Here is a 56,997-nt window from a genome sequence, read left to right as displayed (position 1 = left end):
CGCCGCCTCCAGCTCGGTCAGGTCCTCGACAAGCACCGCGAACTCGTCGCCGCCGAGCCGGGCCAGCGTGTCCGCCGGGCGCAGCTGCGCGGTCAGCCGCTGGGCGATCACCCGCAGCAGCTGGTCGCCGGCGGTGTGCCCGAGACCGTCGTTGACAAGCTTGAAGTCGTCCAGGTCGATAAGCATGAGCGTGATCCGGCCGGCCTCGCGCTGGTTGCGGGCCGCCGCGTGGGTGACCCGGTCGCGGAAGAGCGCGCGGTTCGGCAGCCCGGTCAGCGCGTCGGTGAACGCCTGCCGGGTCAGCTGCTCCTCCATCTGCTTGCGGGCGCCGACGTCGCGGATGCTGAGCACCGCCGCGCGCAGGTTCGGGTTCGCCTGCCGGTTGACGCCGATCGCCTCGGTGTGGACCCAGCTGCCGTCGCCGCGCCGCAGCCGGATCTCCAGCCGTGCGGTGTGCTCAGGTGTGGCCGCGAACAGCGTGGTCATGAACTCGCGCGTCTTCGACAGGTCGTCCGGGTGGACCATCGTGCTCAGCCGCTCGCCGGTGATCGAGGACGGGTCCCGGCCGAGCAGGTCACGGGCGGACGGGCTGGCGAAGGTGACGTCGCCGTCCGGGCCGACCGCCAGGACCAGGTCGGAGGCGTTCTCCAGAAGCGCCTCGGTCCGGTCCTCCGCGGCACTGCGGCGCGCGTCCTGGGCCAGCCGGTTCTGCGCGGTGAGCACGCAGGTGCCGACCACCGCGACAAGCACTGCCACCAGGCCGGCGATCATCGTCGCCTCCGCCTCGGGCAGACCGTTGGCGAGCGCCAGGAAGCCGCCGATACAGAGCAGGCCGAGCGCGGCGACCAGGACCGGCGGGTAGAGCACGGCCGCGGTGACCATGACGACCATGGCACCGGCCGGGTAGATCGCGAGTGCGGCCTCGTCCCCGCGGGCGAACAGGTAGAGCAGCGGGAGTTCGAGCAGCCACCAGACGAAGAGCAGCTCCCGGGCGTGCCGGCGGCGGACGATCCGCGCCCACGGCAACGCGGTCAGCCCGGCCTGGACCAGCACGGCCGGGATGAGCACGTAGACAAGCCACCGGGACGGCTCCGGCCAGTCCAGCAGGATCCGCACCGCGCCCACGGCCGCGATCAGGATGGCGATCCAGGCGCCGGTCCTGATCTGCCGGGTCCAGTGCTCGACCTGGTAGTCGTCATCGATGGACTCGAACCTCATGGCCGCAGAGTCGGCGCACCGTCCCGCGAACTGAGCGGAAACTCATCGGCAACCACCCCATCGGGTGACCGCTGAGCTGCGGTTTCACGCCCACATGATCAGGCTCACACCTGTCGGTGGCGAGATTCTAACTAAGGCTGACCTAACCTGGGCGGTCAGACTTACGCGCGAGCGAGCGAGGGAAAACGCCACCATGGAGGAGCATCGCCCACTGCGGGTCGCCGTCATCGGCGCCGGTCCGGCCGGCATCTACGCCGCCGACATCCTGTCGAAGAACCACCCGACAGCGACCGTCGACGTCTTCGACCGGCTGCCCACCCCGTACGGCCTGATCCGTTACGGTGTCGCCCCCGACCACCCGCGGATCAAGGAGATCATCAACGCCCTGCACAAGGTGCTTGACAATCCGCGGATCCGCTTCATCGGCAACATCGACTACGGCGTCGACGTCAAGCTCGAGGAGCTGCGCCCGTTCTACGACGCGACGATCTTCGCGACCGGCGCGGATAAGGACCGTGAGCTGGACATCCCCGGCATCGACCTGCCGGGCAGCTACGGCGCCGCGGACTTCGTCAGCTGGTACGACGGTCACCCGGACGTCTCCCGCGAGTGGCCGCTGACCGCCACCCAGGTTGCCGTGATCGGCGCCGGCAACGTGGCAGTCGACGTCGCCCGGGTGCTCGCCAAGACCGCGGACGAGCTGCTCGAGACCGAGATCCCGGACAACGTCTACCAGGGCCTGCTGGCCAGCCCGGTCACCGACGTGCACCTTTTCTCCCGGCGTGGCCCGGCGCAGGTCAAGTTCACCCCGATGGAGCTGCGCGAGCTGGACCACTCCCCCAACGTGGACGTGATCGTCCACCCGGAGGGCATCGAGTTCGACGAGGGCAGCCTCGAGGAGATGCGCAAGACGCGCCACGTGAAGATGTGCGTGGACATCCTGCAGAACTGGGCCGTCCGCGACCCGCGCGAGGACCGCAAGCGCCGCCTGCACCTGCACTTCCTGCAGGCACCCGTCGCGATCCTCGGCGACCCCGAGTCCGGCGTGACGGGTTTCCGGACCGAGACGCAGGAGCTGGTCGGCGACGGGACCGTGCGCGGCACCGGCGAGTTCACCGACTGGGACGTGCAGGCGGTCTACCGGGCGGTCGGCTACCTCAGCAAGCCCCTCTCCGACCTGCCGTTCGACACCGGCTCCGGCACGGTGCCGCACGCGGCCGGGCGGGTGCTTGACATCGACGGCAACCACATCCCGGGCGTGTACGTCACCGGCTGGATCAAGCGCGGCCCGGTCGGCCTGATCGGCCACACCAAGGGCGACGCGAACGAGACCGTCACCAGCCTGCTCGCGGACGCGGACACGCTGCCGGCCGCCACCCGGACCGACCCGGCCGAGGTCCTCACCTACCTGCAGCGGCGCGGGGTGCGGTACACCTCGTGGGCCGGCTGGCAGCTGCTTGACAAGCACGAGATCTCGCTCGGCGAGCCGCACGGCCGCAAGCGGATCAAGGTCGTGCCGCGCGAGGACATGATCACGCTGTCCGGGCACTGAGCGGCTGGGGGCGGGGCCGGGCTGTGATCAGCCCGGCCCCGCTCCGTTCACCCCGGCTGCTGCGCCATGATGAAGTCGAAGTCGCCGTCCTCGGTCATCGTGGCATCAAGCGCCTTGTCGTCAAGCGCCTGCAGCGCCGCCGGGCAGAGAAACAGGTACGCGCCGCCCGCCTGCAACACCGTGTCGCCCGCACGGGGCCGCGGCGCCAGGCCCACGGTCAGCTCGCCCGCCCGCGGATCGGCCGCGATCCGCAGCCCCGCACCGTCCGGCGCACGTTCCCGCTCCGCGAGCCGCCGGATCACCTCCGCCGCGTTGCCGGTCACCATGAACATCGCTGCACTCCACATCTTCTCGGGGGTCCGAGAGGACAACGCGCGGGACCGCGTTTGCGTCACCTTTCCGGCACACTGTCTGCCATGACGCTGATGCCCTCACAAACGCGCTTGTGGCGGCGGTACGCCTGGCTGGGCACGCTCATCGTGCTCGGCGGGCTGTACGCGCTGGTGCTGACCACGCTGGTCCGGACCGAGAACCCCAATCTCGTACCCTCGGTGATCCTGCTCGGCGCCACTGTCGTACCCGTGTCGTTCCTGGTCTTCGCGGAGGGCCGGACCGGGCGCTGGCAGGTGTCGCCGGCCGTGCTGATCTGCACCGCGTTCTTCGGCGGCGTGATCGGTGTGGTGGTGGCCGGCTGGCTGGAGTGGGACGCGCTGCGCGGCCTCGGCGCGCTGCCCATGCTATTCGTCGCGATCATCGAGGAGACCGCAAAGCTCGTGGTCCCGGTCGTCATCCTCGCGCTCACACTCCGCGCCGGCCGCCGCGAGCCGGCCGACGGCCTGGTCATCGGCGTGGCAAGCGGTGTCGGCTTCGCCGCGCTGGAGACGATGGGGTACGCGTTCACCGCGCTGCTGTCGTCGAAGGGCAGCATCGGCGCGGTCGAGCAGACGCTGCTCATCCGCGGCGTGATGGCGCCGGCCGGGCACATCGCCTGGACCGGGCTGACCACCGGCGCGCTGTGGGCGCTCGCGGCCCGTCCCGGCGGACGCAGGCTCGGCACGTTCCTCGGCATCTTCGCGTTCGCGATCACGCTTCACACGCTCTGGGACAGCATCGGCAACGAGCTCGCCTACCTGGTGCTCAGCGTGGTCAGCGTGGGCTCGCTGCTGTTCGCGATGCGCCGGTACCGGGCGTTGAGCAGGTGACGGAACCGGGTCGGCGCGCACTCGTGCCGTACCTCTGGCTGAATGTCACGCTTGTGCTCGTCGCGGCGCTGTGGCTGGCGCTGCACCTCGCGTTCGACAGCGGCGGCTCGGTCGCGCCCGGCTACCTGATCGGGCTGTGCGCGCTCGCGATCGTCTCCGTCCCGGTCGGCGTCGCCGGAGCGCTGCCCACGCTCAACCCGGCCGCCCGGCGCTTCTGGCGCGGCCTGCGTGTCACCGCGGTGCTGACCACCGCCGGCTGGGGCATCGCGGTCGTCACGATCATGCTGGACCCGCCCGCGCCCGGCATCGCGCCGCGGCTGTCCCCGCTCGCAAGCGTGCCGATCGTCTGCGGCGTGCTGGCGTTCCTGACCGTGGTGCTGCTGCTCCCGCTCGGCACCCGCAGCCACGCCGAACGCCTGCGGTACGCGCTTGACGGCACCACCGCAGTGCTCGCCGGGTCCGTGTTCCTGTGGCACTTCGCGATCGAGCCGCTGTTCCTGGAGGACGCCCCGATCAGCGAGATCGCGCTGCTGGCGATCGCGGTCGCGAGCCTGCTTGCCGGCGTCGTGCTGACCCGGCTGCTGTTCGGCCGCGATAGCCCGGTGGACCGGCCCGCGATGTACCTGCTGTGCGGCGCCCAGCTGCTCGGGGCCGGGTCCGGATTCGCCACGCTCGTCTACGGCGAGCAGGGGAAGCTCGGCGCCGCAGTGCTCGCGGTCCCGGTCGCGGCGCTGGCCATGACCGGGGCGGCGGTCCGGCAGGCGTACGCGCCGCACCTCCCCCCGCCGGACCGGTCCGGCGGCCGGATCCCGTTCGTCGTCTTCCCCTACGTGGCGGTCGCGGCCGTGAACGGGTTGCTGCTGCTCGTCGCGAACGACGGGCAGGCCGCGGACCGGCACGTGCGCACCGTGGTGATCGCCGCGGTCGCCACCACCATGCTTGTGGTGCTGCGCCAGCTCACCGTGCTCAGCGACAACTCGCGGCTTGTCACCCACCTGCGCGCGCAGGAGATGCGGTTGCAGCGCGAGGCGACGCACGACGCGCTCACCGGGCTGGCGAACCGGGCGCTGTTCAGCTCGCGCCTGCACTCCGGGGACGGCGCCACAGTGCTCCTGATCGACCTGGACGACTTCAAGACCGTCAACGACACGCTCGGCCACGCGGTCGGCGACCAGCTGCTGAGGGCGGTGGCGGCCGCGCTGCGCCAGGCCACCGGCGACCGCGGTCTACCGGCCCGGCTCGGCGGCGACGAGTTCGCGGTGCTGGTGCCCGAGTCCGCCTGCGCCGACGCGGTGGCGGAGCGGCTGCTTGACGCGCTGCAGCGCCCGCTGCTTGCCGGTGCGCACCCGCTGCTGGCCCGGGTCAGCATCGGCGCCGCCACCGCGCGCCCCGGCGACCGCGCCGAGGACGTGCTGCGGAACGCGGACATCGCCATGTACGCCGCGAAGGCCCGCGGCAAGGCCCGGCTCGTGCACTACGCCAGCGGCATGGAGGAGCCGGTGCTCGGCCAGATGCAGACCGGCGGCGAGCTGCGCCGGGCCCTTGACGAGGGCGAGTTGACGCTGTTCTACCAGCCGATCGCGGACCTGGCCACGCTCCGCACGATCGGGGTCGAGGCGCTGGTCCGCTGGCGGCATCCGGAACGCGGGCTGATCCTGCCCGCCGAGTTCATCCCGGCCGCGGAACGCACCGGGCTGATCGTGCCGCTCGGCCGCTGGGCGCTGCACGAGGCCTGCCGCCAGCTGGTGGCCTGGACCGCCGAGCTCGGCGAGGCCGCGCCCCACAAGGTGGGCGTCAACGTCTCCGGCCACCAGCTGCAGGACCCGTCGTTCCCGGCGGAGGTGTCCGCCGCGCTGGCCGCCTCCGGGCTCGCACCGGACCGCCTGGTCCTGGAGATAACCGAGTCCGCGGCGCTGCGCGGTGGCGCCATCATGGCCGGCCTGCACGAGCTGCACACACTCGGCATCCGGCTGGCGCTCGACGACTTCGGCACCGGCGAGTCGTCGCTAAGCCTGCTGTTCGCGTTCCCGGTCGCGATCCTCAAGCTGGACCGGTCGTTCGTCACAGGCATCGAGGTCGACACCGCGGCCGGCGCCCCGGACGAGGCCCGGCTCGCGGTCGCGCGCGCGGTCCGGCAGATGGCCGACGCGCTCGGGCTGGACACCGTGGCCGAGGGGATCGAGAACCCGGCCCAGGCGGCCCGGCTTCGCGAACTCGGCTATACGACGGGCCAGGGCTATCTGCTGTCGCGGCCACTCTCCCCGGGCGATCTGGTGGCGTCCCTGCGGCCGGCCGGCGGGGATCCGGAGACCCGGGTCCCCGCCGGACCGCCCGCTACGGCGTCACGAACGCGTTGACGAAGGCCAGGCTGCCGAAGACGCTGTCCACGAACAGGCCACCCGCCGACGGCCCGCGGATCGTGCAGGTCAGCTCGATGTAGAGCGGGACCACCGGGGCGTACTCCCGCATGATCTTCTCGTCGAGCGCGGCCCACTGCGCGCTCTGCTCGTCGATCGGGAGCGCGGTGATCCGGTCGAACTCCGCGTCAAGCGGGCGGGCGTCCAGGTAGGACGTGCCGTTGTTGCCGCCGTCCACCTTGATGCCACGGCCGTCGAACAGCGCGGGGAGCACTGCCGCGCCGCTCGGCCAGTCCGGCGCCCACGAGTCGACGTAGAGGTCCCACGGGTTGTCGGCCTTCTGGATCTCGACCAGGTACTCGTTCGCGGGCACCGCCTTGGTGGTCACTGTGAAGCCGGCCGCGCGCAGGCCGGTGGCGAGCGAGGTGGCGACGATCTGGCCCTCCGCGTCGTCCGCGTGCGCGAGCACCAGCTCCGGAACCTCACCCACCTGGACCGGCGCCGCCGGGTACGCGTCGTAGGGTCGCCACCCGATCGTCGACGGCGGCAGCAGCGTGGTCAGCGGCCGGGCCACCGCGGCGCCGCCGATCGCCTTGACCAGGCTCTCCCGGTCGACGGCCCGGTTGAGCGCCGCCCGCACCGAGACGTCGGTGATCCGGCGGGTGTTGATGCTCATCATGGTCAGCCGCGGCGTCTGCGATCGGAGCATCCGTGGTTCCAGCGCCGGGTCGCCGGTGACACGGGCCAGCAGTGACGGAGGCACCCCGTCGAACGAGACGGACGCGGCGTCGGCCCCCTGCCCCGCCATGATCCGGTTGGTCTGGGCGACCGGGTCCGCGCCGAAGGACAGCACGAACCGGTCCGGGTACTGATGCCGGACCGCATCGGTAGCCGGGTCCCACTGCGGGTTGCGCACCAGCCGCAGCTCGCTGTCGCCGGTCCGCCCCTCGATCTTGTAGGGCCCGGTCGCCACCGGCGAACGGTCGTAGTCCAGCCCGGTGTCCGCCGCGGCCGGCACCGGTGAGGTCGCCGGCAGCGCGGCCGCGAACGGCAGGTCACACTGCGCCCTCGGGAAACGAAGTCGCAGCGTGCGGTCGTCAGGCGTCTCCACGCCCGGCGGCAGCGCGGTCGTGGCGGGCGCGAAGTCGAAGGCCTTGTCATACTGCGGCGTCCCGGACAACCACTCCTGCAGGTAGGTGGGCCCACCCGCGAGCGTCAGGTCGAACGAGCGCGCGATCCCGTAGGCGATGTCCCGCGCGGTCACCGGCGCGCCGGTCTCGAACCGGATGTTCTCCTTGAGCCGGAACTCCCAGGTGCGGCAGTCCCCGTTCACGTCCGTGCCGGGCGTCTCCGCGAGGTCACCGACAAGGGTCAGCTTCCCGGTGCCGTCGTCCGCGAACGTGGTCAGCCGCCGCGCGTACAGCTGGGAGATGCTCAGGCCCAGGAACGAGTAGACGCGCTGCGGGTCCAGCCGGGCCAGCGTGGTCTCCCGGAACACGGTCACGGTCCCGCCGGTCGCGGCGCCGGGCACCTCGGGCGCGGGTCCGCGCGACGCCGCCGGGTCGGTGGCGATCACGCCGGTCTGCTGCCGGATCGCCCCCTCGGACGGCGCGACGCCGCCCCGCGGGTTGTCGGTGCAGGCCGCGCAGGCCACCAGCACCAATGCAAGTGTCAGCGTTCTCCTCATCGATCTCCTATCTATCGCAGTCGTGGGTCTATGACGGCTTGCAGTCCGTCCGCGATCGCGTTGGCGCCGACCACGAACACGGCGGCCAGCAGCACGGCGCCGAGCATGAGCGGCAGGTCGTCGGCACGGACCGCCACGAGCACGGCCCGGCCCAGCCCGTTGAGGCCGAACGTCGACTCGGTGATCACCGTGCCGCCGAGCGCGGCGCCGACGTCGAGCGCCGCAAGCGTGGCGAGCGGGCCCGCCGAGGCGCGCAGCGCGTGCCTGCCGATAACCGCGCGCCCGGTCAGGCCCTTCGCCGCCGCGGTACGCACGAAGTCGGCGGAGAGCACGTCACCGACCTGCGCGCGGGCCAGCCGGGTGTAGCCGGGCGCAAGCATCGCGGCAAGCGTCACCCAGGGCAGCACCAGCCCGGACGCCCAGCGGCCCGGGCCCTCGGCCGGCGGCGTCCACCCGGGCGGCGGCAGCGTGCCGGTGCCGTACACCAGGATCAGCAGCAGCACGGCGCCGACCAGGTAGAGCGGCAACGCCAGCCCGGCCAGTGACAGCGCGCCGACAAGCCGGTCCGTGACCGAGCCGGGCCGGGCCGCCGCAAGCGTGCCGAGCAGCACGCCGCAGGTCATCCACAGCACCGCGGCCGGCACCACCACGCTCACCGTCACCGGCAGCGTGGTCGCCAGCACCGTGCTTACCGGCTCGCCTGTCGCGTACGACCGGCCCAGGCACGGCACCGGGCAGCCGTCCGCGCCGGTGACGATCTTCCGGACGAAGGACAGGTACTGCACCGGCACCGGCTCGGACAGCCCCCACTCGTCGCGGATCCGCTCCAGGCGCGCGGGGTCGCAACTCTTCGCGCACATCGCGGCCGCCGGATCCCGCGGCACCGCGAAGAACAGCAGGAACGTCAGCACGCTCACCGCCACCAACGTCAGCACCCCGACCACGAGCCGGCTCAGCAGCCGCCTCATCACCGGCCCGATCCCGGATCGAACGCCCGCCGCACCGACTCGCCGAGCACGGTGAACACGAACACCAGCAGCACCAGCGCCAGGCCGGGAAAGATCACGTACGCCGGGTCCGTCTGCAGATAGCCGAGGCTCCGCTGAATTGTCCGCCCCAGGTCCGGCGTCGGCTCCAGCACGCCCAGCCCGAGGAAGCTCAACGCCGCGCCCGCCGACGTGAACGTCGGCAGCAGCAGCGCCGCGCCCGCGGTGATCGGCGGCCCCAGATGCGGCAGCACCTCCCGGCCCAGCACCCGGCCCGGCCGGGCGCCGAGCGCGACCGCCGCGGTCACGAACTCGCGCTCCCGCAACGCCCGCACCTGGCCGCGGACCAGGCGCGCCACGCCGGTCCAGCCGAGCGCCGCGAACAGGCCGATCAGCATGACCACCCGGAACCAGCCGGGCACCGCGTCCCGGGGGCCGTAGAAGGCCAGCTCCAGCGGGCGGATCACCGCGATCGCGCAGAGCAGCATCGGCAGCGCGATCGCCACGTCGGTGAGCCAGGTGAGCAGCGCGTCGATCCAGCCGCCGAGGAACCCGGCGAGCGCCCCGATCACGGTGCCGAGCGCGGTGGCCAGCAGCACGGCCGGGCCGGCCACCGTGAGTGAGGTGCGCAGTCCGTAGACGACCTGGATGAACAGGTCACGTCCCAGCCCCGGCTCCAGGCCGAACCAGTGCACAGTGGAGACACCACCCGCGATGCCGTACGGCATGCCGTACCCGTCCAGGTCGTCGGCGAAGGTGTCCTGCGGGCCCGCGCCGTACACCGCGGAGATCAGCGGCGCCGCGGAGGCGATCAGGGTGAGCAGCAGAGCACCGGCGGCGGCGGCCAGCACGGACCGGAAGCGCCGGAGCCGAAACGACATGTCTCACATCAAATCGATCAGGATCGTGCAAATCAAGTCCGTATTTCGAGCAGGATCGAAGGTCCGTGGCACAGACATCCGTAACCCAGCACTCTATGTGCCGAGGACGGCGGCAGACGGGGGGTCGCCGTCCTCTCTTTAGCACGCCATTCTGTCGGGTCATCGACAGCACTATTGCCACCACGGGCGGACACTACGTCAAATGGGCACACTGTCGATCCACTTCACGGCCGAGGACGTGGCCCGCACCCGCATCTCCCGGCGCCCGGACCCGCTGTGGGAGATCGTCTGCAGCCTGCACCGCCTGCAGACCAAGCGTGGATACACCGCCTACGAGGGCTGGCACCGGCAGGCCCGGCAGGACCTCGGCCGCGCCGGCATGAACGATCTGCTGCGCGGCACGCTGCTGCCGATCTCCCCTCTCGGCCGGTACTTCCCCGACTTCCTGACTCCCGGTGACATCACCGGCCTCGACCAGGGCATCGACGCGGTCCAGCACACCGAGGCCGTCCGCGTGAAAGAGGAGATCCGCCTCATCCCGGACCCGGCCGGCGCGGATGTCTTCCTCGACGACCTCGCCGCCGGCCGCACCGAGGCGATGCACTCCCTCGGCGACGCCCTGCGAAAGTACTTCGAGGTCGCGGTCGCCCCCTACTGGACCGAGATCTCCGGCGTGGTCGCCGACGACAGGGCACTGCGCGGCACTATGATGCTCGACAGCGGCGCCGGCCACCTGCTCGACGACCTCGGCCCGCGCTGCGAGTGGAAAGCCCCGATCCTCTCCATCCACGGCTACCCGATGGACCGGCACATGCACCTCGGCGGCCGCGGCCTGCTGCTGGTCCCGTCCTACTTCTGCTGGCAGGACCCGATCGCGCTGGCCAACCCGGAACTGCCGCCGATGCTCGTCTACCCCGCCCTCCGCCAGCGCCCCGCCGCCGCGGTCGGCGCACCCGACGGCGGCCGCCGCCTCGGACCGCTGATCGGCGGCACCCGCCTGGCAGTGCTCCGCGCGGTCGTGGCCGCCGCCACCACCGGCGAGATCGCCCGCCGCGTCGGCATCTCCCCCGCCACCGCCAGCCACCACGCCACAGTCCTCCGCGAAGCCGGCCTGATCACCAGCCAGCGCCACGCCAACCTGGTCCTCCACCAGATCACGGCGATCGGGCGGGCACTTCTCGAGAATTGATTCATTTACCCACTTCCGCCGTGGTCCGGCAGCGCTGCTCCCGCGGGCTCTCCGCCCGTGGGGGGCGCGTGCAGATCGACGCCACTTCCGTCTCAGCGGCTGATCGGAACGCGGCAGCGAGACCGCAGCCGCACGGGCAACGCCACTGCCGCCTCAGCGGCGGACCGAATCACGACGGCAGGGCCCCGCCCGCAAGGACAACGCCATGGAGGTGGGCGGGACGGGGAAGAGAACGGCCCGGGGAAGCCGAGCCGTTCGTCGAGGATGAGGGTCAGGGGGAGTATTCCCAGATGAGGGCGAGGTAGGTGCCGAACCAGGCGGAGAGGGCGGCCAGCGCGGTCAGGACTGCCACGAGCTGGGGGAGGCGAGCCTTCGCGAGGGCGAAGGCGACCGGGAGGAGCAGGGGGAAGGCGGGCATCAGGAGGCGGGCCTTGGAGTGGAAGTAGCCCTCGCCGCCGAGCGCGAGCGCGAGTACCACTGCGGAGAAGACCAGCAGGGGCCACGGGAGGCGTTCGGTGATGGCCAGGGCGAGGAGCAGCACGGCCAGGGTCAGGACCGCGATGTTCATGTAGAGCATCAGGGGTGCCTGCGAGGTGAGGACGGCCTTTGTGGTCTTCAGGGTGAAGACGCCGCCGTCGAAGGCCATGCCCCAGGCCTCGTCCTGGACGCGGAAGTAGCCGTCGGGCCGGCCGAGGCGGACGCCGACCCAGGCGATGTAGGCAAGCAGGCCGAGCGGGGAGAGCGCGCCGGCCAGCCAGGGGCGCCAGCCGCCGTCGGTGAAGCGGCCGCGGTTGCCGATCACGGCGAGCAGCGCGGCCAGGCCGACGGCCACGGCGAGCGCGCCGCCGGTCGGGCGGGTGAGGCCGGCCAGCGCGCACAGCAGCGCGGCGGTGAGCCAGTGGCGGCGCAGCAGCGCCCAGAGTGACCAGGCGGCCAGCGCGGTGAAGAGCGTCTCGCTGTAGCCCATCGACTGCGCCAGCGCGTGCGGGAGCACGGCCCAGAGCGCGGCCAGGATGATTCCGGTGCGCCGGTCCCGCAGGTGCGTGCCGATCGCGGCGAGGCCGGCGGCGGCGACCAGGCCGGCCAGCCAGGCGACGACCACGCCGGCGATCGCGGCGCCGCCCGGCAGGAGCAGGTCGACGACCAGGATCAGCGCCGGGAAGAGCGGGAAGAACGCCAGGTTCGTCGGCTTCGGCGCGCCGTCGGGGCCGAGCGGGATCGCGTCGTCGTAGCCGCCGGTGGCGATGCCGGCGTACCACTTCGCGTCGAAGTCGGTGAGCAGGTGGGTGACGGACTCACCGGCCATCTTCGCGAAGACGACGAGCACGGCCAGGCAGAAGAGCCGCAGCAGGAGGTACGCCAGGACGGCCGGGCCGAACGCGTGGAGCGCGCGCCGGTGCCAGGGTATCGCCGGGCTGCCGATCTCCGGCGGGGTTTCCACTGCCGCGCTCATGCCGGGGCCCGTTCGGCGCCGCCGGCCCGCCGTGGCCGGTGCCGCGTCGATGATGCACGCGCGAGATCGGTCATGACAGCACCGTCCGGTACACGTCGACCAGGGTGGCGGTGACCGCGTCCGGCTCCAGGCGGCGCAGCCGCTCGCGGCCGTCCGCGCGCTGCCGCGCGTCAAGGACCGGCACAAGCGCCGCGGCCAGGTCCGCGACGAGCGCGTCAGTCGCCTCGGCCGTGCCCCACGGGTCCGGGAACGGGACCACTGTGGACGGGCTGACGCCGTCCAGGATCTCCGGGGTGTCGCCGACGTCCACCGTGACGACTGGCAGGCCCATCACCGCGGCCTCCTTGACCACAAGCGGGCCGCTCTCGGTGCCGCGCCGCGAGGTGAGCAGCAGCGCATCAGCGGCGGCGAACTTGCGGACCACGGCATCGCGGTCCTGTCCGGCCTCGGCCAGCACCAGCTCGCGCACCGGACGCCCGTCCGAGGCGAGCCTGTCGACGACCGCGCGGAACACGTCGTACCCCTTCACCTGGTTCTCCGGTAGTGCTCCGAAGAGCACGACCTGGTCACCGGGGGCGATGCCGAAGCTGGCGCGGATCTTCTCGCGGTCCGGCGCGGTGGCCGGGGGCGTGAAGAGATCGAAATCGACCGCATTGGGTACGACGAAGCCGTCCGGATCGCCCGCCGCCACCGCGAGCCGCCGGGACGGGTAGATCGTGGCCGCAACGGTGCCGGTGGTGGCCCGGGTGATCCGGCGCTGCCACGGCTCGTTGACGTCGCTGCCGTACAGCGAGAGGACCCGGGGTGTGCCCTTGACCAGCCGGGAGGCGAGCGCGGTCAGTCCGTAGTGGACGTGCACCACGTCGTATCCGCCTGCTGCGGCCCGGGCGCGCACCCGCGTCGCGGCGGTCAGGTAGTCGGACTTGCCGCGCGACTGCGCGACCACCTCGACGTCGACGTGGTGGCCGGCCGCGCGCAGCGAGTCGACCTGGTCCTTGACGAAGACGCCGCGGAATCCGCCGGGGGACGGCCACAGGTTGGTGACCGCCAGGATGCGAAGCGACGGCGGGGGGTCCGCAGACCCACCCGCCGTCGCGAACGACTCGGACATCAGTTCCCGTCGAAGTACGAACGGACCGCGGCGATGACCTCGTCGCGCTGCGCGTCGGTCAGCTCCGGGTAGATCGGCAGGGAGGCGCACGTCGACTCGAACTTCTCGGTGTTCGGCAGGTCGCCGGTCTTGCCACCGAGGTACGCGAACGCCGGCTGCAGGTGCAGCGGCAGCGGGAAGTGGATGCCCGCGCCGATGCCGGCCGTCTTCAGGTGCGCGAGCAGCGCGTCCCGGTCCGCGGTGTGCAGCACGAAGTGGTGGTAGACGCCACGGCGGCCCGGGGCCTCCTCGACGAACGTCAGGTCGCCCACGCCCTCGAGACCGGCCCGGTACCCGGCGGCGATCTCACGGCGGCGGTCGTTGTCCGCGTCGAGCGTCTTCAGCTTCACGCCGAGGATCGCGGCCTGCAGCGTGTCGAGGCGGTGCGCGTACCCGATGATGTCGTGCGCGTACTTGCTGATCCGGCCGTGGTCGCGCAGCTTGCGGACCTTCTCGGCCAGCTCCGGGTCGTTCGTGGTGATCGCGCCGGCGTCACCGAACGCGCCCAGGTTCTTGCCCGGGTAGAACGAGAAGCAGGAGATCGCGCCGAACGCGCCGGCCCGCACGGTGGAGCCGTCGGCGAGCGTGAACGAGGAGCCGTGCGCCTGCGCCGCGTCCTCGATGATCGGGATGCCCGCCTCCTCCGCGATCGCGCCGATCGCGGAGAGGTCGACCGGCTGGCCGTGGATGTGCACCGGGATGATCGCCTTGACGTCGCCGGGGGCGAGCGCGGCCTTCAGCGCGGCCGGGTCCATGCAGCCGGTCTCCGGCTCGATGTCCACGAAGCGCGGGGTGGCGCCGAGCCAGACGACCGGTTCCGCGGTGGCGATGAACGTGTGACCCGGAACGGCCACCACGTCGCCCGGGCCGATCTCGAGCGCGGCCATCGCCAGGTGCAGCGCGGCGGTGCCGGAGCCGACGCCGACCGCGAAGCGCGCGCCGCAGAACTCGGCGAACGCGGCCTCGAACTCCACAAGCTCCTTGCCACCGATGAACCGGGTATTCGTGATGACCTCGGCCATGGCCGCGTCGATGCCGGCCTTGTGGCGCTGGTAGGACGCCTTGAGATCAACGAGGGGAATCGTCATGCGCTCGCTCCGATGGACTCGAGGGGTGGGTAGGGGCGGTGGTCCAGACCGGCCGGGCAGGTGAGCTCGTCGGTGGTCTTCGTCTGGCGGCCGGGGTTGCCGACCACCACGGCGCCGGGCGCGACGTCACGGGTGACGACGGTGCCGGAGCCGATGATCGCGCCCGCCCCGATGCGTACCCCGGGAAGGATCGTGGCATTTGCCCCGATCTTGGCGCCCTTCTCGATGTGCACGCCCTTCATGCAGGTCGAGACGGAGGGGCAGCGCGGGAACGGCGCGTTGGTGAGGGTGACGCGCGGGCCGATCCACGCGTCCTCCTCGATCACCGAGAACTCCGGGATGAAGCACTGCGAGTGGATCCGGACCCGGTCGCCGAGCGTCACGTGGTGCTCGACGACGGAGAGCGAGCCGATCGAGACGTTCTCGCCGATCGTGTTCGACTCGCGGACCAGCGCGTGGTGGCCGGTCGCGAACTTCGGGCCGATGACGTTGCCGGCGTAGAGCACGGTGTGGGTGCGCAGCGTGGCACCCGGGCCGATCACCGTCTTGGCGTCCGCGGGGCCGGAGCGGCCGATGACGCAGAACTCCTCGACGACGCTCCCCTCCCCCAGCTCGACGCCGTCCGCGACCACCGAGAGCGGGCTGATCATGCGCGCTTCCGGAGGGTGTTGACCGCGATCTGCTCGCCACCCTTGCGCAGCGACTCCTCGACGGCCTCAAGCACGGCCACCACCTCGACGCCGTTCCAGCCGTCGGTACGCGGGCGGGCGCCGGTGTCCACGCACTCCAGGAAGTGCTTGAGCTCGGCGCCGAGCGGCTCGGCCATCGGCAGGCTCGGCACCCGCATCGCACCGTCGCGCAGCTTGTACTGCCAGGCGCCGTACGCGTCCGGGTCGAGGCGGTCGGCGCCCTTGTCGTACACCCGGAGCTTGGTCTCGGAGTCGACGTCGTCGAAGACCATCATCTGCTTCGAGCCGACCACAGTGGTCTTGCGGGTCTTGGACGGGTCGAGCCAGCTGACGTGCATGTGGGCCAGCACGCCGCCCGGGTAGCCGACGGTCACGAAGACCACGTCGTCCACGTTCTCGTTCAGGTAGCGGGCGCCGCGAGCGGAGACCCACTCCGCGCCGCCGCCGACCAGGAAGTTCGCGATGGAGACGTCGTGCGGGCCGATCGAGGTGAACGCGTTGACGTCGCTCTGGATCCGGCCCAGGTTGAGGCGCTGCGAGTGCAGGTAGAGCAGGTCGCCGATCTCGCCGGCCTCGATGATCTTCTTCATCTCCAGCACGGCGGGCACGTACTCGAAGACGTGGCCGACCATCAGCACCTTGCCCGCCTCGTCCGCCTGGGTGGCGAGCGAGGCCGCGTCCTCGGTGGTGAGCGCGAGCGGCTTCTCCACCATCACGTGCTTGCCCGCGTCAAGCAGACGGCGGGTCAGCGGCGTGTGCGTGGCGGCCGGGGTGGCCACGATCGCGGCGGTCACCTCGGGGTCGTTGAGCACGATGTCGAGGTCGCTCACGACCTGCACCTGCGGGTAGAGCTGACGGGCGCGGGCGGCCCGCTCCTCCGACAGCTCCACCAGGTACCGCCAGCGCGGACCGGCGTGGTTCTGCAGGTTCCGGGCCAGGTTCGGACCCCAGTAGCCGAACCCGATAAGCGCGACTCCACTCATGCCGCGCTCCCCGGCTCGCCGCGGAATCGCCGTGGCCGGCGCTGAGTCAATGATTCGCTCGCAAGCTCACTCATTGTCGCCCCCTACTTCTCTTCGTCGGTACGGCGAGCGGTCGGCTCGTCGGCAGGCTCGGTGGTCTCCACGACAGCGGCCACGGGCGTCGCCACCCGGGACAGCATCACCCAGGCGATGCCCACCACGGTGAAGAACAGGGCCGGGAAGACCGGGTCCTCAAGCGACGGTGAGAGCACCGCGACCAGGCCACCGAAGACGATCACCGCGATGCCCCAGAGCGTGGTCGGGCCGGCCCGGTCCTGCTTCCACAGTTCCCGGCGATCGCCCCAGGCGTTGCGCAGCAGCGGCCAGGCCAGGAAGAAGATCCAGGTGAGGTACGCGAGTACGCCGAGCAGACCGGTCTCCACGAGCAGGTGCAGCCAGAACGAGTCGACCTGCTTCTCGTTGGACCCGTAGAGCTGGAAGCCCTCCGGGCCGAAGCGGGTGTCCGCGTACCACTTCGGGTCAGCGGTGTAGGCCGCGATGCCACCGAACTGGCCGATGCCGTAGCCGAGCACCGGGCGCTTGACGAACAGCTTGAGGCCCTGCTGTGCGTAGAGCACCCGGACCTCGCGCTCCGGGATGCCCTTGTCCTTGTCGCAGCCCTCGTTCGTCTCGACGCAGAAGTCGTCGTCCTCCGCGCCGCTGGGCAGCCAGAGCGCGCTCAGCACACCGCCGAGGCGGCGTTCCAGCTCGGCGCGGTTCTCGTCCGAGATCGCGACCTGGCCGACCGAGAAGACAAGCACCATCGCGGTGGCGGACGCGATCACGGCGTACCGGCCGCGGCGGATGAACGCGATGACGATCGCGGCGCCCAGGAAGCCGAGCGCGGACTCCCGGGACTGCGAGGCGGACATGGCCAGCGCGAGGAAGCCGAAGGCCAGCCACCACTTCCAGCCGATCCTCTCCTTCACCACGAACCAGCAGAGCAGGCCCATCAGCGCGATCGTGAGGAAGTGACCGAGGTGGTTCGGGTGGTCCATCAGCGCGTGCGCCCGGTTGATGTTCGCCCAGGTCATGTTGTTCCAGCCGAGAATGAGGTACGCATTCATGCCGAACAGGAACTGGAGCAGCGCGATCACCGCGTTCAGCACGACCAGGACCGCGACCGGGGTGAGCACCCAGCGGATCTGCTTCTTGTCCGGCCGGGCCGCGCGCCACGCGTAGAACACGATCACGCCGCGCAGGTAGACGTAGCCGGCCTGGGCGGTAAGCGACAGGTCCGAGCCGTTGGTCAGGCCGGCCAGCGCGAGCACCACGCCGAGCACGAGGACCGCGATGTCGGCCTTGGTGGTGAAGTCACGCCACCTGTTGCTGATCAGCACGACCAGCGCGGTGGTGGCGAGGAGGATCAGGTAGACCGCGTTCTTGATCTGCTTGGGCCACGCCGGCAGGTCTTCGATCGTGCGGTTCGTGGCCACGTCGACGGTCGTGGTGCTGAAGAGGGTCTGCACCCACGCTTCCAGCACGACCTCGACGAGGAGGAAGGACAGCAGGACGAGCAGGACTCCGGACAGCAAGCGAGTGATGCGACCGCGCGCCGAGGGCGCCGCATCATCCCGCTCGGCGTCACGCGCGAGAACCATCGAGGACAACCTGAACTCTTCCCGCCGCCACCGAGCCGGTGGCGGTCTTAGCCGGCCCCGCGGGGGCCGAGCGCCGTCGGACAGGGACAGTGGCCAGGATCGGGATCCGGCCACCTTTTCGGTTGACGGAGGCCGTCGCGGAACCGGCATCCGCCAGAAGGCTACCTTTCACGCAGCGTCACCGCTACCCGGGGTGGCGGGCGTGCCGCGGCCGTCGCGCCAGAGCGTGCAGAGGTCTCCCGCCAGCACCGATGCGCCTATCAAAGCCCCTAGCAGGGCCGCTGCGACATCTACTGGAACGCCCGTTTCGAGGTGGTCCAGGAGGGTCGCGAAAGCAAGTGCCGAACCGACTACGCTGAGTGCGCGAAGGACCGGGCCGAGCCAGGACATCCGCTGCAGCCGCCACGCGATGATCAGCGGTCCGCCGGCAGTGATCGCGGTTCCGAGCACATAACCGGCGGCGACGCCCGTCGCGCCGAACAGCGGGGCGAGCACGGCCACCGAGATCAGGCCGGTGGTGGCGCCCGCGACCGAGGAGAGCACCGGCACCCGGACGTGCGCGCCGCTGGACAGCGAGTTCACGGCCGCGACCGGGATGACCGCGAGGTACGTCCCGGCAAGCATCAGGCGCAGGATCGGGGCGCCGTCCGCGTACCTGCCGGAGCCGAAGATGGTCAGTACCTCCGGCGCCAGCAGGATCGCGCCCACGAAGAGCGGCGCGAGCACTGCCAGCAGCGCACGGGTGGAGACGTCCGCCTGCCTGCGCACGCCCTCGACGTCGCCGGCCCCGTGCGCGCGGGCCATCGTCGGGAAGAGCACCATGCCGAGCGCGCGGGGCAGGAAGTAGAACGGCGAGACGAGCACGACCGAGGCGCCGAAGTAGGCGACAGCGGTCTTCGAGGCGAACAGGCCGGCAAGCAGCTGGGTGCCCTGGAGGAAGCCGCTGGCGCAGACCGTGCCGACGACCGCGAGCGCGACGTAGACCCCGATCTCGCGACGGTCCGGGACGTACCCCCGAGGCGTCTGTGATCTGGTCTTCCGCAGCCGCCACCAGCCGGCCAGGCCGAAGAGGCCGTAGCCAAGCGCCAGCGGCAGCAGGTAGAACGGGACGCCGGCCAGGACCACGACGACCGTGGCGCCGATGGCGATCACCGAGGAGGCCAGTTCCAGCTTCGCGTAGTGGGCGACCTCGCCGAACGCGTAGAGCGTGGCCTTCTGCACCGTGTACGCGCAGAACGTCACGCAGAGCAGCACGACCTGGGCCACGTCGCGCGCGCCCAGGTCATAGACGAACGCGGCGATCGCGCCCGCGCCGCCGCCGAGCACCACTGCCGAGACGAGCCCGAGGCGGGAGAGCAGCCGGTCGACGCCGCCGACCGCCTCCTGATCACCGCGGCCCTGCTGGAACGGGATGAACCGGGACGCGGCACTTGCCAGCCCGGCCGGCAGTAGCAGGCTGGCGAGCGTGCTGACCGCGACAAGCGAGACGACCAGGCCGTAGGTCTCCGGGTCGGTCGCCCGGGCGACAAGCGTGCCGTGGATGACCCGGGTCAGTCCCAGCGCGACAAGCGCGGCGAGACTTGCGGCCCCGCTGCGGGCCAGCCGCGCCGGCGCGGTCTTCCCGTCAACCACGGTTCTTCCGGGCCGCCAGCCGGTCGATCACGTCGAAGTAGATCTGCTTCTGCGCACTCCAGCGCAGCCCCTCCATCACCTTCGCGGCGCGGGCGGCCTGCTCAAGCGCGCGATCCGGGTCCTTGGCCAGCGCGATCATCGCGTCCCGCAGCGTCTCCGGCGTGGCCGGGTCGACGTAGGTGACCGCGTCGTCAGGGAAGTACCGCTCGATCACCGGGTTACGGAACGTGATGCACGGGACGCCGAGCGCGGAGTACTCAAGCAGCTTGGTCGGCAGCACGCCCTCGGTCCACTGGTCGAGCATGCTCGGCACCAGGCCGATGTGCACGTTCTCCAGCTCGCCGACGATCTCGGTCATCGTGAAGAGGCCGGTCGGCAGGTCCACCGCGTCCTCGATGCCGAGCTCGCGCGCGGTCGCGGCGACCTCGTCGATGCCGTCGCCGCCGCCCCTTATCTGCACGCGCGCGCCGGGCAGCTCCTTGCGGACCTCGGCAAGCGCCCTCGTCACGTTCGCCAAGCCGTGCCGGGGGGCTATGAGGCCGTGGTAGCTGAAGACGATCTCGCCGTCCGGCTCCCAGCGCAACGGCTCCGCGCGCGGCTTGAACAGGCGCTCGTCGGGGCAGTTCATCACGACCGAGACCGGCTTGTTCGTGTCCGCGCGCACCAGGTCGGCGTACGGCTCGTGGACCGTCATCACCTCTGTCGCGAACCGCAGCGCCGCCCGCTCGGAGAGCCGCACGCCGGACATGATCGCGCTCTTGCCCTCGAACTTCGCCGCGAACAGCTTGCTTGTCAGGTCGTGCACGTCGAGCAGGAGCGGCACGCCGGCCAGACGCTGCGCCACGCCGGCGAAGACCAGCGCCTCCGGCATCGAGTGCGCCTGCAGCACGTCGAACCGCCGGGGGTGGCGGGTCAGCCAGGCGGTGGCGCGCGCGCCGAACGAGCCGTACAGGCCGAGGTAGGACTTCGCGGACGAGCCCCGGTACTTCCTGACCGGGAGGTGGATCACGCGGACGCCCTCGACCACGTCCTCACGCGGGCGGCCCTCGGCGTGCAGCGCGAGCACCGTCACCTCGTCGCCGCGGGCGACAAGCGCCTCGGCCTGGCGGCGAACCCGGGGGTCGGACTCGTACTGGCTGATCACGATCATGCCGATGCGGAGCGGCCGTCGGGCTGCGGCGTCACTGTCTGCGGTCACAGTCTCGGCCCGAGAGGAAGGAGTCGGGGACACCCGCAGACAATAGGTCGGCGGCGCCGCGCAACGGCGACCGGGGGGTCTTTGTGTGAGAAGCTTTCGCCCATTTTCACCATCCGTCGCTAGCGCACTGCTTCGAGGATTACCTTCGCACGCGGGCTAGGGTGACGGGTGTGAACCGGAGACCGCTGCTCGCCATCGACGCGCCCAGCCTGTACTTCCGCGCCTACTTCGGCATCCCGGAGTCGGCCGCCCGCGCGCCCGACGGCAGCCCGGTCAACGCGGTGCGCGGCTTCACCGACATGCTCGCCACGCTGATCCGCACCCGCCGGCCGGACAGGGTGGTCTGCGCGCTCGACGCGTCCTGGCGGCCCGAGTGGCGGGTCGCGCTGATCCCCTCCTACAAGGCGCACCGGGTCGCGGTCGCACCCGCGGTCGAGGAGGTGCCGGACACGCTGGTGCCGCAGGTGCCGATCATCCTGGAGCTGCTGGCCGCGGTCGGCATCCCGGCGTTCGGCGTGGACGGCTACGAGGCGGACGACGTGCTCGGCACGCTTGCTTTTTCTCAAGAGAAACCGGTCGAGGTGGTGTCCGGCGACCGCGACCTGTTTCAGCTGGTCGACGACGCGCGCGGCACCCGGCTGCTCTACTGCGGGCGCGGCGTGGCCAAGCTTGAGGACGCGGACGAGGCGCTGGTCCGGGCCAAGTACGGCGTGGCACCCCAGCGGTACGCGGACTTCGCGGCACTGCGCGGCGACCCCAGCGACGGGCTGCCCGGCGTCGCAGGCGTCGGCGACAAGACCGCGGCCCGGCTGGTCGAACGCTACGGCGGGCTCGACGACATCCTGGCCGCGCTTGACGACCCGTCGGCAGGCTTCGCCGCGGGTGTGCGCACCAAGCTGCTGGCGTCCCGCGACTACCTGCGGGCGGCCGGGCCGGTCTGCCGGGTGGCGACAGATGTGACGCTGCCCGACTCCTCCTTCGCGCTCCCCGCCTCGCCGGTCGACCCGGACGCGCTGATGACGCTCGCCGACAGGTGGAACCTCGCCGGCCCGTGCAAGCGCCTCGTCGACGCGATCAGTGAGCCTTCTTCAACCTGATCGGTCTACACACTCCATGAGCGCCCGCCCCAGCACCGCGTGCGCCTGCACCGCCGGGTGCGTCGAGCCGTAGTTCAGCAGGTCACCGAGCCGGTCCGCGAAAACCGAGAACACAAGCGCGGGCCGGCCGGCACGGTCGAAGACCACGCCTGCCTCGTGCCGGGACGCGAAGTCGTCCTCCCAGTCCGCGCCGTACTTGCTCGCCACCCGGGACCGCTCCTCCGACGACATCACCCGCCGGATCCCGTCGTGATATCCGCTCAGCCCGCGCAGCACCCCGACCATGAACGCGGTGCTGCCCGGCTTCAGAAGCGTGCCCGCGACCAGCCGGGACAGCAGGTCGTGCGTCTCACGCGGCGTGGTCACGCCGAGGAAGAAACGGTGCGGGTCCTCGACCGGCTCGACACGGGTATGCGTGAAACCCTTCGCGGCCAGGATCTCGTTGATCTCCCGCGCCGGGACGAGACGGCCACAGAGCCGGACCGCAGTGTTGTCGGAGACCAGAAGCATCGCGGTAAGCACGTTCGCCACGGTGACGCGGTCGCCCCAGACGGTCTGCAACGCGTAACTGCCACTGCCCGCCAGCACGATCTCCGCGGGCACGTCCACCAGGCCGGCGAGATCGACGGTGCCGCGGTCGACGGCGTCCAGCACCGCGACCGCGACCGCCAGTTTCTGCACGCTGTAGCCGTACAGCACCGCATCCGCATCGTCCTCCACGACAGTGACGCCGTCGTGGGTGATCAGCGCGTGCCAGCGCCCGCCGGCCTTCGCCGCCTGCTCCCGGTACACCTCAGGCACGGACCCGAATCTCTGCACGAGCCGGAATCGTAGCCATCGACAGCCCGGACAACGCCGCCGCCGCGCCCACCACGAACAGCAGCCCGAACGCCGGCAGCCCCAGCCACTCCCACGGCGGGTGCGCGATCCGGTGCGGCTCGGCCAGCTGATGCCGGGCCATCACCCACACGCTCACCAGCACCGGCCCCCAGAACAGCGCCATCGCGATGCCGCACAACCGCCTACGTGATCAATCAGTGGAGCGAAATGTAGGTCAAGTAGCGCTGTGGATCTATCTTTTGCTCCACTGATTGATCGCTCAGCGCGGGCTACGGGGGCCGGGCCACCGCGGGGCTGGGGCCCGCGGGAGCGTGCGGGCCGGGCCACGGCGGGAGTGGGTAGATGGGGTGGTTCAGGGTCTTGTGGGGAGGGCGGTGAAGGCGCGGCGGAGGTGGGCGGCGGATTCGGCGAGGGCGCGTTGGGCGGTGTCGAGGGCGGGGGCGGCGGCGAGGAAGCCGTGCATGACGCCGGTGTAGCGGGTGGTGGTGACCGGGATGCCTGCGGCGGCGAGGTGGTGGCCGAGCGTTTCGGCCTGGTCGCGGAGGGGGTCGCGGTCGGCGGTGATGATCAGGGTGGGTGGGAGGCCGGACAGGGACGTGGACGGGATGGAGAGGAGGTCGAGGCGGCGGTCGGTGGCGGCGCCGGGCGGGACGGCGTGGGAGAGCAGCCAGGAGAGCGCGGTCAGGGAGAGTGGCTTGGCGTCGGCTTCGGAGGTCATCGACGAGCCGAACGGGTCGAGCGTGGCGAGCGGGTGGACCAGGACCAGCGCGGCCGGTGGCGTGTGGAGGGTGCGGCGCAGGCTGCAGGCGGCGGAGGCGGCCATGGTGGCGCCGGTGAAGTCGCCGGCAAGCGCGATGCGGGACGGGTCCGCGCCGAGGAAGCGGGAGTGGTCCTCCAGCCAGTGGTACGCGGCGAGCACGTCGTCGAACGCGGCGGGGAACAGGTGTTCCGGTGCCAGGCGGTGTTCGGGTGAGACGACGATCGCGCCGGTACGGTTGGTGAGCGCCCGGCAGATCGTGTCCGTCTCGTCCGTGGTGCGGAGGACCCAGCCGCCGCCGTGTGCCCAGAGGATGACCGGCAGCGGCTCGTCCTGGCCGCCGGACGGGTGGTAGACGCGGATCGGCAGGCCGCCGTGCAGCAGCATGGTGCGGACGTCGCCGACCTGCTCGGGGGCCCAGTGGGGCAGCACGGCGCGGACCGCGGCGGCCAGCCCGGGGCGGCGGCGGGCCCGGTTCACGGTGAGTGTCTCGAGCGGCGCCGGGTGCAGCACGGCAAGCGCGTCGAGGATTCGTTGCGCCTGCGGTTCGAGCAGGCCGGACGGGTCGGTGGCGAGTACGTCGCGGCGGCCGGAGACGCGGTCGCGGAAACGGTCGACGGCCGCGGTGGCGGGGTCGGTGAGCCGGTGGGCGAGCGCGCCGGTCGGCCCGTGCGGGTGCGGGCGGGTGGGGGCGGCGCGCATCGCGGCCAGCCAGTCCTGGCCGAGGGCGGGCATGCGTTCCGCACCGAGTTGGTTGCGCAGGTGCGGGAGGTACTCCTCTTCCTCCTCGGTCGCGTGCGTGTGGACGTCGGTGATGAGTTCCTGGACGGCGTCCTCGAACTCGGGGTCGCCGGGTTCGCTCTGCTGGATGACGACGAGGAGTTCCTTGAGCCGCCTGTTCTCGTCGCGCAGGTGCTGGGCCTCGGCGGCGGCGCCGGCCTTGGCGAGTGCGGGGCAGAGCACGCGTTCTTCCGCGTCGGTCTGCCGGGACAGCTCGTAGGTGACCTGGTCGGCGAGGACGCGGCGGTCGCCACGGCCGGCGGCGAGGTGCTGGAGTTGGCGTTCGACGACGGCGTGCCCGTCCGCGACGATCCGGTCCAGGTCACCGGGTCCGGTGGAATAGTTGAGCATGATCGGCCTCCCTCGCGCGAGACCCTCAGTGAACGGTGTCCCGGTTGCGAGAAAGCCGGTTTCAGATCTTTGCCGCCGCGGCGATCACGGTGGTCAGCGCCGCGTGCAGGTCCTGCAGTTGGGAGAGGGGCAGGCCGAGGCGCTCGACGATGGTGCCGGGGATCTTCTCCGCCTGGGCCCGGAGCGCGCGCCCGGCGTCGGTGAGCGTGACGGCGAGGCTGCGCTCGTCGTGCGGGTCGCGCTCGCGGCGGACCAGCCCGCCGGCCTCAAGGCGTTTGAGCAGCGGGGAGAGCGTGCCCGGGTCGAGCAGCAGCAGGCCGCTCAGCTCTTTGACAGAGAGCGGCGAGTGCTGCCAGAGCGCGAGCATCACCAGGTACTGCGGGTGGGTGAGCCCCATCGGTTCGAGAAGCGGCCGGTAGACGCCGACGACGGTGCGGGACGCCACGGAGAGCGCGAAGCAGACCTGACGTTCGAGCGCCAGCGAGTCCTCAGTCACGGTGCCATCCTACCGATAGTTGGTGTACAAAGTATTTGTACACCAACCGTGGGAGGCCTCGCGATGATGAAGAACCCGGAAGACGGCGGCTGGGTCTGGCGGCAGCTCTACAAGATCTTCGGCCCGGCCACCGTGTCCGGCGACGCGCTCCAGGGCTGCACCCAGGAGGCCCGCGACCAGTGGAAGCGCCACCTCGAGTCGCGCAAGAGGGCCTGACGGCCCGGGTCGACGGGTCCGCAGCCCCCCGCGCGCTCGGGCGTTTTCCGGCACGCTCGTCAACGGATAGAGATCGCACGAGGGGGTACGCGATGACGGTGACCGCTGTCGACGAAAACCTGCTGCACACACTCGCCGAACCCGGCGACGACGAGATCGCGAGCCTGGATGCCTGGTGGCGGGCGAACAACTACCTGACCGTCGGCCAGATCTACCTGGGCGCGAACCCGCTGCTACGCGAGCCGCTCACGGCCGGCCACATCAAGCCGCGCCTGCTCGGGCACTGGGGCACCAGCCCCGGCCTGTCGTTCATCTACGCGCACGTGTCCCGGCTGATCGCGAGGACCGGGCAGGAGGCGATCTACCTGGCCGGGCCCGGCCACGGCGGCCCCGCGCTTGTCGCGGCCGGATACCTGGAGGGCACCTACTCGGAGATCTACCCGAAGGTGTCGCTCGACGAGCCGGGCATGCTGCGGCTGTTCCGCCAGTTCTCCGCGCCGGGCGGCATCCCGAGCCACGTCTCCGTCACGACGCCCGGCTCCATCCACGAGGGCGGTGAGCTGGGGTACGTGCTCGTGCACGCGTTCGGCTCGGTGATGGACAACCCGGACCTGCTGTCGATCGCTGTGGTCGGCGACGGCGAGGCGGAGACCGGCCCGCTCGAGGGCTCCTGGAAGGGCATCTCCTTCATCAACCCGGCGCACGACGGCGCCGTGCTGCCGATCCTGCACCTCAACGGCGCGAAGATCGCCGGGCCGACGGTGCTCGGGCGCAAGAGCCCGCAGGAGGTGCACGCGCTGTTCGAGGGCCACGGGTACGAGGTCATCGAGGTCTCCGGCGCGGACGTACCCGGCATGCACAGGCGGTTCGCGGCCGCGCTGTCCGACGCGTGGGGCAAGATCCGCACGATCCAGGACCGGGCGCGCGGCGGCGGGTGGGACGGCAACCGGCCCCGCTGGCCGCTGATCATCCTGCGCACGCCGAAGGGCTGGACCGGCCCGGACGAGGTGGACGGCATCCAGGTGGCCGGCACCTGGCGGGCGCATCAGGTGCCGCTGTCAGGCGTCCGGGAGAACCCGGATCACCTGCGGATGCTCGAGGAGTGGATGAGGTCGTACCGGCCGGAGGAGCTCTTCGACGCGCAGGGCAGGCCGACCGAGCTGGTCACGGCGCTGAACCCGGCCGGGGATCTGCGGATGAGCGCGAGCCCGCACGCGAACGGCGGCCGGCTCACCCGCGACCTGAACATCCCGGACTTCCGTGACTATGCGGTAGAGGTAAAGGCGCCGGCCACTGTCAAGGCCGAGTCGACGCGCAAGCTCGGCGAACTGATGCGCGACATTTACCGCGATAATTCGCACAATTTCCGGCTTTTCTGTCCGGATGAGACGAACAGCAACCGGCTCGGCGCGGTCTTCGAGGCGTCCGACCGGGGCTTCATGGAGCAGACGTTCGAGTCCGACACCGCGCTCAGCCGCGACGGCCGGGTGATGGAGGTGCTCTCCGAGCACAACTGCCACGGCTGGCTTGAGGGCTACACGCTCACCGGGCGGCACGGCATGTTCGCCACCTACGAGGCGTTCGCCATGGTCAGCGCGTCGCAGACGGTCCAGCACGGCAAGTGGCTGCAGGAGTCGCGGCGGCTGGACTGGCGGGCCGAGGTGCCGAGCATGAACATCCTGCTCACCTCCACCGCCTGGCGCAACGACCACAACGGGTTCTCGCACCAGGGTCCCGGGCTGATCCAGGTGGTGCTCACCCAGCGCGGCGACATCGCCCGCGTCTACCTGCCGCCGGACGCGAACACGCTGCTCAGCGTGGCGGACCACTGCCTGCGGTCGCGGTCGTACATCAACCTGATCGTGATCGACAAGCAGCCGCAGCCGCAGTGGCTGACCATGGACGAGGCGATCGCGCACTGCGCCAGTGGCGCCGGCATCTGGGACTGGGCCGGCAACGACGACGAGAGCCGCGAACCGGACATCGTGCTTGCCTGCGCGGGCGACGTGGTCACCATGGAGACCGTGGCCGCCGCGCAGATCCTCAAGGAGCGGCTGCCGCAGTTCGCCGTGCGCGTGGTGAACGTGGTCGACCTGATGACGCTGGTCCGGCCGAAGGACCACCCGCACGGCATGAGCGAGACCCGGTTCACGGAGCTGTTCACCGACACGGTCGACGTGATCTTCGCGTTCCACGGCTACCCCGGCGCGATCCACCAGCTGGTCCACGGCCGGCCGGACGCGGACCGGTTCCGGGTGCGCGGTTTCGTCGAGGAGGGCACCACCACCACGCCGTTCGACATGACGGTGCGTAACCGGGCGTCCCGGTACCACCTGGTGATGGACGCGATCAACAACGCAAAGCGGCTCCCGCACGGCGCGGCCGAGCTGAAGGAGTGGTGCATGCAGAAGCTGGCCGAGCACGAGGCCTACGTGGTTGAGCACCTGGAGGATCTGCCGGAGATCCGCGACTGGTCGCTTTAAGATCAACCCATTCCGGGGGTACGGCTGGGAAAACGTACCCCCGGAATGGGTTCTGGGGTGTTTACCGCTTTTGCAGGCTTTCGGGTGCGGGCCGGCGCGTGCCTAGACTGACAGCGTGGACTCCCCCGCCCGCCCCGCCCACCGACCGCGCACCGGCGCGCCGGCCGGGCAGCGCGGGCACCTCCACCAGGCCGTGTTCCACTCCTCCGACGCCGAACTGCTCGCGATCGTGCTGCCGTTCCTGATCGAGGGCGAGGCCGCCGGCGAGCCCACACTCGTCACGCTCGGCGACGCGCACACCGCACTGATCCGCGACGCGCTCCCGCCGGGCGTCAAGGTCGACTTCCTGCCGGCCGAGGCCCGCTACGTGCGCCCCGCGTCCGCGATCCGCGAGTACCGGTCCCTGCTGTCCGGGCACGTCCAGGCCGGCGCCACCCGGATCCGCCTGGTCGGCGCGCTGCCCCCGGCGCTGTTCGGCACCTCCTGGGACGCGTGGGCGCGCTACGAGTCCGCGGTCAACCACGCGTACGACGAGTTCCCGGTCTGGAGCATGTGCGCCTACGACCGCACACGCACGCCCGCACGTGTGCTTGACGACGTGGCCCGCACCCACCCCTCGGCGGCCGGGCGCGTACCGGTCCCCCACCCGTCCTACCTGCCCCCGGCCTCGTTCCTCGCGGCGGTGCGGTCCCGGGCCGGCGACCCGCTCCCCGCGCCCCACCTGGAGCTGCGAGCCCCGTCCCCCGCCGAGGCCCGGCACGCGATCTGCACGGCCGGCGGCGCCCTCGGCCCGGACGCGCTCGACGACCTGAGCGTCTCCGTGAGCGAGACGGTCACCAACGCACACCGGCACGGCACACCCCCGGTCACGGTCCGCCTCTGGACCCTCCCCGACCGCCTGGTCGTCTCCGTCTCCGACGGCGGCCTCGGCCCGGCCGACCCGTTCACCGGCCTGCTCCCGGCCGGCGACGGCGCCCGCGGCGGCCTCGGCCTCTGGGTCACCCACCAGTGCTGCGACCACGTCACCGAACACCACGGCCCGAACGGCTACACCGTCACCATGACAATGCTCACCGGCCGGTAGAGCCTGCCCGCGCCGGGGTCAGCCGCCGATGCGGAGGATCTCGCCGAGGTTGCGGCGGCGGCGCAGGGCGGACTCGACCGGGACCACGACCGCGACCGCGCCGAGCAGGACCGTGGCCAGGACGATGACCTGCCACCAGGGCAGGGTGAGCGGTGGGTCGGCGGCCTGGGCGGTGAGCAGGCGCAACGACAGGGACGGCAGCGCCAGGTACGCCAGGGAGACGCCGACCGCGGGGCCGGCGATCGCGGCGGCCAGGACCGGGGGGAGCAGCTCGCCTGCGGCCACCCAGCGGACGTCGCGTGGGCGCAGGCCGAGCGTGCGGAGGCGGCTCAGCGTCTGCCAGCGTTCGGCGGCGCCGGCGGCCGCGCCGAGGAAGAGGCCGAGCAGGCTCAGCACGAGCAGGGCGACGGCCGCGGCCCGGGCGAGGAGCAGCAGGCCGGCGGTGAGCGGGGCATCGCGACGGTCTGCGAGGACGTCCGCGCGGACGACCGGGTCGGGTACCGCCGTCCGCGCGGCGTCGCCGGCGCCGGGGCCGGCGAGGTAGACGGTGTTCGGCAGCGAGGGCACACCGGCGGCGGCGAGCGCAGCGGCGTCCACGATGACCAGGTCGGGGGCGTCTCCGACGAGCGGCGCGACGCCGACCGCGGTCAGCGGGAGCGCGGGCTGGTCCTCGCGGCGCAGCGACATCTCCGCGCCGGGCCACATGTCGCCGCCGGCGGACCTGACCAGCACCGGGACGGCGGCGCTCCCGGCCCCTGGACCTCCAGTCGCCGATCCCGTAGACGGGACGGCAGACGCCGAGCCTGCCGAAGACGCGGTGCGGGCCGGGCCCGCGGCGGGCGGCCGGGCGAGAAGGTCCAGGGCGGACGCGCCCGACACCTCCGTCTCCTCAAGCAGCGCCCGGAACGCCGCCGGGTCGACGGCCAGCAGTTGCGGGGTGAGGGCCGTCTTGTCCGCGGTGATGCGGGCGCCGGTCAGCAGCGACGCCGGGACCGCGCGCCGGACGCCTGGCGCGGCCGCGAGGCGGGTGGCCAACTCGGTGGTGGCGGCGGAGGAGGTCACGTCGACACGGGCGTCCGCGCCGGTCGTGCGCCACGCGCCCTGGGACAGGCCGCGGGTGGCGGTCGCGTCGAGCGTGAGCGCGAACGAGGCAAGCGCCGTCCCGGCCACCATCACCAGCAGCGGCAGCATGCGCCCGGACGTGTCCGCGGCACGGGCCGCGCCGAACACCGCGAGCGGCCGGCGGGAGCGCAGCGCGCGGCGCAATGCCAGCCCGGTACCGGCCGGGAGCAGGCGCAGCAGCAACAGGCCGGCCGCGACGGCCGCGAGCGCGGGCGCGCTGGCCGGGAGCCCGTCGTCGCCGGTGACGATGCCGCGCTGGCGGAGCGAGACGAACGCGCCGGTGGCCGCGGCCACGACCGCGATCTCCAGGGCGATACGGCGGATCTGCACGGTACGGGCGGCCCAGCGCCGTGCCGAGCGGTTTGCGGGGGCGCGGCGGTTGCGGGTGGCGCGCGCGGCGACGAGTAGGCCGAAGCCCGGCCCGGCGAGCGCGGCCGCCACAATCACCGGCAGCGCCCAGGTGACGGCGGCGCCGTTGCCGAGCAGCAGCGCCAGCCCGAGCCCGGCCGCACCGGCCAGCACCGCCAGCAGCACCGACTCGGCCAGCAGCTCGACCGCGAGGTCGGGCAGGGACGCGCCACGCCGGCGGGCGGTGGCCAGCGCGACGCCGCGGCGGCGGGCGAGCAGGTCGGCGGTGAGCAGCAGAACCAGGACCGCGGCGGTGAGGACGCCGATGAGCAGCACGGACGCCTGGGTGACGGCGGCGTCGATTGTGGCCTGGGCCTGGTGCAGCACGGTGTCCAGCTGCGTCTCCCAGCGGGTGGTCTCGCCCCGCTCGCCTGAGGACGCGGAGGTCGCCTTGAGCCGGGTCACGGCCGCGGCGAGGCTCCCGGTGTCGGCGAGCGTCAGCCGCTCGGTGTCCAGGGTGACCCAGACGGTCTGGGAGAGCTGGTCGTCCTCCAGGGCGAGGCGCGCGTCGGGCAGCGACTCCCGGGTGAGCAGCCCGCCGATCCGGGTGATGCCGATGCCGTCCGCGCCGTCGACAGGCCCGAGCGCCGCGGGCGCAAGCCGCCAGGTGGGATCGTTCGGGTCGACCGGCGCGAAGATGCCGCTGACCACGATGTCCTTCACGCCGGCGGTGCGATCGTAGGCCGTGATGTGGTCGCCGGGCTTGACGCCCAGCTCGGCCGCGGACCGCTCGGTGAGTCCCACCTGGACCGGCCACGGGCCGGTGGACTCGCGCTCGGCGAAGTCGGCCGCGCCGGCGGCCGGCTCGGTCCCGGCGATCCAGGTGACGTGCGGCCCGCCCCCGGCCTCCGGCGTGTTCGCCAGGTAGGCGAGCTGGACGGTACGCGGCGCCGTACCCTCCTTGATCTCGAAGCTCTCGCTGATCGCCGCCACGGTCGGCGGTGCGAGCAGCGACTGCAGGTCGCCCGGGATGCTCGCGACGGCGGACCTGCCGAGCTTGTCGACGTCGTCGGAGAGCTCCGCCTGCCGGACACGGAGGCCCCGGTCGCCGTAGTCCGAGGCCCAGCCGACCTGGACCCGGATGGCCGCATCGTCGCCGGCGCGGCCGACCGTGTCCCGGACCGCGGCGTCAGAGGTGGTCCGCAGCTGCGGGGGGACCGCGGAGGCCAGCAGCGCCACCACTGTGACCACTACCGCGACGAGTGTGAGCGGGCCGGCGTCGGCCCGCGCCCGCCCGGCCACGCTCGGCCAGTGCGGCGCGGGAAGCAGGTGCCGTGCGGTACGCGACGGCCGGGTGGAGAGGGCGGGCCGGGTCACGATGCCACCCGCAGGTGGGCCGCGTCCGCGCGCCGGGCCTGCACCGCGACCACAGCTGCCACCGACACCAGGCAGGCCGTCAGCAGCGCCGCGACAAGCCCGAGTTCGAGGCCCCACGGCCATTGCGGTATCGCGTCGGGGACCGGCGCGGCGCCGGTGTCGGAGCGCACCAGCCACGGCACGACAAGCACTGTCGCAAGCGCGCCGACCAGCGCCCCGGCCACGACAAGCGGCGTCAGCACACCGGCGTGCTGGCCGAGCAGCACCCGCCGGATCTCACGCCGCGTCATTCCCAGCCCGCGCAACCGCGCCACCTCCAGGGCCCGGACCTGAAGGTCACAGGTGACGTGCAGGATGACGCCCGCGAGCAGCAGCAGCGCGGCCGCGGGAACCAGCAGCCGGAGCGTGGCGGGCAGTCCGGCGCGCAGCGGGCCGCCGGTGAGCCGGGCCTCCTCGCCCTCGCGGGTGAGCACCGTGCCCAGGCGCAGGTCCGCCGCCTTGGCTGCGGAGTCCGGGCCGGGGTTCCCGGCCCACCAGGCGTCGACCGGCGGCTGCACGTCACCACCCTGGACGATCAGCGTGCGGGAGAGCCAGTCCCCGTCCGCAAGCAGCGCGCCTCCGCCGGCCGCGGACGGCACCGTGGGCACCACGTCCTTGACCCGCACCGGAACGGACGCGGTGCCGATGGTGACAGAAAGGTCGGTGCCGGGGCCGACGCCGAGCTCGTCCGCCACCTTCTGAGAGATCACCACCGGCACGGCGCCGGGGTCGCCGAACCCGCTGGCGACCAGGGTCCGGGCGGCCTCTGGCGGGCCGAGCAGCTGCACGCGGGTACGCAGCGCGATCGTGTCGTCGCCGATCTCCAGCTGGTTTCCGGAGAGCATCTCCGGCACCGGGCCGGCCGAGCCTGCCTTCCACGCGGACGTGCCGGTGAGTCCGGGGACGGTGAGCGTGACCGCGACGTCGCTCTCCTCCGCAGCCGCGGTCTCCGAAGCGAACAGCGACTGCCAGTCGGTGATCAGCGGCATGGTGACCGCGACCAGCTCCAGCCCGTCCGCGACGACGCAGCCCGCCAGCGGGTGGGACGCGCCGTCAAGCGGGATCTGGTCGGCGACGCAGGGCACGCGCAGCCCGCCCCGGTCCTGGAAGACAAGCCTCGGGGCGACAAGCATCGGCGACGCGCCGGTCGAGGTGCCGCGGACGGTGAGCGCGGCACCGGCCGGGACCGGCAGTCCGGTGACCGCGTCGGCCGGTGCCAGCCCGGCACCGACCTCGGCCCAGGTGCGACCGCCGTCGAGGCGGCCGCGCAGCAGCTCGCCGGCGTGCGTGGTGTCGACCGCGACCAGCCGGGGCGCGTCGCCGCTGGTGCCGAACCACTGGCCGATCGAGACCGGCCGGTCGGTGGCCGGGCTGACCGTGCCGCCGGTCGCCGCCCGGACCTCCTCGCCCTGCCCGGTCTCGGGCCGCACGCCGAGCGTGATCGCCAGGTCGGTGCCGACCGAGAGCGCGGCCTGGTCCTGCTGGGACCGCTGCCAGGTGGCGTCGTAGCCGACGCCGAACGTGCCGGCCGCGCAGGCCAGGCCGATGAGCAGCCCGGCCGCGACCGCCTGTGGGCGCCGGGCGGCCTCGAACGCGGCGAGCGGAAGCACGAAGCCGCGGGCGCGGCGGGCGAGCAGGTCGGCGAGCGCGAGCGCGGGTGGCACCAGCCGGAGCGCGAGCGCGGCGCCGGCCAGCAGCAACAGCGCGGGCGCGAGGATCCGGACCGCGTCCTGGCCGCCGGCCTCCGCGGGCTGGGACCACAGCTGCCAGAGCCCGACCCCGGCGAACGCGACAAGCAACACGTCCGCGCCGGACCGGGCGATCAGCTCACCGCGGGTCCGGCGCTCCTTCACCTCCGCGACCGGCTGCAGCGCGAGCGTGACAAGCACCGCGCCGAGCAGCAGCGCGCCGCCGGCGACGGTGAGCACCTGGAGCCCGGTGACCGCGAACGTCTCGGCGAGCCCGGCGCCGCGCAGCGCGGGCAGGTGGGTGATGGCGGCGTGCAGCGCGGACGAGGCGGGCACGGCGATCGCGGTCGCGGCCGCGGCCAGCAGCAGCGCCTCGACGGCCGCGACGCCGGCCAGCTGCCGCCGGCTGAAGCCGAGCGCGGAGAGCAGGGCGGATTCGACGGTACGCACGCCCGCGGTCAGCCGCGCGGCCAGCGCCAGCGCGGTCGCGGTGAGTACCGAGCCGAGGATCGCGACCGCCGCGACAGTGGCAGTGGTGACCCGCTGCTGCGCGTCAGCCGCGGCAAGCGTGCGGGGCAGCGCGGTGGCGATCCGCTCGATCTCGACCCGGTCGCCGAGCACGCCGCCGAGCCGCCGGTCCGCCGCGCGCACGTTGTCCTCGACCGCGTCAAGCGCGGCATGGTCGGCGGCGGAGAGGTCCGGGCTCGCGGTGACGTCCAGCCGGTCCAGGGTGGAGCCGCTGGCCAGCACGGCGTCCAGGCCGACCAGGAACGGTCCGTAGGCGGTCAGCGGTCGCTGGAACCGCCCGTCGTTGTAGGCGGGGTTGAAGCCGGCGGCGTTCAGCGGGTCGCGTTCCCAGCCGGTGCCGGGCAGCGCGGCGACGATGCCGACCACTGTGACCTCGAACCCGGCCGGGCGGGTGCGGGTGTTCTCCACACCGAACGGCACCCGGTCGCCGACCTCCAGGCCGAGCTGCCCGGCGGTGCTGCTGAGCAGCGCGGTCTCGTACCCGGCCGTGGGGAGCCGGCCGTTGAGCACCTCCACCCGGGAGGCCAGGTCGGTGATCGAGGAGAGGTAGCCCTGGGACGGGAAGTCGCCGCCCTGGGGCATGGTCGGCAGCGGGCGCAGCAGCGTCGACGTACGGGTGGACAGCGGCGCGTCGAACGGCGCGAGCGCGGTGGTGAGCACGTCGCCGGTGTCCGCGACGACCGAGCGCGCGTTCGGCCCACTCACGGTGACCGTGTACGCGGTGACCGAGGTTTGGGCCACCGAGGCCCTGGCCGCCGCGGTCTCCACCGCGCGCTCGCCGGTCCGGGTGACAAGCAGCACGCAGACGCCGAGCAGCGTGACGCCGACAGTGACCACCGCGAGCAGCGCGGCGAGCAGCGGCCACTGGGCCCGGGCCCGGCGCGCCAGAAAGCTCACGGCGCGTCGATCCGGCCGTCGTGGATGGTGATCACCCGGTCCGCGAGCGCCATCATCACCGGGTCGTGCGTGGAGACCAGCGCGGTGACGCCCTCGGACTCGACGATGCCGCGCAGCAGCGCCATCACGGCCAGGCCGGTCTCCGCGTCGAGCTGGCCGGTGGGCTCGTCCGCGATGAGCAGTCGCGGCGACGCGGCGAGCGCGCGGGCGATCGCGACGCGCTGCTGCTGGCCGCCGGACATCTCGCCAGGCCGCTGCTGCGCGTGGCCGGCCAGCCCGACCAGCTCCAGCAGCAGCTGGACGCGCTTCTCCCGCTCGGCCGTGGGCGTACGGGCCAGCCGCAGCGGGGCGCCGACGTTCTCGGCCGCGGACAGCACCGGGATCAGCCCGAACGTCTGGAAGACGTAGGAGACCTTCTCGCGGCGCAGGTGGGACAGGCCGTCCTCGTCGAGCGCGGTGACCTCGGTGCCGTCCACGTGCACGATGCCGTCGTCCGGGCGGTCCAGGCCGCCGATCACGTTGAGCAGTGTGGTTTTGCCGGAGCCGGAGCGGCCGACAAGCGCGGCCATGGTGCCGGCCTCGACGTCGAAGGACACGTCGCGCAGCGCGTGCACAGTGGATGCGCCCGACCCGAACCGGCGGCTGACTCCCCGTACCGTCAGAAGGCTCATGAATTGATGTCCGGTTTGATCGAGACGTGGTCTGCTTCCAGCGCGAGGCGGACCCGGCGGGTGAGCGCCAGCGCCTCGCGGTATTCCCGCGGCACCTGCACGCGCCCAGCCCGGTCCATCACCGCGTACTCCTCCGCGATCACGTGGGTGTCGCCGTCGCCGTTGACCGCGGAGCGGCGCAGCACCTCGCTGCTGGTCCGCCCGTCGCGGATCGAGATGGTGCGCTCGACCTGGCCGCTGACCTCGGGGTCGTGGGTTACCACCACGATGGTGACGCCGAGCTGCCGGTTGACGTCGCGCAGCGCGCCGAAGACCTCGGCCGAGGTGGCGGTGTCCAGCTCGCCGGTCGGCTCGTCCGCGAAGAGCACGCGCGGCTGGTTGGCAAGCGCGACAGCGATCGCCACCCGCATCTGCTGGCCGCCGGAGAGCTGCGCCGGGCGGCGGCCGGCCAGCTCGCCCACGCCGAGCATGTCAAGCAGCTCGGTGGCACGCGCTTTCCGGGCGCGGGCGGGCGTGCGGGCCGCGGTCATCGGCAGGTCGACCATCTGGTGCGCGGTCAGGTACGGCACCAGGTTGCTCGCGGTCTGCTGCCGGACGAAGCCGACTGTCTGCCGCCGGTAGCGCACCCGGTCCGACCGGGACATGTCCAGCAGGTCCCAGGTGTCGACGCGCGCCTTGCCCGCGGTGGGCGCGTCGATGCCGGCCAGGATGGACAGCAGCGTGGACTTGCCGGACCCGGAGGCGCCGACCACCGCGACCATCTCGCCCGACTCGACTGTCAGGTCCAGCCCTTGCAGCGCCTGCACCTCGATCGAGCCGGTCTGGTAGATCCGCACCAGGCTCTCGCAGGCGATCAGCGCGTCCCGGCCGAACTCGGGGGCCTTCTCGGGTGGCTTCGGAAGGGACAGCGGTGTGGTGGACATCCCTCTCCTATGCCGGTGGTCGCGCAGACCCTATACATCGATCTCCCTCGGGTCAACGGACGTGATCGACCCGCTCATTAAGTCATCGTATGGGTGAATCAGCGGTGATTCGGGCGGACTCTGAACCTTCCTCGGGGCGGGCCGCGTAGGAACCGGTGCGCGCACGTTCATGAATCTCCGAGCACGCTTAGGAATGGTGAAGACCGATGCAGTGGCGATACGGCACCCTGAAGAACCGCAAGGCGATCGGCGCGGCCGTTGTCGCAGGCGTGATCGTGGTGGCCGGCGTGACCGGCGTGACCTACGCCAACGCCGGTGAACGGCACCGCAACCGGAACGCGGCGGTCTCGGCCGGTGTGATCAACGTCGAGGGACAGCAGTTCAACGTCGCCGAGTGCACCGAGGTCGAGATCAACGGCGGCGTCGTGATCTGCGACGGCAAGGAGCTGGCGCCCGAGGGTGGCGCGGACGCGGTGGAGGCGGCCCAGGCCGCGGCCGTGGCACTTGACGAGTCGTGCGACATCTTCGCGGCCGCGCTGCAGACCGCGCAGGCGGACGTCGCGGACGAGGGTGCCGACGCCTCCGCCGCGCCGGAGAAGAGCGAGTCCGCCGAGGACGCGGCCGCGCGCGAGCAGGCGGAGAAGGAGATCGCCGCAAGCACGAAGTCGAAGAAGAAGTCCGCGGAGATGGCCGCCGGCTGGGCCGAGAAGGCCGAGGCCGAGGACGCCGCCGCGGGCGACGCCGCAGCAGATGATGCAGCCGCAGACGACGCAGCCGCCGATGACGCAGCCGCCGATGACGCCGCGGCAGACGATGCGGCCGCAGACGACGCCGCTGCTGCCGATGACGCGGCCGCCGCCGAGCAGGCCGTCGCGGACGCGCAGACCGCGTTCTTCGAGTCCTGCCTCGCACTGTCCCAGGCGAAGGCCGCCGCGGGCGACGCGGGCGCGGCCGCTGCCGACGATGCGGCCGCTGCCGACGATGCAGCCGCCGCCGACGCCGCAGCAGACGACGCAGCAGCAGAAGACGCGGGCGCCAAGGACACCAAGGGCACCGCGTACGACGCGAACGGCAAGGTCGTCGGCGAGGACTGATCCCCTCCTCGCCGCTCGACGAAGGCCCCCTCCCGGCGCATCGGGAGGGGGCCTTCGCGTTCCATGGACCGCCATCCATTGACACGCATCAATGACACGGCCTACCGTGTGGTTTCGGAAAGCGCTTTCCTGCGTATCCGGAACCCCCACACCGCTTCCACCGGCGGTCCAACGGCACGGAAGGATCCCCATGTCCGAAACGGCACTCCGCCGCTCCCGGCGCCGCCGCACCAGCGTCCTCGCCGCCACCGCGGCCGGCATCATCGCCACCACCACGCTGATCGCGGTCGGCACGCTGTTCGCGCACGCGGCCGAGAGCAGCCCGGTCGGGTTCGCCAGCCTGAACGGCGGCACGTCCGGCGGCTCCAGCAGCACCACTGTCACTGTCACCACGGCAAGCGCGCTCAAGTCCGCGCTCAGCTCAAGCACGTCGCAGACGGTCCGGGTGTCCGGCCTGATCTCGATCTCCGGCATGTACAGCGTGGCGTCGAACAAGACCGTGATCGGCGTCGGCTCCGGCTCCGGCATCACCGGCGGCGGGCTGAACCTCTCCGGCGTCAGGAACATCATCATCCGGAACCTGCGGTTCACGAACGCCGGCGACGACTCGATCAACGTCCAGTCGTCCACCACGAACGTGTGGATCGACCACAACGACCTGTCCAACGGGTACGACGGGCTGATCGACATCAAGCGCGGCTCGGACTTCATCACGGTCTCGTGGAACCGGCTGCACAACCACGACAAGTCCATGCTGCTCGGCCACTCAGACGACAACGCGTCCGAGGACACCGGCCACCTGCGCGTCACGTACGTGCACAACTGGTTCGAGGGCACCGGCCAGCGCCACCCGCGCGTCCGGTTCGCCAACCCGGTCCACGTGCTGAACAACTACTACTCGAACATCGGCTCGTACGGCGTCGCGTCCACCGAGAACGCGGGCGTCTTCGTCGAGCGGAACTACTTCGAGAACGTGGCCAACCCGACGGTCACCCAGACCGGCGACTCGGACTCCGGCAACCTCAAGGTGCTGAACAACTACAAGGTCAACTCTGGTACTGAGCAGGTCCGCAACGGCGCCAGCGTCGCGGCGATCCCGTACTCGTACACCCCGGAGTCGAACAACACGGTCAAGGCGACGGTTCAGGCCGGCGCCGGCACCGGCAAGATCTGACCCACCCGGTTCCCCCGTGCGCCTGGTTCAGGCGCACGGGGGTTTCGGTCTGGACGTGACCACCCACGGGCCCGCGGCCCGCGGGAGCGTGCGGGCAGTTGGTGCGGCGGAAGTGGGCAGATGAATTGGATCTAGGTTCCGACCAGCCCGGACGACGGCACCAGGTTGAGATCGCGGATCGCGCCGCGCAGGTCGGCCGGCCAGAACCAGAGGCGGTACTCCGGCGGGACCTTGACGTAGTCCTCCGGGCCGAACAGCTCGCGGGTGCGCATGTCCGCGCAGTACCGCTCGCGCCAGGCGCGCGGGCTGCCGTCCAGGGCACGGCCCTCGACAAGCGTGCGGGTGATCTGGAACAGCCGTTCCATCGACCGGTACTCGTAGGCGAGCAGCGTCTCGGCGGACTCCCAGATGCCGAGGCCTGACGCGCGCGCCGGCCGCGGCCTCGATCAGCAGCGCGAGGTCGGAGGCGCCCGGGATCGACGGGTGGATAACGAACGGCGCGGCCCAGCCGGCCCGCACAAGGTCAAGGTTGAAGGTGGACCGCTGCGCGCGTGTCATGGTGCGCCGCTCGGCCTCGGTGTAGTCCGGCGCCACGTAGGCGAGCAGCCGGTGATTCGTGTCGAACGGCGCGTCCGAGGTGCGGATGAACATGTTGCGCCGCGAACCGTTCGGCCGGGCCAGCCGCGCCGCGATGTTGGCCTTGCTGAACTCGGACGCGGCCTGACCCTGCGTGAAGTGCAGCGTGCCCGCGTGCCCGGTCTCCAGCCGCGGCTTCAGGGCCTCGGCAAGCGCCTCGCCGATCGGCGCCCGGCCCTCCCCGAGCCACGCCGCGAGCTGCTTGAAGTCCTGGTCGATCGCGGCCGCGCGCTCGGCCGTCCGGGCGGTCACCTCGGGCGTGTCCACGGAGAGCATGCGGACCGGCATCCGGAGGTTCGGAGTGTCACCGTCGGTGACGTCGACGAGCGCTCGCGCGCCCAGGTTCGGCATCGAGGCGCCGTCCGGCGCCCAGAGGATCTGCACGGGGTCCATGGTGTACCGCCTGCCTCCCGGGTTTCCCTCAGTGCACCACCGCGGACCGGGTGCGCGGGAGCCGCACGCTGAAAGCCGACCCGATGGAGACCACCAAAACCACAGATCAGGCGCATATACCCGCTTCCGCGGTGGTCCGGCTCCGCATGCTCCCGCGGGCCGCCGGACCCGTGGGTGGCCGAGATCGAAACCGCCGTGTCGCGCGGATGGTCGGGCGGGCGGATGTGACTAGGCTCGGACCATGCCACTGTCCGGAGAGTACGCACCAAGCCCTGTCCCGTTCGCCCGCGAGCAGGCCGAGACGTTCGAGGCCACCGGCGGGGAGGACCGGGCCGACCTGCGCGGGAAGCCGATCATCGTGTTGACCTCGGTCGGCGCGAAGAGCGGGAAGCTGCGCAAGACGCCGTTGATGCGGGTCGAGCACGACGGCCGGTACGCGGTGGTCGCCTCGCTCGGCGGCGCGGCCAAGCACCCGGTCTGGTATCACAACCTGGTCGCGAACCCGCACGTCGAACTGCAGGACGGCGACGAGCGGCACGACTACGACGCCCGCGAGGTGCACGGCGCGGAGCGGGCCGAGTGGTGGGCACGGGCCTGCGAGGCCTGGCCGGACTACGCTACGTACCAGACGAAGACCGAGCGGATCATCCCGGTCTTCGTCCTGGAACGCCGGTCAGCGTAGGTACGCCGCCAGGCCTATCCCCTGCTCCCGGATCGCGGCGGCGACCAGGCCGGCGATCTGCTGCGCGCCGGCCGCCTCGAAGTGCGTGTGGTCGGCGCAGAAGAACGCGCCGACCGCGCCCGTCGAGTAGTCGCCGTTGTTCGGGCACAGCTTCAGCCTGTTGTAGAGCGCCACGCTGCGCGCATGCAGGTCGATCACGGTCGCGCCCGCGGCGGACCCGGCGGTGCGGGTCTCGGTCAGGAAGCCCCGGTTGCCGACCGCGGACGAGCCGCTGCAGGTGATCGCGGCGACCGGGGTGAGGAACACAGGCGTCGCGCCGCGCTGTTTCGCCGCGGCCGCCATCGTGCGCAACAGCTCCTGGTAGCGCGCGGAGCCGACGTGCCGCGGGCAGGTGGCCGAGCCGTCGTTGATGCCGAACTGGATGAGCAGGTAGTCGCCCGCGCCCATCCCGTCAAGCATCGCCTGCCAGCGCGTGCTGTACGTCTGCGCGCTGAGCACGCACTCGCCGTTCGACCCGATCGTGCTTGTCACGTTCCCCTCGTACATCCAGGTTTGGATGCTCCGGCCGCCGACCGCGCTGTTGTGCACGGCCACGCCGTCGACAAGGTAAGACCCGATCTTGTTGCCCCAGCCGACCGGGCACGCGCCGGACGAGCTCGGGTTCGCCACAGTGGAGTCACCGGCGATCCACACCTCCGGGGCGGCCGCCCGCACCTGGGCGGCCTGCGCGGGGGAGCCGCAGACCGATGCCCCGGCCACCGCGGCCGTGGTGGTGCCCAGCCCGAGCACCGCCGCCAGCATGATGCGCCACATCCTCATGAGCGTCTCCTCAGATCTGCGCGGACACGATCGGCGCGAGCCGGGCCGCGATCGCCCGGTGCCCCGCGTCGTTCGGGTGGACGTTGTCGGTGAGGCCGCCGGACGGGAGCCACCCGTCGGTGACCACGTAGAATGTGCGCGGGTCGTTGACGGCGGCCACCGCGGCCTGGGTCTGCGCCGCGTACCGCCCGGTGAACGTCTTCAGCGCGAAGATCGCCGCGTTCGGGTACTTGGCCCGGATGTCGCGAAGCAACTGCGTGTAGACGGCCTGGAACGTGGTGGTGCTGACCGCGTGACCCACGTCGTTCGTCCCGAGGTTGATCACGACGGCGGACGCCTGGTAGCGGTTAAAGTTCCACAGCGCGGACCCGGCCGTGGTGTTGACCCGCAGGAACCGGTCCGCCATGCCGACGCAGCCGTCCGCGGCCGACACCAGGCAGGCGCCGCCCTGGGCGATCTGGGTGTGCGCGGCGCCGAGCTGCTCACCTGTCAGCCAGCCGTAGGCGGTGAGCGCGTTCTGCGACGACGTGGTGCCGACCGTGATCGAGTCGCCGATGAACTCGAGCAGCCTCGCCGGGCGCGCCACCGCGACAGTGCGCGCGCCGCTGTCCAGCACGAGCCCCTGGAAGACCGCGTCACCGTGGTAGGAGCCGGCCACCACGCGGTAGGACACGCGCAGCCGGTGCGTGCCGGACGCCAGCGCGGACGGGGTCAGGTTGACGGTGCCGCTGACGTTCTGGATGTAGGTCCAGGCGGCGCCGTCGATGCTGTAGAACAGGTCGATCGCGTTGCGCTGCCTGATCTTCACGGTCCGGCCGGTGAACCCGGTCTCCAGGTAGGCGCCGGCGAACCCGGGCACGTAGGCCGCGCCGTTCGTCGTGTCCCACCGGCCGTAGTAGGCGATGTTGGTGTCGGACGGCGACCCGTCCCCCACGGCTGCCTGAGCCGCGCTCGGTGTGGCGATCAGGCCGGCCGTGAGGCCCGCCGCAAGCAGTGCCGCGGCAAGCAGCCCGCGTCTGAGCAGTGCCATGTGCCTGCACGTCCCGTCGTTTCCGGGTGCGGCGGCGCCTCGACCCCACCGCACGGTGTGGTGTAGGCCGCGCCCGGAAACGGCCAGGTTAACGCTCACATTCTAATCACAACCATCAATAAAAGGCCATCGTGGGTACGCGCTGCAGCCGCGGCGCCGGGCGCACGGGAACGCCCGGCCGGCGCTGTCGCACCTGCCGGGCGTACCTGATCGCTCAGGCCTTGTTCTTCGGCTCGAATCCGTTGAAGCCGGACCCGCCGGGCGTCGAGGTGCGGCGCGGCGGCGGCTGCAGCGCACCACCCGCGGCGATCACCCCGCGCCGGCCCTCGGTGGCGGGCGCCGGTGCCGCACCCCGGCGCGCCTCCAGATAGGCCAGAGCCGCCCGGTCGTCGTCGGACGGCGCGGACAGCATCGCGTAGACCAGGCCGACCAGCCCGACGATCACCGCCACCACGATCGGCACCAGCAGCGTGCCGGCGGTGACGCCGTCCGTCACCGCCTCGTCGTCGAGCGCGACGTGCATCGCGGTCATGCCGGTGAAGTGCATGCCGTTGACCGCGACGCCCATGATCAGGGCCGAGCCGGCGATCGCCAGGCCGCCGCGCACCCGCACCGAGAGCCAGAGCGCCACGATCGCGGCCACCACGGCGATCAGCACGGAGAGCACGACCGGGACCGGGTCGTAGCCGATCGTGCCGTTCAGCCGCATGCCGTACATGCCCGTGTAGTGCATGGCCGCGACGCCGACGCCGGTGAACAGGCCACCGCCGACGATCTTCGCGAGGTTCGCCCGGCCGAAGCCGACGAGGCTCAGCCCGATGCCGACCGAGACGATCGCCAGCACCGCGCTGAGCACCGTGGGGAGCACGCCGTACCTGATGGTGGCGCCCTCCACCGCGAAGCCGAGCATCGCCATGAAGTGCATGGTCCAGATCGCGGTGCCGCCGAGCGCGAGCGACGCGCCGGCGATCCAGCGGGCGCGCGGGCCGGTGGACCGGGCCTCGCGGGCACGCACCGCACAGGTGAGCGCGAGCACCGAGCCGAGCACCGAGAGGGCGTAACTGAGCACCGGCGTGATCACGCCGTACTCGAAGTGGTGTATCTGACCGGACACCGACGCCGCCTTCCCCGGGACATGCGAGACCAGATCACATCCTGGCGTCCACATCCCGGGACCGCAGCAGGCGAACGGCGCTAATCCGGCCAGCCGAAACGGCAGGTCCGGACTCCGGACCGCGAACCGGACAACCGGCTCAGGCGACCGCGTTGTACGCCAGAACGCCCCGGTTCACCACGCCGATCGCCTGCCGTGCGGTGGCCCGCACCGCCTCGGACGCGCCGCTCGCCTGGGAGATCTGGCCGAGCAGGTCCACCACCATGCGCGCCCACCTGACGAAGTCGCCGGCCGGCATGTCACCGTCCAGGTTGTGGCCGCTGGCAAGCACCTTCTCGAGCGTCTCGCCGCGCGCCCACCGGTAGATCGGCCAGACGAAGCCGAGATCGGGCTCCCGGGTCAGCTCCAGGCCGCGGGACGCCTCCTCGGCCTCCAACTCGGCCCAGATCTTCGCGGTCGCGTCGACCGCGTCGCTGACCGGGCCACGAGGCACGTTCGCCCGCTCGTCGCCCTCACGCCGCGCCTCGTAGACCGCGACCGACACGGCGGCGGCCAGCTCCGCGGGCTGCAAGCCCTCCCAGGCGCCGCGCCGCAGGCACTCGGCGATCAGCAGGTCGGTCTCGGTCCAGATCCGGGCGAGCATGCGGCCCGCATCTGTCACCTCGCCGGACGCGGTCAGGTAGCCGCGCGCGGCGAGCATGCCGCAGACCGCGTCGAAGGTGCGGGCCAGCGAGCCGGTCCGGCCCGCGACCCGATCCCGCAGCTGGTCGGTGTCGCGCTCCAGGCGGTGCCGGCGCTCCGCCCAGCGGGCGTGCTCCTCCCGGTCCGGGCACTGGTGGCAGGGGTGCTGCCGCATCGAGATGCGCAACAGCGCCAGCTCGTGATCGTCGGCCGCGCCCGAGCGGGTGCGGTTGCGGCGGCCGCCCTCACCCCGGTCCAGCCCGGTGGCGGTGACGGCGGCGGCCAGGTCGCGGCGGGCGGCGGGCGAGCGCGGGTTGAAGTTCTTCGGCACCCGCACCCGGTCCAGCACCTCGACCAGGCCGGGGAAGTCACCGGCCGGCACGCGACCGGCCCACCGGTCCTGGGTGAGCACCATCGGCTTGGGCTCGCCGAAACCGCCCACACCCGGGTCGATCACCACGGCCAGCCCGGCACGGCGGCCGGACGGGATGCGGATCACGTCGCCGGGGCGCAGCCTGGACAGCGCGGCGGCCGTCTCCGCACGGCGCTGGGCCTGACCCTGCCGGGCGATCGCACGCTCCCGGTCCGCGATCGCCACCCGGATCCCGAAGTACTCGTCGAAGTCGCCGTGGTGGCAGCGCGCCTCCTCGCCGTACCCCTCCATGGTCTTGATGTTGCTCTGGACCTGGCGGGCGAGGCCGACGACCGAGCGGTCCGCCTGGAACTGCGCGAACGACGACTCCAGCAGCTCACGGGCGCGGCCGATGCCGACGCTGCCGACCAGGTTCGCCGCCATGTTGTAGGAGGGGCGGAAACTGCTCTTCAGCGGGTACGTGCGGGTGCTTGCCAGCCCGGCCACGTGCCGCGGGTCGACCTCCGGGGACCACACGACCACCGCGTGCCCCTCGACGTCGATCCCCCGGCGGCCGGCCCTGCCGGTGAGCTGCGTGTACTCCCCCGGCGTGAGGTCGACGTGCGCCTCGCCGTTGTACTTGACGAGCCGCTCCAGCACCACGCACCGGGCCGGCATGTTGATGCCGAGCGCAAGCGTCTCGGTGGCGAAGACCGCCTTGACCAGGCCGCGGACGAACAGCTCCTCCACGACCTCCTTGAACGCGGGAAGCATACCGGCGTGGTGCGCGGCCAGGCCCCGCTCCAGCGCCTCAAGCCACTCCCAGTAGCCGAGCACGGTCAGGTCCTCGCCGGGGATCGCGGTGATCCGCTCCTCGACGATCGCGCGGATCTCCTCGCGCTCCTCCGGCGTGGTCAGGCGCAGCCCGGCGGCCATGCACTGCTGCACGGCGGCGGCGCACCCGGCGCGGCTGAACACGAAGATGATCGCGGGCAGCAGGTCCGCCCGCTCCAGGCGCTCGATCACGTCGAAGCGCAGCGGCGGCTGCCAGCGCCGATTCCGCCCGCTGCGGCCGCCGCCGTTCCAGCCGGGGCCGTGCGTGCGGTCGCCCATCTCCATCCGCCGCAGCTGCTCGCGGGTGTGCCGGAGCAGCTCAGGGTGCACGTCGTGCTTGCGGGCCGCGTCCGCGTCGTGGAACAGGTCGAACATCCGGCGGCCGACGAGCATGTGCTGCCAGAGCGGGACCGGGCGGTGCTCGGAGACCACGACCTCGGTGTGGCCGCGCACGGTGACCAGCCAGTCGGCGAACTCCTCCGCATTGGACACGGTCGCGGAGAGCGACACCAGCTGCACTGACGACGGCAGGTGGATGATCACCTCTTCCCAGACCGCACCACGGAACCGGTCCGCGAGGTAGTGCACCTCGTCCATCACCACGTAGGCCAGGCCGTCGAGCGCGCTGGAGCCGGCGTAGAGCATGTTGCGAAGCACCTCGGTGGTCATCACGACCACCTGCGCGTCCGCGTTGATGACGTTGTCGCCGGTCAGCAGCCCGACCTTGTCCGCGCCGTACCGCTCCGCGAGATCGTGGTACTTCTGGTTCGACAGCGCCTTGATCGGCGTGGTGTAGAAGCACTTGGTGTTGCCGCCGCGGGACAGCGCCATGAACACGGCGAACTCGCCCACCGCGGTCTTGCCGGCACCCGTCGGCGCGCACACAAGCACGCCGCTGCCGCGCTCGACCGCCTGGCACGCCTCACGTTGGAAATCGTCGAGATCGAAGCCCAGATCGAGGGCGAAGTCATCCAGACGGGGGAAATTCGCGGACTCCGCGGCCCGCCGCCGAGAGGCCGCATACCGCTCAGCGGGAGATGTCACGTGCTCAACATTAGCCGAGGTCACACGATCTTGGCTTTTCCGTTTTCCAGGCCCCCAGGTCACGCGGCGCGGCGTGACCGCAGCGCACCGTGAGGGAGGACCCCGTATATGGTTCTCGACGTGGCGGATCACGACGAGCGTTCGATCGAGGGGATCCTCTTCGACTTCCACGGCACGCTCGCCCAGGTCGAGCCGCCGCTGGACTGGGTGCTCGCCGCAGCGGCCGCATGCGGCGTGAGCCTGGACCCGGCCAGGGCCACCGTGCTGGCCGACCGGCTGATCACCGCGGGGCGGGCCGGCGGTCCGCTCCCCCGGCGCATCCCGCCGCGGCTCGCAGAGGTGTGGGCGGAGCGGGACATGTACGCGCACTGCCACCGGGCCGCGTACACCGGGCTCGCGGACACTGTGGACTCCGGCATCGACGGTTTCGCCGACGCCCTCTACGACCGGCTGCTGATCCCGGACGGCTGGTCCCCCTACTCCGACGCGGCCGCCACGCTCGCGGCGCTGCACGGCAAGGGCGTGCCGATCGCGGTGGTCAGCAACATCGGCTTCGACATCCGGCCGCACTTCGAGGCCTGGGGACTCTCGTCCTACGTCACCGAGTTCGTCCTCTCCTTCGAGATCGGCCGGATAAAACCGGACCCGCAGATCTTCGAGAAGGCCTGCAAGCTGATCGGCGTGCAACCGGAACGCGCGCTGATGGTCGGCGACTCGGCCGCGGACGCGGGCGCCGTCAAAGCCGGCCTTGCGACCCTTGTGCTGCCGGCCGCGGAGCCCGGCCAGGCGAACGGGCTGTGGGCCACGCTCGCCCTCACCGGCCTGCTTCGCTAGCGCGTGTATCGCGCTGGTTCGGGTTCTCGGCCAGCGCGAGGGTCAGTGCCTGGGGCACACTGGAGACGGCGATGGGGAGCGGGGCACACCGCTCCCCATCGGCATAGCCGACCACCGGCCCGGCGACGGCCAGCTCGATCGTGCGGGCGCGCAGCGTGGTGACCAGCGGGTCCGTGACGTGGGTGCCGGCCCGGAGGCGGGGCTTGAGCCGCAGCAGCGTGCGGCGGGGCATGGCCGCGCCGATCGTGACGTCGAGCAGGCCGTCCGTGGGGTCCGCACCTGGACACATGCGCAGGCCACCGCCGTACGAGGCGGTGTTGCCGACCGCCACCAGGATCCCGTCGAAGGTCCAGGGCTCACCGCCGTCCACCCGCACCGTGTAGCGGCGCGGGCGCAACGTGAGCGTCTCGGCCAGGATCGCCAGGTCGTAGCGGCGTGGGCCGCGCGGGAACGCCATCGCGTTGGCACGCTCGTTGACAAGCGCGTCGAAGCCGGCCCCGAGCACCGCGCCGAACCAGCGGTCCGGCTGCCCGGCCGCGGTGACGCGCGCCAGGTCGTACCGGCGGAAGCTCCTGGTCTTCAGGGCCTGTGCGACAGCGTGGGCGGCGGTGAGCGGATCCGCGGGCACGCCGGCCGCGGCGGCGAAGTCGTTGCCGGTGCCGGCCGGGATCAGGCCGAGCGGCACCCCGGTCCCGGCGACGGCCTGCAGCGCCCGGTGGAAGGTGCCGTCCCCGCCGACCGCGACGACCGCGGCCGTGCCCCGCGCGACCGCGTCCCGGCAGGCCTGTTCCGCACCTGCCGAATCGTCCGCCTCAAGCAGCCGGACCCGAGGCCCCAGCGCGTCCAGCAGGGCCGGAAGCAGCGCTCGACGGCGGCCACGGCCCGCGCCCGGATGGGCCAGTACGGACACGGAACGGCCGGCAGCGGAGTCGCTGCCGGCCGTGTCGCTGTGCTGAGGGGTCATCCTCAGGTCATGTCGTCGTAGTTGCGCTCGATCGGTTTCGGCGGCGTCACCGGCGTGGGGCCGCCGACGGGCTCGACGGGCTCGATCGTGCTGGCCGCCTCGACGCGGGCGCCCGCCGTGACCGGCTCGCTGTCCCCGAAGTCGATCGGCGAGACCTCGTCGTCGTCCAGGCCCGCGTAGATCTCCTTGCCGCGGCCCTTGCGCCGGTCGTTGATCAGCGCCACACCGACCGCGATGAAGTACAGCAGGCAGAGACACGCGGCGAGCGCGGTCATGCCGAACGGGTCGGGCGTGGGCGTGACCACCGCGGAGAACGCGAAGAACACGAAGACCGCGACGCGCCAGAAGCTCAGCAGCTTGCGGCCGCTGACCAGGCCGACGAAGTTGAGCATCAGCACGACGAGCGGGAACTCGAACGCCACCCCGAAGATCATGATCAGGTTCGTGACGAACCCGATGTAGCGCGTGATCTCGAGCGTGGTGTTGATGCTCGTGTCCGACAGGCTCAGCAGGAACTCGAGGCCCTTCTGCACCACGAAGAACGCAAGCGTGGCGCCGAGCGCGAAGAGCGGGGCCGCGATCGCGGTGAAGATGTACGCGTACCGGCGCTCGTGGCGGTGCAGGCCGGGCGCGATGAACGCCCAGAGCTGGTACAGCCAGAACGGGCCGGCCACGATCAGGCCCACCCAGAGCGCGATCTTCAGGTCGAGGAGGAACAGGTCTCCCGGACCGAGCTGGACGAACTTGCACTCACCGTCCGCGTCGAGCGATCCGGGCAGCTCACAGTACGGCTGCTGGAGCAGCGTGCGCACACGCGTGGCCAGCCAGATGCCGACACCGAAGCCGACCACGATCGCGATTGACGCCTTGAAGAGCCTGTTGCGAAGTTCCCTGACGTGTTCAAGCAGGGTCATCTCGCCGTTGGCCGCCTGCTCGAACTGCGACGGCCCCTTTTTACGGCCAGGAAGGGCGATCTGCACGACTCAGGTCAGCGGTCGCGGACGTGCTGATCCGCGGCGGCGTGCGTCGACGCCGGCGGGATCACGTCACCCTGGAGCGGCGCGCGGCCGTTCTTAGCGTCGGCCTTGTCGGTCAGGTCGTCCGGCGAGTCCTTCTTGTCGTCGTCCATCAGGCCCTTGGTCTCCGCCTTCAGGATGCGCATCGAACGGCCGAGCGAACGGGCCATGTCCGGGAGACGCTTCGCGCCGAAGAGCAGAACGACCACAACCACCAGGACGACGATGTGCCACGTCTTGAATGCGCCCATTGTCATAACTCCAACTCGGTTATCGATGGCCGCCGGGTGGTGACCGGTGCCGTGCCCCATGGTACGTGCGCTTCGGCCGACTGCCAGCGGGCCGGGCACTTCCACAGCACAAGCACAGCCTCATGGAGATGACCGTGCTTCACGTAGTCTCTGCCACACCGATCCGCACGTCAACAGGCCGCACGCGCCTAAAACGTCGCGAAACCGGCCGTTTCCGCGCAGGTCAGCGCACGGTCAGACACGCCCGGCCCGGATCGCGGTGACCTGATCGGCCGCCTTGCCGGCCTGATCCGCCACCGTCAGCGTCCGCTCCTGCAACGCCTCCGCCTTCGCGGCGAGCCGCTCCAGCGCCTCCTGCTTGAGCAACAGCCGCCGCACCGCCCGGTGCAGCTCGGGCACGCGCGCCAGCACGGCCCGCGCCGCCAGCCCCAGCACGATCAGGGAGAACAGCGCGAGACCGATCACGATCCAGATCACCATGGTCAAAACCTTAAGGGGAGGGTACGGAATACGCAGCGAGCGCGGCCGCGGCCTGCTCCCGGATGCCGGCGATCAGCTCCGGCGGGCTCACCACAGTCACCTCCGGGCCGAGGCCGAGGATCAGCCGCCGCGCCCAGTCGAGATCCGTGACCCGCATCGTGACCAGCCAGTCCTCGCCGGAGGCGCCGCGCTCCACGGACTCGCACGGGTAGTACTCGGTGATCCACCGCTCGGAGCGGCCGACCCGCAGCGTGATCAGCGGCAACTCCGCGCCGGGGCGGAACACGCCCTCGCTGAAGTCGGCCGGGCGGGCCTCCGCGGGCGGGGCGGCCGGCTCGGAAAGCTCCGTCCAGCCGTCGATGCGGTCCACCCGGAACAGCCGCGTCGCCTCGGCCCGGCGGCACCAGGCCTCCAGGTAGGCGTACCCGCCGACCATCACCACCCGGATCGGGTCCACGACGCGCTCGGTGGTCTCGTCCCGGGACGCCGTGTAGTACGTGATCTGCAGCGCCTTGCCGCGCTCGACCGCGCCCCGGACCCGGTCCACCTTCTTCGAGTTGCCTGACATCCGCACGGCGACCGGTGCATCCGCGTCCGCGCCGGCGGCCGATTCTATCTTGGCGAGCGCGCGCTCGATCGCGTCGCGGTTGCCCATGCCGGGCGTCTCGGCAAGCATCCGCAGCGCCACGACAAGTGCGAGCGCCTCGTCGGGCGTGAGCCGCAACGGCTTGCCGATGCCCGCGTCGTAGGTGATCGTGACGTTGTCGCCGTCGAACGCCATGTCGATCAGGTCGCCGGGGCCGTAGCCGGGCAGGCCGCAGACCCAGAGCAGCTCCAGGTCCTCCCGCAGCTGCTTCTCGGTGACGCCCAGGTCGGCGGCGGCCTCGACGATCGCGATGCCGGGGCGGGCCAGCAGGTAGGGCACCAGGTTGAGCACCCGGCCGAGCCGGTCGGCGGAGGCGCGGGAGGCGGACGGGGCAGTGGTCACGCGGGCACCTCCTCGGTACGGGTGACGATCTCCTTGAGCCGCTGGATGACCGCGTCGCGCAGCTCCGGCGGGGCGAGCACCTGCACGGAGGCGCCGTAGCGGACAAGCGTGCCGGCCAGCCGGTCGGTGTCGCCGTACCTCATGATGATCTTGTCCTTGCCGGCCTCGGGAACCACCTCCTGCGCCCAGCGGCGCAGCCCGGCGCCGGTGCCCGGCTCGACGAGCAGCGTGGCCCGGCCGGTCCACTCGACAGGTCCGGAGAAGTGCGAGACGTGACTGATCAGGTCCAGGTCGGCGGGGGGCGTGAACGCGTCCGGCCGGCCGGTCGTGCGGACCTTGCCCTGGATCCGGGAGAGCCGGAAGCAGCGGACCGCGTCGCGGGCCAGGTCGTGCCCGACCACGTACCACTTACCGCGCCAGCAGACCACGCCCCACGGCTGCAGCCTGCGGGTGGTCGCCTCGTCGCCCTCGGGCGCGCGGTAGTCGAACGCGACCGCGCGGCGCTCACGGGCGGCCGTGGTCAGCGGCGCGAACGCGGGGTCGACAGTGACCACCGGCTCGACGCCGAGCGTGGCCCGCGGGTCCATGTCGATGCCGGCCGCGCGCAGCTTCGCCAGCCCGGAGGAGGCGGCCGCGGCGAGACCGTGGTGCTGCCAGAGCCGGCCCGCGATGCCGACAGCCGCGGCCTCGTCCGGTTCGAGCGGAATGTCCGGCAACGCGTAGTCGCGATGAGCAACCCGGTAGCCGGGCTCGTTGTCGAAGGCACTGGCGGTCCCGGTCTCAAGCGGCACGCCGAGCTCGCGGAGCTCCGCCTTGTCCCGCTCGAACTTGCGCTGGAACGCCTCGTGGTCCTTCGGATCCTCCGGATCGTGCTCGTAACCGGGCACGGTCGCGGCGATCTGCGCGGCGGTCAGAAACCGGCGCGTGGAGAGGAGGCAGATGACCAGATTGACCAGCCGCTCGGTGCGGATGCGCGACACGCCCGCAAAAGTAGCAGTGTCCCGTCCACCGCCGCGCCCCGCGGCATCCCCCGACCGGTTAGGTTTTCCCGATCCGGGTAACCGGCGGCTTCGTGAGCTCCCCTTCGCCTTCCCCCTCCTCGTCGGACGAGAGCGTGGGCACGGTCGTCGTGGCCGGCCTCGCCAACCTGGCGATCGCGGTCGCCAAGCTGGTCGCCGGCATCGTCTCGCACTCCGCCGCCATGCTGTCCGAGGCGGTGCACTCGCTCGCCGACACCGTCACCGAGGTGCTGCTCTTCACGGCGCTGCGGCGTGGCACGAAACCGCCGGACGCCCGCCACCCGTTCGGTTACGGCAAGGAGAGCTACGTCTGGGCGTTCATCGCCGCGCTCTTCACGTTCGTGGCGGGCGCCGGCTTCTCCATCACGCACGGCGTCAACACGATCCGGACCGGCGAGCACAGCGGCAACTACCTGATCGCGTACCTGGTGCTTGCCGCGTCGTTCGTCGCCGAGGGCATCTCGTTCCTGCGCGCGGTCCGGCAGGTCCGGGGCCAGGCCGAAAAATGGCAGACCACGCCGGTACGGTTCCTGCGCCACACCTCCGACACCATGGTCAAGGCCGTGTTCCTTGAGGACGCGGCCGCGCTGATCGGCATCCTGCTGGCCGCCGCCGGCATCGGGCTGTCCCAGCTCACCGGCGACGAACTGTGGGACGGCCTGGCGTCGATCCTGATCGGCGCGCTGCTGCTGTTCGTGGCCGGCACACTTGCCCACAGCAACGTGTCACTGCTCGTCGGGCGCGCGGTGCCACGCCGCATCCACGAGGAGATCCACGACCTGATCGCGGCGCTGCCCGCGGTCGAGCGCGTCGACACGCTGCTGACCATGCAGCTCGGGCCGGGGGAGGTGCTCGTCGCCGCGAAGGTCGACTTCACCGACACGGTGAGCGGCGCGGAGATCGAGCGCACCGCCGACCTGGCCGAACGCCGGCTCCACGACCGGTACCCCACCATCGCGTACGTCTTCCTCGACCCGACCCGGGGCGCTGTATAAGGTCTCTCCTCATGATTCGGTGGCGGTCGGGGACTGTGGCGGCGTTGCGGCGCAGCTGGGACGGCGCGAGCGAGCTTTCCGTCGAGGTGGACGGCGAGCTGGACGCGGTGAAGGCGCTCGCGTACACCCGGCTGGTCGGCGAACCGGCGGTCGGCGACCGGGTGCTGCTCAACGTGGGCGCACTGGAGATGGGTCTCGGCACCGGCGGGTACGCGCTTGTCGTGGCGCTCCCGGACAACCTGCCTTCTTCCGAATTGTCCGGCAACCGGGACAACGGCCACCTGGTCAAGGCCCGCTACACCCCGCTCCAGGCGATCATGATGGGCGTGGACGAGGAGGCCTCCCCGTACCGCGACGTGCTCGCCGAAGCCGACGACCTGGACGGCATGCCCGTCGTCCTGGCCGACCTGCACTCCGCGCTACCCGCGATCCTGGCCGGACTCCTCGCCTCCGGCCCGGTGAAACTGGCCTACCTGATGACCGACGGCGGCGCGCTCCCCGCCTGGTTCTCCCGCACGCTGTCCGCACTGAAAGGGCACCTCACCGGTACGATCACCGCAGGTCAGGCGTTCGGCGGCGACCTGGAGGCAACCACCGTGCACAGCGGCCTGCTCGCGGCCCGGCATGCACTCGGCGCGGACGTCACGATCGTCGCCCAGGGCCCCGGCAACCTCGGCACCGGCACCCGCTGGGGCTTCTCCGGCGTCGCGGTCGGCGAGGCGGTCAACGCGGTGAACACGCTCGGCGGGCGCGCGGTCGGCTCACTGCGCATCTCCGACGCGGACCCGCGCCCCCGGCACCGCGGCGTCTCCCACCACAGCGTGACCGCCTACGGGCGGGTCGCGCTCACCCCCGCCGACCTGGTCGTCCCCGCCGACCTGCCGGCCTCGGTGGCCGACGAGGTGGAGGCCACGCTGCGCCTGCTCGCCGAGCGGCACACAATCGTGCGGGTCCCGGTCGACGGCCTGGACGAGGCGCTGCGCGCGTTCCCGGTCTCGCTGTCGACGATGGGCCGTGACCTGGACGGCGACCACGCCTACTTCCTCTCCGCGGCCGCCGCCGGCCGTCACGCGGCGTCACTGCTCTAAGCGCGTGCCTGATCCGGCAGCGTCAGGTTGCCCTCGGACCAGCTCAGGTGCTGGATCAGGCGCGTGATCCGCCAGCCCTCGGCCGTGCGCAGCATGTGATTCGTGTATGACCCGCGCATCAGGAAGAAGTCGCCGCCCTCCGCGCCCTCCAGGTAGTGCTGCGCGTACATGTACGACTCGCACACCGCCCGGTCCGGGTCCTCGGCGTCGAACGTGACGAGGTGGTTCGGGCTGAGGTGCTGGCGGGCCGTGAACCCGCCCAGCCCCTGCGCGGCAAAGCCGGCGAACACGGCGCGCGGGAAGTCGGCCGCGGGCATCCCCGCCTCGGAGAAGTCGATGTGCACGGTCTCGGTGAAGCAGGATTCGTAGAGCGCCCAGTCGGCGCGGTCGATCGCGGTCGCGTACCGGATGACGGTTTCGCTGATCTCGGTGCGGTCCTCGAGCCGGCGGATGCGGCTCTCCAGGTCGGTGCTCACAGTGTTCTCCTCGCCATGAATGTTCGTGCGCAAGCAACAATGCGAGCAAGATCGTGCGTGCGCAAGCAGATGAGGTCCAGCGCACGTTTCTTGCGCACGCACGAAACCGCTGAGATCATCGGCCGATGGACCGACTCACCGCCGACGACGATGCGCTCTGGCGGGCGCTCGCACACGTCGTGCAACGGCTCCCCCGCGTGCTCGACGAGGACATGAGCCGGGCCGAAGGCCTCTCGATGACCGAATTCGCCATCCTGCTCAACCTCGCCGAAGCCCCCGGCCAGCAGCTGCGCATGGTCGAACTCGCCGCCGCCACAGCGCTGTCCCCCAGCCGCGTCACCCGCGTGGTCGCCGACCTCGCCCGGCTCGGCCTGGTCCGCCGCACCCGGCACGCCACAGACGCGCGCGGCTCCGTCGCCGTCCTCACCGACGTCGGCGCGAAGAAGGTGGAGGAAGCCCAGCCCGGACACGTCGCCAGCGCACACCGGCGGGTCCTCGACCACATCGACGCCGCAGACCGGCCCGCGGTCAGCCGCGCGCTCCGGGCGATCGTGGCCGCACTTGCCGTCAGCCCAGAATGACGAACGCGCCCCAGCCGACCACGATCACACCAAGGATCACGGCATAAACCCACGTGGGTACGCGGTACTCGCCGCGCCGGTTCGCCTGGACCTCCGCGACGATCTTCTCCCGGCGCCGCTCAAAACGGTTCTGCCGGTCCTCAGGAGTGGTCATAGTCCCGCCAGCGTAAACGGGGCCCCGGGTGTGATCACCGGGGCCCCGACACTCACATGCTCGCGATCAGCCGTTCCACCCGCTCGTCATACGCCCGGAACGGGTCCTTGCACAGCACGGTGCGCTGCGCCTGATCGTTCAACTTCAGATGCACCCAGTCGACAGTGAAGTCCCGCCGCTTCTCCTGCGCGTGCTTGATGAACTCACCACGCAGCCGCGCCCGCGTCGTCTGCGGCGGCGTCTCCTTCGCCTCGTAGATCTCCAGGTCGTTGGAGATGCGATCCACCTGCTTGCGCCGCTCCATCAACCCGTAGAGCCCACGCCCACGCCTGATGTCGTGGTACGCCAGATCCATCTGCGCGATCCGCGGGTGCGACAACGGCAGGTCGTTCTTCGCCTGGTACCGCTCGATCAGCTTCAGTTTGCTGACCCAGTCGATCTCACGGGCCACCGGGTCGAGATTGCCGCTCTCCACCGCATCGAGCACCCGCCCCCACAGCTCCACGACCCGCTTCGCCGTGTCATCGCCACCACGGCGCTCCACGAACTCGGTCGCCTTCGCCAGGTACTCCTGCTGGATCTCCAGCGCCGAGATCTCCTTGTTCGACGCCAGCCGCACCTTGCGCCGCCCGGTGATGTCATGCGACACCTCGCGGATCGCCCGGATCGGGTTCTCAAGCGACAGGTCGCGCATCACCACGCCCGCCTCGATCATCCGTAGCACGATGTCCGCGGTGCCCACCTTCAACAGCGTGGTCACCTCGTTCATGTTCGAATCGCCCACGATCACGTGCAGCCGGCGGTACCGCTCCGCGTCCGCGTGCGGCTCGTCCCGCGTGTTGATGATCGGCCGCGACCGGGTGGTGGCGCTGGAGACGCCCTCCCAGATGTGCTCGGCCCGCTGCGACAGGCAGTAGACGGCGCCGCGCGGTGTCTGCAGCACCTTCCCCGCCCCGCAGATCAACTGCCGCGTGACCAGGAACGGAATCAGCACATCCGCCAGGCGCCCGAACTCCCCGTGCCGAGACACCAGGTAATTCTCATGACACCCGTAGGAGTTGCCCGCCGAGTCCGTATTGTTCTTGAAAAGGTAGATCTCCCCCGCGATCCCCTCGTCATGCAGCCGCTTCTCCGCATCGACAAGCAGCCCCTCGAGGATCCGCTCCCCCGCCCGGTCATGCGCCACCAGGTCGAGCACCGAGTCACACTCGGGCGTCGCATACTCAGGGTGGGAACCCACATCCAGATAGAGCCGGGCGCCGTTACGCAGGAAGACGTTGCTCGACCTTCCCCAGGAGACAACCCGCCGGAACAGGTAGCGCGCCACCTCGTCCGGTGACAAACGCCGTTGACCTCGATAGGTGCACGTGACGCCGTATTCGGTCTCAAGACCGAAGATTCGCCGCTCCATGAACGAACATTAGCCCCACGCGCCCCTGTTACGGCACCTGTGCGGGCCGCGTCGGTGCTGGGGCGCGAAAAAATCCTACATTCGGTGCGGTGTTTGACCGGTTCGTGGGGATAACGATGTGTTGTGGTGGGGCTACGGGCTGTGGGGGTGGGCTTGAGGTGCCGTCGCGAGTTTCGCTGCTTTTGATCTTGGTCTTGCGGGTTGCGCTGGGTGGGGTGTCGGGGGGGGGGGGGGGATATTAGGGGGGGGAGGGTTTTTTAATAGGTAAGGGCGGAAGCCACCCAA

At 71.6% G+C, this 56,997-nt stretch carries 50 protein-coding genes (1 of these 50 cut by a window edge); 15 read left to right on the top strand and 35 right to left on the bottom strand.

Features of this window, described 5'->3' with window-relative positions:
- A protein-coding gene (locus ACIA8K_RS31535) for a putative bifunctional diguanylate cyclase/phosphodiesterase (protein WP_396065840.1) crosses the window boundary here: on the bottom strand, positions 1–1,218 show its 5' portion. 1,017 nt of this gene lie to the left of the window's left edge; 1,218 of the gene's 2,235 nt are visible here — the first part of the coding sequence; its start codon is at positions 1,216–1,218; its stop codon lies beyond the left edge, outside the window.
- A gap of 193 nt (positions 1,219–1,411) precedes the next feature.
- On the opposite strand from ACIA8K_RS31535, the gene ACIA8K_RS31530 reads away from it, so the two are divergent.
- Positions 1,412–2,770 (top strand): FAD-dependent oxidoreductase, encoded by a 1,359-nt coding sequence (locus tag ACIA8K_RS31530; protein WP_396065838.1) that lies wholly within the window; start codon positions 1,412–1,414, stop codon positions 2,768–2,770.
- 47 nt (positions 2,771–2,817) lie between these two features.
- Here the strand turns inward: ACIA8K_RS31530 and ACIA8K_RS31525 are convergent, their stop codons facing one another.
- Entirely contained in the window at positions 2,818–3,102 is a 285-nt protein-coding gene (locus ACIA8K_RS31525; protein ID WP_396065836.1) for a hypothetical protein, read from the bottom strand.
- Between the two features lie 84 nt (positions 3,103–3,186).
- Here ACIA8K_RS31525 and ACIA8K_RS31520 point away from each other — a divergent pair, with 84 nt between their 5' ends.
- Together ACIA8K_RS31520 and ACIA8K_RS31515 are read left to right on the top strand one after the other, a co-directional pair.
- On the top strand, positions 3,187–3,972 hold the full coding sequence (locus tag ACIA8K_RS31520; RefSeq protein WP_396065834.1) for a PrsW family intramembrane metalloprotease: 786 nt from the start codon (positions 3,187–3,189) through the stop codon (positions 3,970–3,972).
- Positions 3,969–6,329, top strand: coding sequence for a putative bifunctional diguanylate cyclase/phosphodiesterase (locus ACIA8K_RS31515; protein WP_396065832.1), 2,361 nt, complete (start codon positions 3,969–3,971; stop codon positions 6,327–6,329). The genes ACIA8K_RS31520 and ACIA8K_RS31515 overlap by 4 nt, the downstream gene beginning before the upstream one ends.
- Here ACIA8K_RS31515 and ACIA8K_RS31510 read toward each other — a convergent pair.
- The 3 genes from ACIA8K_RS31510 to ACIA8K_RS31500 are packed head-to-tail and all read right to left on the bottom strand — an operon-like array spanning position 6,307 to position 9,883.
- Entirely contained in the window at positions 6,307–8,016 is a 1,710-nt protein-coding gene (locus ACIA8K_RS31510) for an ABC transporter substrate-binding protein (protein WP_396065830.1), read from the bottom strand. The two genes, ACIA8K_RS31515 and ACIA8K_RS31510, sit on opposite strands and share 23 nt — an antisense overlap.
- Before the next feature lie 11 nt (positions 8,017–8,027).
- Positions 8,028–8,984 (bottom strand): ABC transporter permease, encoded by a 957-nt coding sequence (locus tag ACIA8K_RS31505; RefSeq protein WP_396065828.1) that lies wholly within the window; start codon positions 8,982–8,984, stop codon positions 8,028–8,030.
- The gene (locus ACIA8K_RS31500; protein ID WP_396065826.1) at positions 8,984–9,883 is read right to left on the bottom strand and encodes an ABC transporter permease; all 900 of its coding nucleotides are present in this window, start codon (positions 9,881–9,883) and stop codon (positions 8,984–8,986) included. The genes ACIA8K_RS31505 and ACIA8K_RS31500 overlap by 1 nt, the downstream gene beginning before the upstream one ends.
- Positions 9,884–10,085: 202 nt before the next feature.
- Between ACIA8K_RS31500 and ACIA8K_RS31495 the strand changes: the two genes are divergently transcribed.
- Positions 10,086–11,072, top strand: coding sequence for a winged helix-turn-helix domain-containing protein (locus ACIA8K_RS31495; RefSeq protein WP_396065824.1), 987 nt, complete (start codon positions 10,086–10,088; stop codon positions 11,070–11,072).
- Between the two features lie 271 nt (positions 11,073–11,343).
- Here ACIA8K_RS31495 and ACIA8K_RS31490 read toward each other — a convergent pair whose 3' ends face one another.
- From ACIA8K_RS31490 to ACIA8K_RS31455, 8 genes are all read right to left on the bottom strand, one after another.
- Positions 11,344–12,525, bottom strand: coding sequence for a hypothetical protein (locus ACIA8K_RS31490; protein ID WP_396065822.1), 1,182 nt, complete (start codon positions 12,523–12,525; stop codon positions 11,344–11,346).
- Between the two features lie 70 nt (positions 12,526–12,595).
- Positions 12,596–13,636: a glycosyltransferase family 4 protein gene (locus ACIA8K_RS31485; RefSeq protein ID WP_396065820.1), complete on the bottom strand. Its 1,041-nt coding sequence runs from the start codon at positions 13,634–13,636 to the stop codon at positions 12,596–12,598.
- Positions 13,636–14,763, bottom strand: a complete 1,128-nt coding sequence (locus ACIA8K_RS31480; protein ID WP_396065818.1) for a DegT/DnrJ/EryC1/StrS family aminotransferase — start codon at positions 14,761–14,763, stop codon at positions 13,636–13,638. Before ACIA8K_RS31480 ends, ACIA8K_RS31485 begins: the two co-directional genes overlap by 1 nt.
- The gene (locus tag ACIA8K_RS31475) at positions 14,760–15,413 is read right to left on the bottom strand and encodes an acyltransferase (RefSeq protein WP_396065816.1); all 654 of its coding nucleotides are present in this window, start codon (positions 15,411–15,413) and stop codon (positions 14,760–14,762) included. The genes ACIA8K_RS31480 and ACIA8K_RS31475 overlap by 4 nt, the downstream gene beginning before the upstream one ends.
- Positions 15,410–16,435 carry a Gfo/Idh/MocA family protein gene (locus ACIA8K_RS31470; RefSeq protein WP_396065814.1) on the bottom strand — a complete coding sequence of 342 codons (1,026 nt, stop codon included), beginning with the start codon at positions 16,433–16,435 and terminating at the stop codon, positions 15,410–15,412. Before ACIA8K_RS31470 ends, ACIA8K_RS31475 begins: the two co-directional genes overlap by 4 nt.
- Positions 16,436–16,518: 83 nt before the next feature.
- The gene (locus ACIA8K_RS31465; RefSeq protein WP_396065812.1) at positions 16,519–18,009 is read right to left on the bottom strand and encodes an O-antigen ligase family protein; all 1,491 of its coding nucleotides are present in this window, start codon (positions 18,007–18,009) and stop codon (positions 16,519–16,521) included.
- A 234-nt stretch (positions 18,010–18,243) separates the two neighbouring features.
- The gene (locus ACIA8K_RS31460) at positions 18,244–19,707 is read right to left on the bottom strand and encodes a lipopolysaccharide biosynthesis protein (RefSeq protein WP_396065810.1); all 1,464 of its coding nucleotides are present in this window, start codon (positions 19,705–19,707) and stop codon (positions 18,244–18,246) included.
- Positions 19,700–20,905: a glycosyltransferase gene (locus ACIA8K_RS31455; protein WP_396065808.1), complete on the bottom strand. Its 1,206-nt coding sequence runs from the start codon at positions 20,903–20,905 to the stop codon at positions 19,700–19,702. The genes ACIA8K_RS31460 and ACIA8K_RS31455 overlap by 8 nt, the downstream gene beginning before the upstream one ends.
- Before the next feature lie 170 nt (positions 20,906–21,075).
- On the opposite strand from ACIA8K_RS31455, the gene ACIA8K_RS31450 reads away from it, so the two are divergent.
- Positions 21,076–22,002 (top strand): 5'-3' exonuclease H3TH domain-containing protein, encoded by a 927-nt coding sequence (locus ACIA8K_RS31450; protein ID WP_396065806.1) that lies wholly within the window; start codon positions 21,076–21,078, stop codon positions 22,000–22,002.
- Here the strand turns inward: ACIA8K_RS31450 and ACIA8K_RS31445 are convergent.
- From ACIA8K_RS31445 to ACIA8K_RS31430, 4 genes are all read right to left on the bottom strand, one after another.
- Positions 21,994–22,803 carry a serine hydrolase gene (locus tag ACIA8K_RS31445; RefSeq protein ID WP_396065804.1) on the bottom strand — a complete coding sequence of 270 codons (810 nt, stop codon included), beginning with the start codon at positions 22,801–22,803 and terminating at the stop codon, positions 21,994–21,996. The genes ACIA8K_RS31450 and ACIA8K_RS31445 overlap by 9 nt on opposite strands.
- Entirely contained in the window at positions 22,796–23,005 is a 210-nt protein-coding gene (locus ACIA8K_RS31440; RefSeq protein ID WP_396065802.1) for a hypothetical protein, read from the bottom strand. The genes ACIA8K_RS31445 and ACIA8K_RS31440 overlap by 8 nt, the downstream gene beginning before the upstream one ends.
- A gap of 189 nt (positions 23,006–23,194) precedes the next feature.
- On the bottom strand, positions 23,195–24,730 hold the full coding sequence (locus tag ACIA8K_RS31435) for an alpha/beta hydrolase fold domain-containing protein (protein ID WP_396065800.1): 1,536 nt from the start codon (positions 24,728–24,730) through the stop codon (positions 23,195–23,197).
- Between the two features lie 61 nt (positions 24,731–24,791).
- A complete protein-coding gene (locus tag ACIA8K_RS31430) occupies positions 24,792–25,226 on the bottom strand; it encodes a MarR family winged helix-turn-helix transcriptional regulator (protein ID WP_396065798.1) in 435 nt (144 codons plus the stop codon).
- A gap of 66 nt (positions 25,227–25,292) precedes the next feature.
- Between ACIA8K_RS31430 and ACIA8K_RS31425 the strand changes: the two genes are divergently transcribed.
- The 3 genes from ACIA8K_RS31425 (at position 25,293) to ACIA8K_RS31415 (ending at position 29,009) form a co-directional block, all read left to right on the top strand.
- Positions 25,293–25,442, top strand: coding sequence for a hypothetical protein (locus ACIA8K_RS31425; RefSeq protein WP_396065796.1), 150 nt, complete (start codon positions 25,293–25,295; stop codon positions 25,440–25,442).
- A gap of 92 nt (positions 25,443–25,534) precedes the next feature.
- Positions 25,535–27,925, top strand: a complete 2,391-nt coding sequence (locus ACIA8K_RS31420) for a phosphoketolase (RefSeq protein ID WP_396065794.1) — start codon at positions 25,535–25,537, stop codon at positions 27,923–27,925.
- Between the two features lie 115 nt (positions 27,926–28,040).
- On the top strand, positions 28,041–29,009 hold the full coding sequence (locus ACIA8K_RS31415) for an anti-sigma factor RsbA family regulatory protein (protein ID WP_396065792.1): 969 nt from the start codon (positions 28,041–28,043) through the stop codon (positions 29,007–29,009).
- A gap of 18 nt (positions 29,010–29,027) precedes the next feature.
- Here ACIA8K_RS31415 and ACIA8K_RS31410 read toward each other — a convergent pair whose 3' ends face one another.
- From ACIA8K_RS31410 to ACIA8K_RS31395, 4 genes are read right to left on the bottom strand one after another with little or no spacing between them, the layout of a single operon-like run.
- Positions 29,028–31,856: an FtsX-like permease family protein gene (locus ACIA8K_RS31410; protein ID WP_396065790.1), complete on the bottom strand. Its 2,829-nt coding sequence runs from the start codon at positions 31,854–31,856 to the stop codon at positions 29,028–29,030.
- A complete protein-coding gene (locus ACIA8K_RS31405; protein WP_396065788.1) occupies positions 31,853–35,008 on the bottom strand; it encodes an FtsX-like permease family protein in 3,156 nt (1,051 codons plus the stop codon). The genes ACIA8K_RS31410 and ACIA8K_RS31405 overlap by 4 nt, the downstream gene beginning before the upstream one ends.
- Positions 35,005–35,679: an ABC transporter ATP-binding protein gene (locus tag ACIA8K_RS31400; RefSeq protein WP_396065786.1), complete on the bottom strand. Its 675-nt coding sequence runs from the start codon at positions 35,677–35,679 to the stop codon at positions 35,005–35,007. Before ACIA8K_RS31400 ends, ACIA8K_RS31405 begins: the two co-directional genes overlap by 4 nt.
- Complete coding sequence (locus ACIA8K_RS31395) at positions 35,676–36,602, bottom strand: ABC transporter ATP-binding protein (protein WP_396065784.1); 927 nt, start codon at positions 36,600–36,602, stop codon at positions 35,676–35,678. Before ACIA8K_RS31395 ends, ACIA8K_RS31400 begins: the two co-directional genes overlap by 4 nt.
- A gap of 206 nt (positions 36,603–36,808) precedes the next feature.
- Here ACIA8K_RS31395 and ACIA8K_RS31390 point away from each other — a divergent pair, with 206 nt between their 5' ends.
- Together ACIA8K_RS31390 and ACIA8K_RS31385 are read left to right on the top strand one after the other, a co-directional pair.
- The gene (locus tag ACIA8K_RS31390; protein WP_396065782.1) at positions 36,809–37,696 is read left to right on the top strand and encodes a hypothetical protein; all 888 of its coding nucleotides are present in this window, start codon (positions 36,809–36,811) and stop codon (positions 37,694–37,696) included.
- A gap of 190 nt (positions 37,697–37,886) precedes the next feature.
- A complete protein-coding gene (locus tag ACIA8K_RS31385; RefSeq protein ID WP_396065780.1) occupies positions 37,887–38,870 on the top strand; it encodes a polysaccharide lyase family 1 protein in 984 nt (327 codons plus the stop codon).
- 131 nt (positions 38,871–39,001) lie between these two features.
- On the opposite strand, the gene ACIA8K_RS31380 is transcribed toward ACIA8K_RS31385, so the two are convergent.
- Entirely contained in the window at positions 39,002–39,235 is a 234-nt protein-coding gene (locus ACIA8K_RS31380) for a hypothetical protein (RefSeq protein ID WP_396065778.1), read from the bottom strand.
- Between the two features lie 905 nt (positions 39,236–40,140).
- Between ACIA8K_RS31380 and ACIA8K_RS31375 the strand changes: the two genes are divergently transcribed.
- On the top strand, positions 40,141–40,581 hold the full coding sequence (locus tag ACIA8K_RS31375; protein WP_396065776.1) for a nitroreductase family deazaflavin-dependent oxidoreductase: 441 nt from the start codon (positions 40,141–40,143) through the stop codon (positions 40,579–40,581).
- On the opposite strand, the gene ACIA8K_RS31370 is transcribed toward ACIA8K_RS31375, so the two are convergent.
- The 4 genes from ACIA8K_RS31370 to ACIA8K_RS31355 all read right to left on the bottom strand — a co-directional run bounded on the left by ACIA8K_RS31370 (position 40,573) and on the right by ACIA8K_RS31355 (position 46,455).
- Positions 40,573–41,400, bottom strand: coding sequence for an SGNH/GDSL hydrolase family protein (locus tag ACIA8K_RS31370; RefSeq protein WP_396065774.1), 828 nt, complete (start codon positions 41,398–41,400; stop codon positions 40,573–40,575). The genes ACIA8K_RS31375 and ACIA8K_RS31370 overlap by 9 nt on opposite strands.
- A gap of 10 nt (positions 41,401–41,410) precedes the next feature.
- The gene (locus ACIA8K_RS31365; protein WP_396065772.1) at positions 41,411–42,430 is read right to left on the bottom strand and encodes a GDSL-type esterase/lipase family protein; all 1,020 of its coding nucleotides are present in this window, start codon (positions 42,428–42,430) and stop codon (positions 41,411–41,413) included.
- Positions 42,431–42,644: 214 nt separating this feature from the next.
- Positions 42,645–43,544 (bottom strand): MHYT domain-containing protein, encoded by a 900-nt coding sequence (locus ACIA8K_RS31360; RefSeq protein WP_396065770.1) that lies wholly within the window; start codon positions 43,542–43,544, stop codon positions 42,645–42,647.
- A gap of 139 nt (positions 43,545–43,683) precedes the next feature.
- Positions 43,684–46,455 carry a DEAD/DEAH box helicase gene (locus ACIA8K_RS31355; protein WP_396065768.1) on the bottom strand — a complete coding sequence of 924 codons (2,772 nt, stop codon included), beginning with the start codon at positions 46,453–46,455 and terminating at the stop codon, positions 43,684–43,686.
- A gap of 144 nt (positions 46,456–46,599) precedes the next feature.
- On the opposite strand from ACIA8K_RS31355, the gene ACIA8K_RS31350 reads away from it, so the two are divergent.
- Positions 46,600–47,289: an HAD family hydrolase gene (locus ACIA8K_RS31350; protein ID WP_396066034.1), complete on the top strand. Its 690-nt coding sequence runs from the start codon at positions 46,600–46,602 to the stop codon at positions 47,287–47,289.
- Here ACIA8K_RS31350 and ACIA8K_RS31345 read toward each other — a convergent pair.
- The 6 genes from ACIA8K_RS31345 to ACIA8K_RS31320 all read right to left on the bottom strand — a co-directional run bounded on the left by ACIA8K_RS31345 (position 47,270) and on the right by ACIA8K_RS31320 (position 51,968).
- On the bottom strand, positions 47,270–48,253 hold the full coding sequence (locus tag ACIA8K_RS31345; RefSeq protein ID WP_396065766.1) for a diacylglycerol kinase family protein: 984 nt from the start codon (positions 48,251–48,253) through the stop codon (positions 47,270–47,272). The two genes, ACIA8K_RS31350 and ACIA8K_RS31345, sit on opposite strands and share 20 nt — an antisense overlap.
- 2 nt (positions 48,254–48,255) lie before the next feature.
- A complete protein-coding gene (gene tatC, locus ACIA8K_RS31340; protein WP_396066032.1) occupies positions 48,256–49,227 on the bottom strand; it encodes a twin-arginine translocase subunit TatC in 972 nt (323 codons plus the stop codon).
- Between the two features lie 14 nt (positions 49,228–49,241).
- Positions 49,242–49,520 carry a Sec-independent protein translocase subunit TatA gene (tatA, locus tag ACIA8K_RS31335; protein WP_396065764.1) on the bottom strand — a complete coding sequence of 93 codons (279 nt, stop codon included), beginning with the start codon at positions 49,518–49,520 and terminating at the stop codon, positions 49,242–49,244.
- A gap of 234 nt (positions 49,521–49,754) precedes the next feature.
- Complete coding sequence (locus ACIA8K_RS31330; protein ID WP_396065762.1) at positions 49,755–50,000, bottom strand: hypothetical protein; 246 nt, start codon at positions 49,998–50,000, stop codon at positions 49,755–49,757.
- Positions 50,001–50,010: 10 nt separating this feature from the next.
- Entirely contained in the window at positions 50,011–50,988 is a 978-nt protein-coding gene (locus ACIA8K_RS31325) for a helix-turn-helix transcriptional regulator (RefSeq protein ID WP_396065760.1), read from the bottom strand.
- Positions 50,985–51,968, bottom strand: a complete 984-nt coding sequence (locus tag ACIA8K_RS31320; RefSeq protein WP_396065758.1) for a helix-turn-helix transcriptional regulator — start codon at positions 51,966–51,968, stop codon at positions 50,985–50,987. The genes ACIA8K_RS31325 and ACIA8K_RS31320 overlap by 4 nt, the downstream gene beginning before the upstream one ends.
- A gap of 134 nt (positions 51,969–52,102) precedes the next feature.
- Here ACIA8K_RS31320 and ACIA8K_RS31315 point away from each other — a divergent pair, with 134 nt between their 5' ends.
- The gene (locus ACIA8K_RS31315; protein WP_396065756.1) at positions 52,103–53,002 is read left to right on the top strand and encodes a cation diffusion facilitator family transporter; all 900 of its coding nucleotides are present in this window, start codon (positions 52,103–52,105) and stop codon (positions 53,000–53,002) included.
- A gap of 11 nt (positions 53,003–53,013) precedes the next feature.
- The gene (locus tag ACIA8K_RS31310) at positions 53,014–54,090 is read left to right on the top strand and encodes a DUF3866 family protein (RefSeq protein WP_396065754.1); all 1,077 of its coding nucleotides are present in this window, start codon (positions 53,014–53,016) and stop codon (positions 54,088–54,090) included.
- Here ACIA8K_RS31310 and ACIA8K_RS31305 read toward each other — a convergent pair.
- Positions 54,087–54,566 carry a nuclear transport factor 2 family protein gene (locus ACIA8K_RS31305; protein ID WP_396065752.1) on the bottom strand — a complete coding sequence of 160 codons (480 nt, stop codon included), beginning with the start codon at positions 54,564–54,566 and terminating at the stop codon, positions 54,087–54,089. The genes ACIA8K_RS31310 and ACIA8K_RS31305 overlap by 4 nt on opposite strands.
- Positions 54,567–54,691: 125 nt before the next feature.
- On the opposite strand from ACIA8K_RS31305, the gene ACIA8K_RS31300 reads away from it, so the two are divergent.
- Entirely contained in the window at positions 54,692–55,147 is a 456-nt protein-coding gene (locus tag ACIA8K_RS31300; protein WP_396065750.1) for a MarR family winged helix-turn-helix transcriptional regulator, read from the top strand.
- Here ACIA8K_RS31300 and ACIA8K_RS31295 read toward each other — a convergent pair.
- On the bottom strand, positions 55,134–55,301 hold the full coding sequence (locus ACIA8K_RS31295; RefSeq protein ID WP_396065748.1) for a hypothetical protein: 168 nt from the start codon (positions 55,299–55,301) through the stop codon (positions 55,134–55,136). The two genes, ACIA8K_RS31300 and ACIA8K_RS31295, sit on opposite strands and share 14 nt — an antisense overlap.
- Positions 55,302–55,353: 52 nt before the next feature.
- Positions 55,354–56,712 (bottom strand): Pup--protein ligase, encoded by a 1,359-nt coding sequence (gene pafA / locus ACIA8K_RS31290; RefSeq protein ID WP_396065746.1) that lies wholly within the window; start codon positions 56,710–56,712, stop codon positions 55,354–55,356.
- Between the last annotated feature and the right edge of the window lie 285 nt (positions 56,713–56,997).

Source organism: Catenuloplanes sp. NPDC051500, from assembly GCF_044454585.1.
Classification (GTDB): Bacteria; Actinomycetota; Actinomycetes; order Mycobacteriales; family Micromonosporaceae; genus Catenuloplanes.
This window is presented reverse-complemented; position numbering and strand designations above follow the sequence as displayed.

Bases quoted from the DNA above. Each gene is read 5' to 3' on its own strand.
- pafA (WP_396065746.1), bottom strand. From the start codon at position 56,712: ATGGAGCGGCGAATCTTCGGTCTTGAGACCGAATACGGCGTCACGTGC.
- ACIA8K_RS31525 (WP_396065836.1), bottom strand. From the start codon at position 3,102: ATGTTCATGGTGACCGGCAACGCGGCGGAGGTGATCCGGCGGCTCGCG.
- ACIA8K_RS31385 (WP_396065780.1), top strand. From the start codon at position 37,887: ATGTCCGAAACGGCACTCCGCCGCTCCCGGCGCCGCCGCACCAGCGTC.
- ACIA8K_RS31345 (WP_396065766.1), bottom strand. From the start codon at position 48,253: ATGACCCCTCAGCACAGCGACACGGCCGGCAGCGACTCCGCTGCCGGC.
- tatA (WP_396065764.1), bottom strand. From the start codon at position 49,520: ATGGGCGCATTCAAGACGTGGCACATCGTCGTCCTGGTGGTTGTGGTC.
- ACIA8K_RS31375 (WP_396065776.1), top strand. From the start codon at position 40,141: ATGCCACTGTCCGGAGAGTACGCACCAAGCCCTGTCCCGTTCGCCCGC.
- ACIA8K_RS31480 (WP_396065818.1), bottom strand. From the start codon at position 14,763: ATGACGATTCCCCTCGTTGATCTCAAGGCGTCCTACCAGCGCCACAAG.
- ACIA8K_RS31510 (WP_396065830.1), bottom strand. From the start codon at position 8,016: ATGAGGAGAACGCTGACACTTGCATTGGTGCTGGTGGCCTGCGCGGCC.
- ACIA8K_RS31420 (WP_396065794.1), top strand. From the start codon at position 25,535: ATGACGGTGACCGCTGTCGACGAAAACCTGCTGCACACACTCGCCGAA.
- ACIA8K_RS31300 (WP_396065750.1), top strand. From the start codon at position 54,692: ATGGACCGACTCACCGCCGACGACGATGCGCTCTGGCGGGCGCTCGCA.
- ACIA8K_RS31380 (WP_396065778.1), bottom strand. From the start codon at position 39,235: ATGGAACGGCTGTTCCAGATCACCCGCACGCTTGTCGAGGGCCGTGCC.
- ACIA8K_RS31470 (WP_396065814.1), bottom strand. From the start codon at position 16,435: ATGAGTGGAGTCGCGCTTATCGGGTTCGGCTACTGGGGTCCGAACCTG.
- ACIA8K_RS31435 (WP_396065800.1), bottom strand. From the start codon at position 24,730: ATGCTCAACTATTCCACCGGACCCGGTGACCTGGACCGGATCGTCGCG.
- ACIA8K_RS31490 (WP_396065822.1), bottom strand. From the start codon at position 12,525: ATGAGCGCGGCAGTGGAAACCCCGCCGGAGATCGGCAGCCCGGCGATA.
- ACIA8K_RS31390 (WP_396065782.1), top strand. From the start codon at position 36,809: ATGCAGTGGCGATACGGCACCCTGAAGAACCGCAAGGCGATCGGCGCG.
- ACIA8K_RS31485 (WP_396065820.1), bottom strand. From the start codon at position 13,636: ATGTCCGAGTCGTTCGCGACGGCGGGTGGGTCTGCGGACCCCCCGCCG.
- ACIA8K_RS31475 (WP_396065816.1), bottom strand. From the start codon at position 15,413: ATGATCAGCCCGCTCTCGGTGGTCGCGGACGGCGTCGAGCTGGGGGAG.
- ACIA8K_RS31440 (WP_396065802.1), bottom strand. From the start codon at position 23,005: ATGGCGCTGTTCTGGGGGCCGGTGCTGGTGAGCGTGTGGGTGATGGCC.
- ACIA8K_RS31505 (WP_396065828.1), bottom strand. From the start codon at position 8,984: ATGAGGCGGCTGCTGAGCCGGCTCGTGGTCGGGGTGCTGACGTTGGTG.
- ACIA8K_RS31425 (WP_396065796.1), top strand. From the start codon at position 25,293: ATGAAGAACCCGGAAGACGGCGGCTGGGTCTGGCGGCAGCTCTACAAG.
- ACIA8K_RS31495 (WP_396065824.1), top strand. From the start codon at position 10,086: ATGGGCACACTGTCGATCCACTTCACGGCCGAGGACGTGGCCCGCACC.
- ACIA8K_RS31520 (WP_396065834.1), top strand. From the start codon at position 3,187: ATGACGCTGATGCCCTCACAAACGCGCTTGTGGCGGCGGTACGCCTGG.
- ACIA8K_RS31295 (WP_396065748.1), bottom strand. From the start codon at position 55,301: ATGACCACTCCTGAGGACCGGCAGAACCGTTTTGAGCGGCGCCGGGAG.
- ACIA8K_RS31330 (WP_396065762.1), bottom strand. From the start codon at position 50,000: ATGGTGATCTGGATCGTGATCGGTCTCGCGCTGTTCTCCCTGATCGTG.
- ACIA8K_RS31530 (WP_396065838.1), top strand. From the start codon at position 1,412: ATGGAGGAGCATCGCCCACTGCGGGTCGCCGTCATCGGCGCCGGTCCG.
- ACIA8K_RS31395 (WP_396065784.1), bottom strand. From the start codon at position 36,602: ATGTCCACCACACCGCTGTCCCTTCCGAAGCCACCCGAGAAGGCCCCC.
- ACIA8K_RS31370 (WP_396065774.1), bottom strand. From the start codon at position 41,400: ATGAGGATGTGGCGCATCATGCTGGCGGCGGTGCTCGGGCTGGGCACC.
- ACIA8K_RS31500 (WP_396065826.1), bottom strand. From the start codon at position 9,883: ATGTCGTTTCGGCTCCGGCGCTTCCGGTCCGTGCTGGCCGCCGCCGCC.
- ACIA8K_RS31310 (WP_396065754.1), top strand. From the start codon at position 53,014: ATGATTCGGTGGCGGTCGGGGACTGTGGCGGCGTTGCGGCGCAGCTGG.
- ACIA8K_RS31365 (WP_396065772.1), bottom strand. From the start codon at position 42,430: ATGGCACTGCTCAGACGCGGGCTGCTTGCCGCGGCACTGCTTGCGGCG.
- ACIA8K_RS31400 (WP_396065786.1), bottom strand. From the start codon at position 35,679: ATGAGCCTTCTGACGGTACGGGGAGTCAGCCGCCGGTTCGGGTCGGGC.